At 60.1% G+C, this 56,834-nt stretch carries 52 protein-coding genes (1 of these 52 running past the window's edge); 41 read left to right on the top strand and 11 right to left on the bottom strand.

Translation table 11 applies throughout. From position 1 onward, the window contains the following. Nucleotides 1-258: 258 nt before the first annotated feature. Entirely contained in the window at nucleotides 259-1,437 is a 1,179-nt protein-coding gene (locus Q4481_RS23185; protein ID WP_304378800.1) for a LysR family transcriptional regulator, read from the bottom strand. Then, nucleotides 1,434-2,309, bottom strand: a complete 876-nt coding sequence (locus tag Q4481_RS23190) for a DUF1932 domain-containing protein (RefSeq protein WP_304378801.1) — start codon at nucleotides 2,307-2,309, stop codon at nucleotides 1,434-1,436. The genes Q4481_RS23185 and Q4481_RS23190 overlap by 4 nt, the downstream gene beginning before the upstream one ends. Nucleotides 2,310-2,469: 160 nt before the next feature. Here Q4481_RS23190 and Q4481_RS23195 point away from each other — a divergent pair, with 160 nt between their 5' ends. Genes Q4481_RS23195 through Q4481_RS23210 form a run of 4 tightly spaced genes read left to right on the top strand, consistent with a single transcriptional unit; the run spans nucleotide 2,470 to nucleotide 5,958 of the window. Then, entirely contained in the window at nucleotides 2,470-3,216 is a 747-nt protein-coding gene (locus Q4481_RS23195; protein WP_304378802.1) for a PIG-L deacetylase family protein, read from the top strand. 36 nt (nucleotides 3,217-3,252) lie between these two features. Further along, on the top strand, nucleotides 3,253-4,221 hold the full coding sequence (locus Q4481_RS23200; RefSeq protein WP_304378803.1) for a VOC family protein: 969 nt from the start codon (nucleotides 3,253-3,255) through the stop codon (nucleotides 4,219-4,221). A gap of 2 nt (nucleotides 4,222-4,223) precedes the next feature. Further along, nucleotides 4,224-4,895, top strand: a complete 672-nt coding sequence (locus Q4481_RS23205; protein ID WP_304378804.1) for a 4-carboxy-4-hydroxy-2-oxoadipate aldolase/oxaloacetate decarboxylase — start codon at nucleotides 4,224-4,226, stop codon at nucleotides 4,893-4,895. Next, on the top strand, nucleotides 4,888-5,958 hold the full coding sequence (locus tag Q4481_RS23210; protein WP_304378805.1) for a 4-oxalomesaconate tautomerase: 1,071 nt from the start codon (nucleotides 4,888-4,890) through the stop codon (nucleotides 5,956-5,958). Before Q4481_RS23205 ends, Q4481_RS23210 begins: the two co-directional genes overlap by 8 nt. A 309-nt stretch (nucleotides 5,959-6,267) precedes the next feature. Here Q4481_RS23210 and Q4481_RS23215 read toward each other — a convergent pair whose 3' ends face one another. Together Q4481_RS23215 and Q4481_RS23220 are read right to left on the bottom strand one after the other, a co-directional pair. Continuing rightward, a complete protein-coding gene (locus Q4481_RS23215; RefSeq protein WP_304378853.1) occupies nucleotides 6,268-6,711 on the bottom strand; it encodes a pseudoazurin in 444 nt (147 codons plus the stop codon). A 142-nt stretch (nucleotides 6,712-6,853) separates the two neighbouring features. Continuing rightward, on the bottom strand, nucleotides 6,854-7,009 hold the full coding sequence (locus tag Q4481_RS23220) for a hypothetical protein (RefSeq protein ID WP_304378806.1): 156 nt from the start codon (nucleotides 7,007-7,009) through the stop codon (nucleotides 6,854-6,856). A gap of 114 nt (nucleotides 7,010-7,123) precedes the next feature. On the opposite strand from Q4481_RS23220, the gene Q4481_RS23225 reads away from it, so the two are divergent. The 6 genes from Q4481_RS23225 to Q4481_RS23250 all read left to right on the top strand — a co-directional run bounded on the left by Q4481_RS23225 (nucleotide 7,124) and on the right by Q4481_RS23250 (nucleotide 12,809). Further along, complete coding sequence (locus Q4481_RS23225; RefSeq protein WP_304378807.1) at nucleotides 7,124-7,669, top strand: cytochrome c oxidase subunit 3; 546 nt, start codon at nucleotides 7,124-7,126, stop codon at nucleotides 7,667-7,669. A gap of 5 nt (nucleotides 7,670-7,674) precedes the next feature. Then, entirely contained in the window at nucleotides 7,675-7,959 is a 285-nt protein-coding gene (locus Q4481_RS23230; RefSeq protein ID WP_304378808.1) for a cytochrome C oxidase subunit IV family protein, read from the top strand. Nucleotides 7,960-8,222: 263 nt separating this feature from the next. Continuing rightward, a complete protein-coding gene (locus Q4481_RS23235) occupies nucleotides 8,223-8,675 on the top strand; it encodes a c-type cytochrome (RefSeq protein ID WP_304378809.1) in 453 nt (150 codons plus the stop codon). A 22-nt stretch (nucleotides 8,676-8,697) separates the two neighbouring features. Beyond that, complete coding sequence (locus Q4481_RS23240) at nucleotides 8,698-10,041, top strand: cbb3-type cytochrome c oxidase subunit I (protein WP_304378810.1); 1,344 nt, start codon at nucleotides 8,698-8,700, stop codon at nucleotides 10,039-10,041. A 55-nt stretch (nucleotides 10,042-10,096) separates the two neighbouring features. Further along, nucleotides 10,097-10,909 carry a CbbQ/NirQ/NorQ/GpvN family protein gene (locus Q4481_RS23245; protein ID WP_304378811.1) on the top strand — a complete coding sequence of 271 codons (813 nt, stop codon included), beginning with the start codon at nucleotides 10,097-10,099 and terminating at the stop codon, nucleotides 10,907-10,909. Nucleotides 10,910-10,916: 7 nt separating this feature from the next. Further along, nucleotides 10,917-12,809 carry a nitric oxide reductase activation protein NorD gene (locus Q4481_RS23250; RefSeq protein ID WP_304378812.1) on the top strand — a complete coding sequence of 631 codons (1,893 nt, stop codon included), beginning with the start codon at nucleotides 10,917-10,919 and terminating at the stop codon, nucleotides 12,807-12,809. A gap of 90 nt (nucleotides 12,810-12,899) precedes the next feature. On the opposite strand, the gene hemN is transcribed toward Q4481_RS23250, so the two are convergent. Further along, the gene (gene hemN, locus Q4481_RS23255) at nucleotides 12,900-14,249 is read right to left on the bottom strand and encodes an oxygen-independent coproporphyrinogen III oxidase (protein ID WP_304378813.1); all 1,350 of its coding nucleotides are present in this window, start codon (nucleotides 14,247-14,249) and stop codon (nucleotides 12,900-12,902) included. Between the two features lie 174 nt (nucleotides 14,250-14,423). On the opposite strand from hemN, the gene Q4481_RS23260 reads away from it, so the two are divergent. From Q4481_RS23260 to Q4481_RS23275, 4 genes are all read left to right on the top strand, one after another. Further along, on the top strand, nucleotides 14,424-14,696 hold the full coding sequence (locus tag Q4481_RS23260; protein WP_304378814.1) for a DUF2249 domain-containing protein: 273 nt from the start codon (nucleotides 14,424-14,426) through the stop codon (nucleotides 14,694-14,696). A gap of 91 nt (nucleotides 14,697-14,787) precedes the next feature. Further along, nucleotides 14,788-16,056 (top strand): hypothetical protein, encoded by a 1,269-nt coding sequence (locus tag Q4481_RS23265; protein ID WP_304378815.1) that lies wholly within the window; start codon nucleotides 14,788-14,790, stop codon nucleotides 16,054-16,056. 6 nt (nucleotides 16,057-16,062) lie between these two features. Further along, the gene (locus Q4481_RS23270) at nucleotides 16,063-16,575 is read left to right on the top strand and encodes a DUF2249 domain-containing protein (protein WP_304378816.1); all 513 of its coding nucleotides are present in this window, start codon (nucleotides 16,063-16,065) and stop codon (nucleotides 16,573-16,575) included. Further along, nucleotides 16,575-16,865, top strand: a complete 291-nt coding sequence (locus Q4481_RS23275; RefSeq protein ID WP_304378817.1) for a metal-sulfur cluster assembly factor — start codon at nucleotides 16,575-16,577, stop codon at nucleotides 16,863-16,865. The genes Q4481_RS23270 and Q4481_RS23275 overlap by 1 nt, the downstream gene beginning before the upstream one ends. 24 nt (nucleotides 16,866-16,889) lie before the next feature. On the opposite strand, the gene Q4481_RS23280 is transcribed toward Q4481_RS23275, so the two are convergent. Then, nucleotides 16,890-18,116, bottom strand: a complete 1,227-nt coding sequence (locus Q4481_RS23280) for an NnrS family protein (RefSeq protein WP_304378818.1) — start codon at nucleotides 18,114-18,116, stop codon at nucleotides 16,890-16,892. A 185-nt stretch (nucleotides 18,117-18,301) separates the two neighbouring features. Between Q4481_RS23280 and nirK the strand changes: the two genes are divergently transcribed. From nirK to Q4481_RS23300, 4 genes are all read left to right on the top strand, one after another. Then, nucleotides 18,302-19,438, top strand: coding sequence for a copper-containing nitrite reductase (gene nirK, locus Q4481_RS23285; protein ID WP_304378819.1), 1,137 nt, complete (start codon nucleotides 18,302-18,304; stop codon nucleotides 19,436-19,438). Between the two features lie 68 nt (nucleotides 19,439-19,506). Continuing rightward, a complete protein-coding gene (locus Q4481_RS23290; protein WP_304378820.1) occupies nucleotides 19,507-20,406 on the top strand; it encodes an SUMF1/EgtB/PvdO family nonheme iron enzyme in 900 nt (299 codons plus the stop codon). A gap of 88 nt (nucleotides 20,407-20,494) precedes the next feature. Next, on the top strand, nucleotides 20,495-21,190 hold the full coding sequence (locus tag Q4481_RS23295; protein ID WP_304378821.1) for a Crp/Fnr family transcriptional regulator: 696 nt from the start codon (nucleotides 20,495-20,497) through the stop codon (nucleotides 21,188-21,190). Nucleotides 21,191-21,481: 291 nt separating this feature from the next. Continuing rightward, on the top strand, nucleotides 21,482-23,329 hold the full coding sequence (locus tag Q4481_RS23300) for a methyl-accepting chemotaxis protein (RefSeq protein ID WP_304378822.1): 1,848 nt from the start codon (nucleotides 21,482-21,484) through the stop codon (nucleotides 23,327-23,329). 18 nt (nucleotides 23,330-23,347) lie between these two features. Here the strand turns inward: Q4481_RS23300 and Q4481_RS23305 are convergent, their stop codons facing one another. Next, entirely contained in the window at nucleotides 23,348-24,286 is a 939-nt protein-coding gene (locus tag Q4481_RS23305) for a sugar-binding transcriptional regulator (RefSeq protein ID WP_304378823.1), read from the bottom strand. A 215-nt stretch (nucleotides 24,287-24,501) separates the two neighbouring features. Between Q4481_RS23305 and Q4481_RS23310 the strand changes: the two genes are divergently transcribed. The 9 genes from Q4481_RS23310 (at nucleotide 24,502) to Q4481_RS23350 (ending at nucleotide 35,957) form a co-directional block, all read left to right on the top strand. Further along, nucleotides 24,502-25,848 carry a sn-glycerol-1-phosphate dehydrogenase gene (locus tag Q4481_RS23310; protein ID WP_304378824.1) on the top strand — a complete coding sequence of 449 codons (1,347 nt, stop codon included), beginning with the start codon at nucleotides 24,502-24,504 and terminating at the stop codon, nucleotides 25,846-25,848. Continuing rightward, nucleotides 25,848-26,675: an HAD-IIB family hydrolase gene (locus Q4481_RS23315; protein WP_304378825.1), complete on the top strand. Its 828-nt coding sequence runs from the start codon at nucleotides 25,848-25,850 to the stop codon at nucleotides 26,673-26,675. The genes Q4481_RS23310 and Q4481_RS23315 overlap by 1 nt, the downstream gene beginning before the upstream one ends. After that, a complete protein-coding gene (gene glpD, locus Q4481_RS23320; RefSeq protein WP_304378826.1) occupies nucleotides 26,668-28,191 on the top strand; it encodes a glycerol-3-phosphate dehydrogenase in 1,524 nt (507 codons plus the stop codon). Before Q4481_RS23315 ends, glpD begins: the two co-directional genes overlap by 8 nt. Before the next feature lie 60 nt (nucleotides 28,192-28,251). Beyond that, nucleotides 28,252-29,730 carry a xylulokinase gene (xylB, locus tag Q4481_RS23325; protein ID WP_304378827.1) on the top strand — a complete coding sequence of 493 codons (1,479 nt, stop codon included), beginning with the start codon at nucleotides 28,252-28,254 and terminating at the stop codon, nucleotides 29,728-29,730. Between the two features lie 102 nt (nucleotides 29,731-29,832). Further along, the gene (locus Q4481_RS23330) at nucleotides 29,833-30,843 is read left to right on the top strand and encodes a sugar ABC transporter substrate-binding protein (protein WP_304378828.1); all 1,011 of its coding nucleotides are present in this window, start codon (nucleotides 29,833-29,835) and stop codon (nucleotides 30,841-30,843) included. 72 nt (nucleotides 30,844-30,915) lie between these two features. Further along, nucleotides 30,916-32,436, top strand: a complete 1,521-nt coding sequence (locus tag Q4481_RS23335; protein WP_304378829.1) for a sugar ABC transporter ATP-binding protein — start codon at nucleotides 30,916-30,918, stop codon at nucleotides 32,434-32,436. After that, a complete protein-coding gene (locus tag Q4481_RS23340; RefSeq protein WP_304378830.1) occupies nucleotides 32,429-33,433 on the top strand; it encodes an ABC transporter permease in 1,005 nt (334 codons plus the stop codon). Before Q4481_RS23335 ends, Q4481_RS23340 begins: the two co-directional genes overlap by 8 nt. After that, entirely contained in the window at nucleotides 33,430-34,431 is a 1,002-nt protein-coding gene (locus Q4481_RS23345) for an ABC transporter permease (protein ID WP_304378831.1), read from the top strand. The genes Q4481_RS23340 and Q4481_RS23345 overlap by 4 nt, the downstream gene beginning before the upstream one ends. Before the next feature lie 2 nt (nucleotides 34,432-34,433). Next, nucleotides 34,434-35,957, top strand: a complete 1,524-nt coding sequence (locus tag Q4481_RS23350; RefSeq protein WP_304378832.1) for an FGGY-family carbohydrate kinase — start codon at nucleotides 34,434-34,436, stop codon at nucleotides 35,955-35,957. A gap of 36 nt (nucleotides 35,958-35,993) precedes the next feature. On the opposite strand, the gene lipA is transcribed toward Q4481_RS23350, so the two are convergent. From lipA to Q4481_RS23365, 3 genes are read right to left on the bottom strand one after another with little or no spacing between them, the layout of a single operon-like run. Further along, nucleotides 35,994-36,962 (bottom strand): lipoyl synthase, encoded by a 969-nt coding sequence (gene lipA, locus Q4481_RS23355; protein ID WP_304378833.1) that lies wholly within the window; start codon nucleotides 36,960-36,962, stop codon nucleotides 35,994-35,996. Continuing rightward, entirely contained in the window at nucleotides 36,962-37,735 is a 774-nt protein-coding gene (gene tpiA / locus Q4481_RS23360; protein ID WP_304378834.1) for a triose-phosphate isomerase, read from the bottom strand. Before tpiA ends, lipA begins: the two co-directional genes overlap by 1 nt. Nucleotides 37,736-37,758: 23 nt before the next feature. Continuing rightward, entirely contained in the window at nucleotides 37,759-39,468 is a 1,710-nt protein-coding gene (locus tag Q4481_RS23365) for a glycerol-3-phosphate dehydrogenase/oxidase (RefSeq protein WP_304378835.1), read from the bottom strand. Between the two features lie 262 nt (nucleotides 39,469-39,730). Between Q4481_RS23365 and Q4481_RS23370 the strand changes: the two genes are divergently transcribed. From Q4481_RS23370 to Q4481_RS23410, 9 genes are all read left to right on the top strand, one after another. Beyond that, nucleotides 39,731-41,275, top strand: a complete 1,545-nt coding sequence (locus Q4481_RS23370; protein ID WP_304378836.1) for an FGGY-family carbohydrate kinase — start codon at nucleotides 39,731-39,733, stop codon at nucleotides 41,273-41,275. A 48-nt stretch (nucleotides 41,276-41,323) separates the two neighbouring features. Beyond that, nucleotides 41,324-42,400: an ABC transporter ATP-binding protein gene (locus Q4481_RS23375; RefSeq protein ID WP_304378837.1), complete on the top strand. Its 1,077-nt coding sequence runs from the start codon at nucleotides 41,324-41,326 to the stop codon at nucleotides 42,398-42,400. Nucleotide 42,401: 1 nt separating this feature from the next. Continuing rightward, nucleotides 42,402-43,472, top strand: coding sequence for an ABC transporter ATP-binding protein (locus Q4481_RS23380; protein ID WP_304378838.1), 1,071 nt, complete (start codon nucleotides 42,402-42,404; stop codon nucleotides 43,470-43,472). 2 nt (nucleotides 43,473-43,474) lie between these two features. Continuing rightward, nucleotides 43,475-44,341 carry a carbohydrate ABC transporter permease gene (locus tag Q4481_RS23385; protein ID WP_304378839.1) on the top strand — a complete coding sequence of 289 codons (867 nt, stop codon included), beginning with the start codon at nucleotides 43,475-43,477 and terminating at the stop codon, nucleotides 44,339-44,341. A 16-nt stretch (nucleotides 44,342-44,357) separates the two neighbouring features. Further along, complete coding sequence (locus Q4481_RS23390) at nucleotides 44,358-45,203, top strand: carbohydrate ABC transporter permease (RefSeq protein WP_304378854.1); 846 nt, start codon at nucleotides 44,358-44,360, stop codon at nucleotides 45,201-45,203. Nucleotides 45,204-45,343: 140 nt separating this feature from the next. Then, entirely contained in the window at nucleotides 45,344-45,610 is a 267-nt protein-coding gene (locus tag Q4481_RS23395) for a DUF2160 domain-containing protein (protein WP_377353233.1), read from the top strand. A 78-nt stretch (nucleotides 45,611-45,688) separates the two neighbouring features. Then, on the top strand, nucleotides 45,689-47,410 hold the full coding sequence (locus Q4481_RS23400) for an ABC transporter substrate-binding protein (RefSeq protein WP_304378841.1): 1,722 nt from the start codon (nucleotides 45,689-45,691) through the stop codon (nucleotides 47,408-47,410). A 263-nt stretch (nucleotides 47,411-47,673) separates the two neighbouring features. Continuing rightward, nucleotides 47,674-48,555, top strand: coding sequence for a class II fructose-bisphosphate aldolase (locus Q4481_RS23405; RefSeq protein ID WP_304378842.1), 882 nt, complete (start codon nucleotides 47,674-47,676; stop codon nucleotides 48,553-48,555). A gap of 4 nt (nucleotides 48,556-48,559) precedes the next feature. After that, the gene (locus tag Q4481_RS23410; RefSeq protein WP_304378843.1) at nucleotides 48,560-49,258 is read left to right on the top strand and encodes an HAD-IA family hydrolase; all 699 of its coding nucleotides are present in this window, start codon (nucleotides 48,560-48,562) and stop codon (nucleotides 49,256-49,258) included. A gap of 173 nt (nucleotides 49,259-49,431) precedes the next feature. Here the strand turns inward: Q4481_RS23410 and Q4481_RS23415 are convergent, their stop codons facing one another. Continuing rightward, nucleotides 49,432-50,337, bottom strand: coding sequence for a MurR/RpiR family transcriptional regulator (locus tag Q4481_RS23415; RefSeq protein ID WP_304378844.1), 906 nt, complete (start codon nucleotides 50,335-50,337; stop codon nucleotides 49,432-49,434). Nucleotides 50,338-50,781: 444 nt separating this feature from the next. Between Q4481_RS23415 and Q4481_RS23420 the strand changes: the two genes are divergently transcribed. From Q4481_RS23420 to lpdA, 5 genes are all read left to right on the top strand, one after another. Continuing rightward, on the top strand, nucleotides 50,782-51,768 hold the full coding sequence (locus Q4481_RS23420) for a thiamine pyrophosphate-dependent dehydrogenase E1 component subunit alpha (RefSeq protein ID WP_304378845.1): 987 nt from the start codon (nucleotides 50,782-50,784) through the stop codon (nucleotides 51,766-51,768). Between the two features lie 18 nt (nucleotides 51,769-51,786). After that, nucleotides 51,787-52,791: an alpha-ketoacid dehydrogenase subunit beta gene (locus tag Q4481_RS23425; RefSeq protein ID WP_304378846.1), complete on the top strand. Its 1,005-nt coding sequence runs from the start codon at nucleotides 51,787-51,789 to the stop codon at nucleotides 52,789-52,791. A gap of 26 nt (nucleotides 52,792-52,817) precedes the next feature. Beyond that, entirely contained in the window at nucleotides 52,818-54,038 is a 1,221-nt protein-coding gene (locus tag Q4481_RS23430) for a transaldolase family protein (protein ID WP_304378847.1), read from the top strand. Between the two features lie 12 nt (nucleotides 54,039-54,050). Next, complete coding sequence (locus tag Q4481_RS23435) at nucleotides 54,051-55,379, top strand: acetoin dehydrogenase dihydrolipoyllysine-residue acetyltransferase subunit (protein ID WP_304378848.1); 1,329 nt, start codon at nucleotides 54,051-54,053, stop codon at nucleotides 55,377-55,379. 97 nt (nucleotides 55,380-55,476) lie between these two features. After that, nucleotides 55,477-56,834 carry the 5' portion of a dihydrolipoyl dehydrogenase gene (lpdA, locus tag Q4481_RS23440; RefSeq protein ID WP_304378849.1) on the top strand. 55 nt of this gene lie beyond the right edge of the window, so 1,358 of the gene's 1,413 nt are visible here — the first part of the coding sequence; it begins with the start codon at nucleotides 55,477-55,479; its stop codon lies beyond the right edge, outside the window.

Consider the following 56,834-nt stretch of genomic DNA (forward strand, 5'->3'; position numbering starts at 1 on the left):
TGGGCGTCCTGCGCAATCCGATCGAAGCGGAATAGGGCGGCGCGGATATTCGAAGATGTCCGGAGGATAACGCAATCAGCTGCAATCATCGGCGCTCGGTGGAATCCCGGTGGCGACGGCAGGAGGCTCGAGAGAGCTGTTGTTGAACGTCACGGAAAACCGACGCCGATGGCGCATTGATCGTTCCTGCGGACTCTTGCCTTCGCAATTGGTTCAGCAACAATTCGAAGGCGAGCTGTTACCATTCGTTTTCGCTATTCAGAACGAAGGGCCGGCGACCTCTGCCAGAAAATCCAGCATCAGTTTCTGCGCGGTGGTGGGCAGCCAGTGCTGACGCATCGTAATGCCGATCGGGCGCAAAAGATGATCGGTGGGGAAGCGGAGATTGACAAGAAGGCCATGATCGCAATCCCGCTCGGATTGGTGGCGCGATATGCAGCCGAGATGCTGGCGATCCTCAAGCAGTTCACGCATCAGCAGAAGCGAACCGGATTCGATAATACGGACGGGAGGCTTTCTGTCACTTGAAACGAACAGTGTCTCGAACTGCGCGCGGGTTGGGGTGCCGCTTCTCGGCACGACCCAGGGATAGGCGAGCAGGTCTTCAACGGAAAGATCATCCCGTTTTGCCAGCGGATGATCCGGCCCGGCGATCAGCGCTAGCCGATCGTCGAACAGGCGCTGCTGCAGCACATCGCCGATCGGGGCGGGTTCGCGCAGGGCTCCGATGAGGAAATCGATCGACCCGCGCCTGAGCCCAGCGAGCAATTCGTCATAGGGGCCGTCGAGAATGCTGACGGGGTAGGTGGGTTTCAGCTGCCGGAACCGGCTGAGCGCGCGCGGCAACAGCGCGGAACGCGAGAGCGGCATGGCACCGATCACGACCCTGCCAGCCTCGCCGCCATTGAACTCAGCGAGTTCGGCATCGACCTGATCCAGTTCATAAATGGTCAGCCTCGCCGCCTGGATCAGCCCTTCGCAAGGCCGGGTTGGCAGGATGCCGAACGAGGTGCGTTCGAAGAGCCTCCGTCCGGCGTCCTGCTCGACCTGGGTGACGGCACGATGCACCGTCGGCTGGGCCAGTCCGAGCCGACGTGCCGCAAGCGTGAAATTCTCGCTCTCGCCGACCGCGATCAGCGCCTGCAGTTGCGCGTAACTGAGGGTGAGCTTGAGCCGCGGTGCGATATCGCCAAGGACGGGGTCGAGCAAGGAAAAGGCGCTTCGGATCCGCTGGTGCAGGACCGATCCCCTTTGCGTCAGGAAGAAGCCGTGCGAAGTCCGGTCGAACAGGGGGCCGCCCGTCTCTCGTTCCAGCTTGCCGATGGCCTGGGTCACGGCGGGTTGCGAGAGGTTGAAGACTGCGGATGCGGCCGTCAGGGTTTTCAGCTCGGCAACGGCCACGAAGAGACGAAGATGGCGTAGGTTGCGCGTTATCATAATGCCGAAAGCACCCTGTCGGCTCTCTCGGCAAAGATGTCCTCTCCCGGAGCAAGGTCAAGCTGCGAGAGATGGCGCTGCCAGGTGACCGTGCCCGAACTGATCCAGTCCGGCAATCCGAGATCTCTCAGCGTGGTGCAGACTTCCTCCATTTCGGCGGCACGGCGGGCACCATGGACCAGCATCCTTTCTAGATTGTAGGTGCCGCGCCGGCGCCAGTCGATGCCCGGATCGGATGCCTGCAATGAAGCGATGACCGCATCGTCAACACCGGCGCGGCGGGCTGCCAGCAGACATTCGCTGGTGAGCGCCTCAAGGCCTTTGATCATGACCGAGCGCAGCATCTTGATCATCGATGCGTCGCCGACGCGCGCTCCGGCGATTGTGGGCTCCATACCGAGTCTGATCAGCAGGTCGGCAGCGCTGTCGGCTTGGGCGCCGGAAAGCAGGATCGGCACCTGATGGCGTTTCGGATAGACGGGCGCCATGATTGCCATGTCAGTATAGACACCACCTGCGGCTTCGATGATCCGTGCGGCTTCGGTCTTTGTCCCGGGAGCACAGGAGTTGCCATCGAGCCAGATTGCTCCCGGTCTGAGGAAGGGCGCGCAGGCGCTCGCCGCCGACAATGCCTGATCTGCCGTGACCAGCGAAAAGACCAGCATCGCATTCTCGAGCGCAAGCGCGGGCGTGGCACAAGCGACGACACCGTTCTGCCGGCAGCGATCGATAATGAGGTCGCTCGTCGAAGGAGCCTCGATGCCCCGATCATAGGCCGCAAGAGGCATGGAGCGGTCATGCGTCCAGGAGCCGGAGATAGCATGGGCCGCTTCGCCGAAACCCACGAATCCGATTGGGGGTAGGTCGCTCATGTTCCTGATCCTTCGTTTGTTCGGCAGATGTCGGAACATTGGCAGATCTGCGGCATAGATTCCATTCGCTATAGCTTGAACTTATAGTTTGGAGCGACCTTTCGATTTGATCTCCAGAGGGGGCGGGCGCATCCCTTGGAACAGACATCAGGAGGTTCCAATGACCAAGGATAATGTTGCGGCCAAGACCGCACTCGTCATCAGCGCGCACGCAGCCGATTTCGTCTGGCGCTGCGGCGGCGCCATCGCCCTGCATGCGGCAATGGGCTACAGGGTGACAGTCGTTTGCCTGTCGTTCGGTGAACGCGGCGAATCCGCCAAGTTGTGGAAACAACCTGGCATGACCCTCGACAGGGTGAAGGCGGCGCGGCGCGCGGAGGCCGAGAAGGCGGCCGCGGCGCTCGGTGTCCACGATTTGATCAGCTTCGATCTCGGCGACTATCCGCTGCGCCTCACCGATGAGGACAAGTACCGTCTCGTCGACGTGATCCGCGATGTACAGCCCGCCTTCATGATGAGCCACTCACAGTATGATCCCTACAACACCGATCACATGTACGCGACGCAGGTGGCGCTCGAAACCCGCATGATCGCCCAGGCCTGGGGTCACAATCCCGGCCAGAAGGTGCTCGGTGCCCCGCAACTCTATCTCTTCGAGCCGCACCAGACCGAACAGATGGGCTGGAAACCCGATGTCTTCCTCGACATCACCTCGGTCTGGGATCGGAAGCGCGCCGCCATCGAATGCATGGAGGGGCAGGAACATCTGTGGGAATTCTATACCCGTGTTGCGGAAAACCGCGCCAACCATTTCATGCGCAACTCCGGCGGCCAGTCGGGCGGGCGCGCCGCAAAATATGCGGAAGGCTTTCAGTCCGTGTTCCCGCGCACCGTTGACGAACTCTGATCGCCGCCCGTTTCACGGTCAAGGAGGAGAGACCGAATGTCCAGACCGACCAATCCATCCTTCGATATCGCCCATCTGGCGCATGTCGAAATGCTGACCGACAGGTTCGACGAGAGCCTCGATTTCTTCACGCGTGTCTACGGGTTGAAACTGTCCGGTCAGGACGAGACGTCTGCCTATCTGCGCGCCTGGGACGATTATGAATATTGCACCCTCAAGCTGACACGTGCCGACCGCACCGGTGTTGGTCACATTGCCTATCGGGCCTCGAGCCCGGAAGCGCTCGAGCGGCGCGCCGAGATCATCGAAGCCTCTGATTTCAAGATCCATGGCTGGAATGATGGCGACCAGAGCCATGGCCGGGCCTTCCGCTTCGAAGACCCGTTTGGTCACGTCTTCGAGATCTATTGGGAGACGAACTGGTATGCGCCCCAGGATATGGCTGAACAGGCTGCTCTCAAGAATACCGCGTCGGCTTTTACAGGGGCTGCTCCCCGCCGACTCGATCACCTCAATCTTCTGAGTTCCGACGTTCGCGAGTTCCGCCGTTTCATGGAAACCTGCCTCGGCGCCCGTGTGACGGAACTGATCCAGCTCGACAATGGCCGCATCGGCGGCTGCTGGTTCACGATCAACAACAAGACCTACGATCTCGCCTGCACCGAGGAACATGGCGGCGGCGTCGGTCGGCTGCACCATGTGACCTACGCGACCGACCAGCGGGAGGATATCCTGCGGGCCGCGGATATCTTCCTGCAGAACGGCGTTCATATCGAAACCGGCCCGCATAAGCATGCGATCCAGGGCACCTTCTTCCTCTATGTCTGGGAGCCGGCCGGCAATCGTGTCGAGCTCGCCAATTCCGGTGCGAGGCTCATCCTTGCACCTGACTGGCAGCCGGTCGTGTGGACCGAAGCCGAACGAAAGAAGGGACAGGCTTGGGGGCTGAAGACGATCGAGAGTTTTCATACCCATGGCACACCGCCGGTAAAGAAGGAGCATTGACCATGGCTGTCGTGGTTCAGAACATCGAAAGGGTTTCGCAAGCGATCATTGACAGGCTGGCCGCCGCAGGCGTTGCGACCGTCCATGAAGCACAGGGTCGCAAGGGCATGCTGGCAAGCCATATGCGACCGATCTATTCCGGCGCACAGATCGCCGGTTCCGCGATTACAATTTCGGCCCCTCCGGGCGACAACTGGATGCTGCATGTGGCGATCGAACAGGTGATTGACGGCGATATTCTTGTACTGGCGCCGACAAGCCCTTGCGATAACGGCTATTTCGGCGATCTGCTCGCGACTTCGGCAATGGCGCGGGGCTGCCGCGGTCTCGTCATCGATGCCGGTGTGCGCGATATCCGCGATCTGACCGCGATGGGGTTTCCGGTCTGGTCGAAGGCAATCTCCGCTCAGGGAACGGTCAAGGAGACGCTCGGCTCCGTCAACGTGCCGGTTGTCTGCGCCGGCGCCCTCATCGAAGCTGGCGATGTGATCGTCGCTGACGATGACGGCGTCTGCGTGGTCAAGCGCAGCGAGGCGGAAACGGTTGCCGCGGCTGCAGAAAAGCGTCTTGCCAACGAGGAAGCCAAGCGCAAGCGGCTCGCTGCGGGCGAACTCGGGCTCGATATCTATGACATGCGGGGCACTCTGGCCGCCAAGGGTCTGAAATATGTCTGACGAGGGGATCCGCTGCCTCTGGATGCGTGGAGGCACGTCGAAAGGCGCCTATTTCCTGAAGGCGGATCTGCCCGCCGACCCGGCGGACCGGGATGATCTGTTACTCCGGATCATGGGTTCTCCCGATCCGCGGCAGATCGACGGGATCGGCGGAGCAGATCCGCTTACCTCGAAGGTGGCGGTGCTTTCGCCTTCGAGCCGTGCGGATGCCGATATCGATTATCTCTTCCTGCAGGTGTTCGTCGATCAGGCTCTGGTCAGCGATGCGCAGGGCTGCGGCAACATTCTCGCCGGCGTCGGTCCGGCAGCGATCGAGCGCGGTCTGGTGCCGGTTGCCGGCGACGAGACGACCGTTCGGATCCACATGGTCAATACGGGCGAGGTGGCACTTGCGCGGGTGAAGACGCCGGGCGGTCGTGTTTCTTATAGCGGATCGATGGAGATCGCAGGCGTCCCCGGCAGTCATGCGGCAGTGCCGCTTCTGTTCATGAATATTGCGGGCTCGATGTGCGGCGCGCTGCTGCCGACCGGAAATCCCGTCGACATCATCGACGGCCATGAGGTCACGCTGATCGATAACGGCATGCCCTGCGTAATTCTCAAGGCATCCGATTTCGCTCTGACCGGTCAGGAAAGCCGCGAGGAGATCGAGGCAAACGAAGCGCTCAAAGCCAAGATCGAGGCGATCCGGCTCAAGGCGGGGCCGATGATGAATCTCGGTGATGTGACGACGGCATCGGTGCCGAAAATGACGCTGGTGTCTCCGGCCACCGGTGATGGGATCCTATCGACCCGCAGCTTCATTCCCCACCGCGTCCATGCCTCGATCGGCGTGTTCGCGGCGATCACGGTTGCGACCGCGACCCGGCTCGGACATGGGCCGGCGGCAATACCCAATCAGCCCGGCGACGGGCGATACCGGATCGAGCATCCAATCGGCACGATGGAGGTTTTCCTCGATATCGGCGAAGACGGGACAATCAGAGGCGCAGGCTCGGTCAGGACCGCACGCAAACTGTTCGATGGTCTCGTCTTTCCTCGGGATCGCGCCAGTAGAGCCTAAAGGGTGAAGAAAACTTATCCACCGGCCTGTCGCAAATTTCGTTTTGAAGATGTCCAGAGGCCCGTCTTCACGACGTTCCCCGGCAATACTATTCGAGAGCCCAATTAAATGCCGCAACGTCGAAAACTAGTAACGCACCGAGGCCGTCGGCATCGTCTCAAATGACAATACCGACGTGTGCCGGGTCAGTGCGCGGCGGCTCGAGCACAATGATGAAGGGGTCTCGACCGTCAGTTGATCCGCGCCACTTCCATGAGGAAGGTAACTTGGTCGCCGAAGCTGGAACCGCAACGAGATACGATTTCAGGCTCAATTACCGGATGCTGCGATGTCCGCGTCGAGACGTTCGCGGGCCTTTTTCGGCAGCTTGGCGGTCTTGATAGATTCGAGATTGGCGGGCTTGTCGCCCACGACGACCAGCGCAACCATGCCCATGCCCAAATGCGGGGCGCATTTGATAACGTAGGCACCTTCGGTGCTGAAGGTGATCTTGACGGTTTCGTTCATTTTTCCCTTGAAGGCCTCGGCGCCCTCGGGGATGAGATCCTTGATGGTTTCGGCATTGTGGGATTTGTCAGTCGGCAAAAAGGTAACGCTATCCCCCACGGCGATCTTCGAAAGACCCGGTTCGAACACCATCGCGCCGTCCTTGCCCTTGTTCAGCATATGGACTTCGAAATCGGCGGCGGTCGCCTGAGAGGCGGCGGCCAAGGCCATGGCGATGTAGACTGTGGTTCTGATAAGATTTTTCATAGGTTTGCTCCATGTCTGGGCTTTGGTTTTCCAATGAGGCTTACTGTAGAGCAACATGTCATCGTCTCTTTGTTGGTGCGCAAATATCTCGTCGATTCCGTTGGAAGCGCGTTGGAGGGCCAATTGTAGCATTCCGGTCTCGTCACTGCTGAACATAAAGGATCGTCGCGATGAGGCAGGCTGCACTGACAGCGATGATTGTGCTGTATCCCTGCAAGACGCCCATCCGGTGCAGCAGAATCGAAAAGCCGACGATGATGGGGGCTGCAACAACAAGCCCGATCTGTGCGTCCGTCATGACATGATCTCCTTTTCTCCATTCTTAGCGATCCGGTATCCATGGTCTTTGTTCCGGCGCAAAGAACGCCGGTCGTAGGCGGGATTACAGTCCCGGCAAATGGAGACCGGACAAATGGTAGCTTTGGATGACGATGCGAGACCTGACGAAGGCAGCGGAGACCTTGTGCTCTGGATACTGGTATGGAGCGAACTGGCCGCCTTCGGGTTGCTTCTGTCGGGCTTCCTCATCATGTCCTTCCTGCATCCGGACAGTTTCTCCTTGGCGAAGCTGCATCTTGATGGGCGCCTGGCAAGTTTGAACACGCTTGTCCTGATCACCAGCGGCTGGCTGGCGGCCGAAGCGGCCAGAGCGCGGACGGAGAAACTGGGAAGGTTTGCACTGATTGGCGCCTCCCTGCTCGGTTTCGCCTTCCTGGGGATCAAGTTCGTGGAATATCAGGCCGAATGGCGGTTCCTCGGCGATGCGACGCTGCAACCGTTCTTCGAACTCTACTTCCTCATCACCGGCTTTCATCTTGCGCATGTGGCCTTCCTTGCTCTCATCATGCTGCTTATTGCCCGCAAGCCGGAACAAACGAATGTGACGCTGGTGACCACGATCTGGCATGTGATCGACATCGTCTGGCTCGTCATTTTCCCCATCGTCTATCTGGGATGAAACCGATGCAGAAACAGAAACAAGTATGGCTCATGGGTGCGGCTTCCCTGACGATGCTCGCTGCAGTCAGTGCCGGTCTGATTGCCGCGCAGTGGAAACATGAAGCGATACCTTTTGCAGCATTTGGTGTCGTTCTGCTTCTCACTCTGGTCAAGTCGAGATGGGTCGTCATGGACTTCATGGGCCTGCGCGGCAAGCGACCCGGACTCGCCTCAGCCCTCGTTGCCTGGGTCGGCTTCTTCGCTCTTGCCGCATCGGCGAAATCGGCTTTGGCCCTGTTGGTCGGATAGGTCGCAACGGTTAAACCAGCGACCGGAAACGCTAAGAAAACCAAGCACCTTTGATCGGAAACCCGGGAAACCGCCTTGCCGGAAAGTCGTCGTCGGCGCGGTCCTTCCTTGTCTTCCGCCAAGGCCGGGACGGCCAGTCACAGCTGAAATTGTTTGCATTTACGCAAAGAAGCTCCCGGCGAATTCGGGCATCCCTGCTGCCTGAGGCAAGTCGATGACCTGCCCAATGAACAGAGCCCATTTCGGGGCGTGAGGGACACCTTATGTCGGAGCATTTAACCAAAACCGGGGCACGCAACGTCTTTTATGGCGGGTCTGCCTTCTTCTTCGCGATCTTCATCGCGCTCACCGCACACAGCCATTATTACGAGCTGACCACATCCACCGATGTGAAGACGCTCACCGACTCCGTCGAACGCGGCAAGCGCGTCTGGGAGCGGAATGCCTGCATCAATTGCCACACACTTCTGGGGGAGGGCGCCTATTTTGCGCCGGAACTCGGCAATGTCTGGACACGCATGGGCGGCGATGAGGATGTCGAATCGACCCGAGAGACGTTCAAGGCCTGGATGGCGGCGCAACCTTCGGGAATCGAGGGTCGCCGTCAGATGCCGCAGTTCCATCTGACGGATCAGGAAGTCAACGATCTCGCCGATTTCCTGCGCTGGACCAGCAAGATCAAGACACAGAACTGGCCGCCGAACGAAGCCGGCTGACCTCACCGGAAGGATAAGGACCATGAAATATCAAACCCAGAAGGTCGCGATGCTGTATTTCTACGGCGCCCTCGGCCTCTTCGTCGCCCAGGTTTTGTTCGGGGTGCTTGCCGGCACGATCTATGTGCTGCCAAACACGCTTTCGGACCTGCTGCCCTTCAACATTGTGCGGATGATCCATACCAATGCATTGATCGTCTGGCTCCTCATGGGCTTCATGGGGACCACCTACTATCTCCTGCCAGAAGAAGCGGAAACGGAACTCTACAGCACCAGGATCGCCATCGCCCAGTTCTGGCTGTTTCTCGTTGCAGCCGCAGCGGCCGTTGTCGGCTATCTCTTCCACTATCATGAAGGCCGCGAATTCCTTGAACAGCCTTTCGCCATCAAGGTCGGCATCGTGATCGTGGCCCTGATGTTCCTCTACAACATCACTCTGACCGTGCTCAAAGGTCGCAAGACGGTGGTCACGAACATTCTGATCTTCGGTCTCTGGGGTGTCGCCATCTTTTTCCTGTTCGCCTTCTACAATCCCGCCAATCTGGCACTCGACAAGATGTACTGGTGGTTCGTCGTCCATCTATGGGTTGAAGGCGTCTGGGAACTGATCATGGCATCGGTGCTGGCCTTTCTGATGATCAAGCTCAACGGCATCGATCGCGAAGTGGTCGAAAAATGGCTTTACGTCATCGTTGGCCTGGCACTCTTTTCGGGCATTCTCGGGACCGGACATCATTTCTACTGGATCGGTGCTCCCGGCTACTGGCAGTGGATCGGTTCGATTTTTTCCACGCTCGAAGTCGCGCCTTTCTTCACCATGGTGGTCTTCACCTTCGTGATGACCTGGAAGGCCGGTCGCAAACATCCCAACCGCGCCGCCATTCTCTGGTCGATCGGTTGTTCGGTGATGGCTTTCTTCGGGGCCGGCGTCTGGGGTTTCCTGCATACGCTATCCTCGGTGAACTACTACACCCACGGAACCCAGGTGACGGCGGCGCACGGACATCTGGCCTTCTTCGGGGCCTATGTGATGCTCAATCTTGCCGCCATGGCCTATGCAGTTCCCGAAATCCGCGGACGTGCCCCCTATAACCAATGGCTGTCGATGATCAGCTTCTGGATGATGTGCACTGCCATGTCGGTGATGACCTTTGCCCTGACCTTTGCCGGCGTCCTGCAGGTTCACCTTCAGCGGGTTCTGGGCCAGGGCTACATGGACGTTCAGGACCAACTCGCCATTTTCTACTGGATCCGGCTTGGTTCGGGCGTGTTCGTGCTCATCTCCACCCTGATGTTTCTCTGGGCTCTCTTCGTGCCGGGTAAGGAGCGCATGCCCAACGTTCGCTCCCTGCAGGCGGCCGAGTGAGCCAGCGAGGCCCCGTGGCGGCGGGGCCTCGCCCCTTTAACTGGAGACAAGTTTCATGACCAAACTGACAAACAGATGCGAACAGGTTTCGCTCGACATTCCGCCCTACATCCCGAGCGGTGAAGAATGCCGGCTGTTCGAGATGGCCTGGATGCGTCAGCTTCCTTTGCTGCTCAAGGGGCCGACAGGCTGCGGGAAAACCCGGTTCGTTTCCCATATGGCGGCCAGGCTTGGCCTGCCGCTTTCTACCGTATCCTGCCATGACGATCTCGCGGCGGCCGACCTTACGGGTCGCTACCTGCTCAAGGGCGGTGATACGGTTTGGGTCGACGGACCGCTGACACGGGCTGTGCGCGACGGTGGCGTCTGTTACCTGGATGAGGTCGTGGAGGCGCGCAAGGACGTTGCCGTCGTCCTGCATCCGTTGACCGACGACCGACGCATCCTGCCGCTTGATCGCACAGGCGAGGAAATCGCCGCACCGCCGGGCTTCATGCTCGTCGTTTCCTACAATCCCGGCTACCAGAACATACTCAAGGCCCTGAAACCTTCCACAAAGCAGCGTTTTGTCTCCATCGAGTTCGATTTTCTGCCGAAAGCGCAGGAGATCGCTGTCGTGTCGGTCGAAAGCGGACTGGACGAGGCGCGTGTAGCGCCGCTGGTGGACCTTGCCCGGCGCCTGCGCAGCCTGAGAGGCCATGACATCGAAGAGGGTGTCTCGACCCGACTTCTGGTCTACTGCGCATGCCTCATCGATAGCGGCATGAGCGTGAAGGATGCCGTTCGTGCCGCGATGATCGAGCCCCTGACCGACGATCCGGATGTCAAGACAGCGTTGGTCGAAGTGGCAAACGCCGTGATTGCCTGAGGTTGCCATGTTCGAATTCCTGGAACTGGAAGAGACAGTCGGCAAACTCTGGCACCGGCTCGTCGGAAGAACGGCGAGCCTGCCAAGCCATCCGGAGCACGGTGTCGCCTTCGAAGAAGTCAAACCGTACCTGCCGGTCTGCTTTCGCGGCTTCGGAGGCGAGCCCGTGGCGCAGGTGGGGCCGGCCCATGTCAAGGTTACCAGGCACAGGCTGCGCTTGCGGCAGCTTGTTGGTCTCGGCGAGGAACGGACCGCATGGGCGAGCCGGGACGATGGTTCGGTGTTGCTTCCGCCTGGTATCGACCTTTTTGCGGATCGTGCACTGAACCACGATCTCTATCTTTGGCTAACCGCCTATCTGGCGGTCATGGAGAGAGCGCCCTCAACGGAACGTGATCCGCTTGTGGCAGATATCAAACAACTCGAAATGGCCGGAAACAACGTTGCCGCAGTGCTACGGCAGTTCCCCGGTCTTGCGCCACGATATCGCTCGCTCTGCAAGGCAATGCTCGAGACGCGGCATCGTGGCATGCTCCCTCCGGTCGAGCGGCTTGTCGAAAACCGGATAATCGGACTTCTGAGGCTTGGAGCCGGCCTTTCCAACAGTACCCCACCTTCCATCCTGCCGTGGATTGCGCCGCCCGGTTACCTGCCGATGCTGGTTGTTCCGCTCTGGCCGCATTTTGCGCTGCGCCAAGAAATCATACCGACCGAAAGGGAGGAGGGTGATGCGGCGGCCAACGCCTGCGTTAACGAGGGGCAGGGGCATTTTCAAGCTGAGCGTGATGCGGCGCGAAGCACAGATCGTAGTCCCTTCATCCTCAATCGTTTCGAGAAGATCCTCGCCATGGCGGAGATGGTCAATGTGGATCGCCCCACCGACGACCAGGACGACGCCAACAAGGATGCGGCAAAGGATCTCGATGAGATCAGACTCGGGCAACGGAAGGAGCGCCCGTCCTCGAAGTTCCGGTTTGATCTCGATCTGCCGCCGGAAGCTGCTGACATGGCCGGTCTTGAAGGTGAGAGCCTCTATCCCGAATGGAACTATCGCAAGGGGGCGTATATGCCCGCCTACTGCCGGATTATCAGCGGTAAGGTTCCGGTCGAAGCCGAACCACATGTGCAAGCCGACGAGGAAGCCGCTCTGATCCGCAAGGTGCGCAAACAGTTCGAGGTTCTGCGGCCGCGCAACGAGGTCTTGCGCGCCCAACTCGACGGTGACGAGCTTGACCTCGACGCGGTCGTGCGGATGCGCGCTGACCTTGCCGCCGGCGGCGACGGAACCGATCGCATCCATCTGGCCTCGCGGCCACTCGGCCATGACCTTGCCGTTAGCATTCTGGTGGATGTGTCGCTGTCAACCGATGCCTGGATCGACAATCATCGTGTGCTGGATGTCGAAAAACAGGCGCTTCTGGTGCTGGCAAACGGGCTTTCGGCGGCAGGCACCCATCATTCGATCCTGACTTTCACGTCGAGACGCCGCGCCTGGGTCCGGATCGAAACGGTCAAGACCTTTGGCGAGGCTTTGACCGCCGATGTCGAACGCCGCATCGCATCGCTCAAGCCAGGCTACTATACCCGCATGGGAGCGGCCATTCGACATGCTTCGGCAGACCTCGCCAGACAGCCCAACAAGACAAAATTGCTGCTGGTTCTGACTGATGGCAAACCCAATGATATCGACCATTATGAAGGTCGCTTTGCGCTTGAGGATTCGCGTAAAGCCGTGGTGGAGGCGCGCCGCGCCGGTCAGGCGGTTTTCGCCGTTACGGTGGACAGGGACGCAAAGTCCTACCTGCCGATGATGTTCGGCCAGAGCGGATTTGCAGTCGTCGGCGATATCGCCAGGCTGCCGCGTTCCTTGCCAGCGATTTATCGGGCATTGACCCGCTGATACCGTGAAAAGGAGATCATATGGCCTTCGCCGGATCGAAGGCCATATGACTGCGGGCCTCGTGCTCCCTCTCTCTTTACGCTTTGCCGATCAGGCCGCCTGGCTGAAGGTGCGGCCGCTGTTTCCGAGATAGGCGTCAAAGGCGGCTGCGACGGCGCGAACGAGGAAGCGATGTTCGCCGCAAAGTGTCACCTTTCCCGCTTCGATGGTGATGATCCCATCGGCTTGCATTGTCCGCAAAGTGTCGTTTGAATCGAGGAGCGGCTCTGGTGGAAAACCATACTGTTGTGCGATAGTAGGCACATCGACGGAAAAGTCGCACATCAACCGCTCGATCAACTGGCTGCGCATCAGATCCTCTCTGGTGAAGCGATAGCCTTTGGCGGTAGGCAAGCTGCCTTCGGCAATCCGCTTTGCATAGAGCCCCGGCGCCACTGCATTCTGTACATATCCGTGGCTGAGCTTGCCGATCGCTGAAGCGCCAAGACCGAGAAGATTGTCGCATTGGTCCGTCGTATAGCCCTGAAAGTTGCGACGAAGCGTTCCGCCTATGGCTGCAAGCGCCAATTCGTCATCCGGGAGAGCGAAATGGTCGATGCCGATCCGCAGATATCCGGCCGAAACGAGAGCGGCAGCGATCGCTTCCGCCTGTTCGATCCGTTCAGAGGCCCCCGGCAGGACGGTCTCGTCGATCAGGCGCTGATGCTTCTTGAAGGAGGGAATATGCGCATATCCGAAGACCGACAAACGGTCCGGACGCATCACGAGCGCTGTTTTGACCGTCGCAATGCAGGACGAAACAGTCTGGTGCGGCAAGCCATAGATGAGATCGAAATTGATCCGCGCGATTCCCTCGGCACGAAGCTGGCGCACGCAATTGTCCGTCTGTTCGGCGGACTGGATGCGGTTGATCGCTTTCTGGACCACCGGATCGAAACTCTGAACGCCGAGGCTCGCTCGCCGGACACCTGACATGCCGAGAGCCGATGCCATGTCCGTCGAAAGCGTGCGTGGATCGATCTCGACCGAGATGTTGGCCTCGCGATGGACGCCGAACCGTTGTCGCAAATGCCCGACCAATGCCGAAAACTCGTCCGGCTTGATGATGGTTGGCGTGCCCCCGCCAAAATGAATGTCGCGGATATCGAGCACAGTTGGCGCCCGGTCTGCGACGAGATCGACTTCCCGGTGCAGGACATCGAGGTAATCGAGGATCGGTCGATCGCGCTCGGTAATGGTGGTATGGCAGCCGCAATACCAGCACATGGATCGACAGAAGGGGATATGCAAATAGAGCGAGGTGGTGCCGAAGCCAGTCTGCTGCAACCAGTCGGCATAGTGCATCGCACCGATCGCATCGGAAAACTGCGGCGCTGTGGGGTAACTCGTGTAGCGGGGCAGGCGGGCATCGCCATATGTTGCAACCATATTTTTGGACATTGGGAGATCCTCTTGTGATCCCGCAAGCCTAGCGATCACCGAGCAATCGTCTTTGCATTTGCACAAACGCGAGCCATTTCGTCATTCTTTGTTCCGCAACAAAGTACGGGCGTCGCGTTTCTCCTAGCCTGCACCCTCGGCATTTTGCCTGACATCTGCGCAAGAGGAGAAACCATGCTCAACCTTGAAGAAACGCGGGAAGTCGATGTTCGTCTCATTCCTCCAAACCAGCGGCATCCGACGATCTTCGGCATGCTGACAGCACTGGCACCGGGTGCTGCAATGCATGTCACCAGCGATCATGATCCGCGGCCGCTCCATTATCAAATCGAGACGCGCTGGCCCGACGAATTCTTGTGGGTCTATCTCGCTAATGGTCCGGAGGTCTGGAAGGTCCAGATCAGGCGCGCTGACAGTGCCGGCTGTGATTGCTGCTGCGGCCACTAGAGCAGAAGCCATGCAAAGCGCGCCGATTTCTCGATGGTCGATAACCTATTTTGCGGTATCGCTTGCCTTCCTGCTCGCGGGAACGGGAACGATGGCAGCAGGTTTCGGTCTTCCGATCCCAGCGATCGGTGCTCCGGTCACGCTGGCTGTGGTGCACATGCTGGCTATCGGTTGGTTGGGCCTGCTTTTTGGCGGTGCGCTTTTGCAGTTCGTTCCCGTCCTGACGGCGAGCCGGCTTCGGATGCGCCGGGTTGCGGGGCCCTCTCTCGTTCTGATCGTGTGCGGATTATTGATGCTGCTCGTCGGCTTCCTGTCTCTCGACGACGCGATCGAACTTCATCCGGGCCTATTGCCCGCCGGTGGCACGATACTGGGCGCCGGCCTCGGTCTTCTCGTTCTCTGTCTTTCCTTTACCCTCCTGTCGCAAAAAAGGTTCGGCCTGACGGTTGCTCTCCTCATCATGGGTCTTGTCGGCCTGCTTGTTGCAGTCCTGAGCGGTATGACCTTCACGGCGCTTCTTTCGGGTTACCTCGCCTGGGATGGGGCGATTGCCGCGCTTTCAAGCCTGGTGCCTCTTCACGCCGCGTTCGGTCTTCTCGGCTGGATGACATTGACCGCCATTGGTGTCAGCTATCGCTTGCTGGCCATGTTCATGATCGCGCCGGAGGAAGACGCACAATCGAAGGCGCTGATTGCCACAGCGATCCTGTCCTTGTCCCTGCTTATCCTGGCCGTAGTGCTGTCACTTGCCGGCTCTCGCTGGCAAATGGTTGCCGATGTTGCGGCCCTGTGCCTCGGCGTGCTTCTGCTTGCTTTTTATGGCCATGATGTCTGGTGCATGGTCAAGGCGAGGCGGCGAAAGGCCCTTGAGCTCAACACGATCGGTAGCCTTGTTGCAATCGGATTTCTGCTGGTGGCCATTTCCATTCTCATCGTCGATGCGCTTCGGGATGATGGTTCCCAACTCGGCCCGACCGCTTTTTACCTGTTGGGTATGGGGTGGCTGACGGGTCTCGGTCTGTCGCAACTCTTCAAGATCATTCCCTTTCTCACCTGGCTGGAAGCCTATGGTCCTGTCATGGGTCGCAGCCCGGTTCCAAGGGTCCAGGATCTCGTTGATCCCCACCGGTTCGGCCTCTGGTTCTGGCTCTTCTATCTGGCTGTCGGCCTCGGCGCGTCGGCATTGCTGCTGGAGAACCCGGACCTTTTCCAGCTTGCGTGTGCTATCCAGTTCGTCAGCATCGCTGCCCTGTGCCTGCAGTTTGCAAGGGCCCGCCTTCTTCACTACGTTCCTGAGGAACTCCGTAGGCCGCCGGGCATGATCCGGCCAAACCTGATCTTCGCATCCACGAAGGAGTAAGCCATCATGGCAATAGAATTCAAAGAACTCGATGTCCGCGAGATGCTGGCGACCGGTATCGAACCCTTTCCCGCAATCATGTCGGCAACCGATGAGCTGCGGCCGGGACAGGGCCTGCTGTTGATCGCGCCCTTTCAACCGAAGCCCCTCTATTCCGTTATGGAGCGCAAGGGCTTTCGTCATGAGGTGACCGCACTCGACACTGGCGATTTCGAGGTGCGTTTCCGGCCAGTTGCCGCAGAGATCGTCACCTCGTCAAATGTCAGTGAAGACGATGACTGGCCCGAGCCTTCGCGCTCGTTCGATCTCACCGAACTCGAACCGCCGCAGCCGATGGTACGCATTCTCGGCGAACTCGAGACAATGGGAGCGGGCGAGGTGTTGTTTGTCGTTCTCGCGCGCGAACCGGTGTTCCTGTTCCCCGAATTGACCAGGCGGGGACACAAATGGGCAGGAAACTACGACAAGAGCGGAGAGGCCTTCCGCCTTCTCATCAAGAGAGGCATGGAGCCAAAGTGATGGCCGATCTGCAACGGATGGGCAGAGAAGCCGAAATCGTGCACGCCCTTCGTGGCGTCATCGATCCGGAAATCGGCCTGAATGTCGTCGATGTCGGCCTGATCTATAGCATCGATCTGAATGCCGATGGTCTGGCGATCATCCGCATGACCACCACTACACGAGGCTGCCCAGCCGCTGGCGTCCTGCAAGAGGCCATCCGGCTGCGAGCGCTCGAGACCGGTGTAACCGATGTGCGGGTCGAACTCACCTACGACCCGCCCTGGTCTCCGGACCGCATGAAGGGCTGAAGCGGCCCGAGGTCGCCTCCAACCTCACCCGGTTCGGGCCGCGGGCTTTCGGCGTAGCACCAGCATGGGGCCATATTCTATGAGATAGAGCGCAAAGGCGCCGATCCACAATGCAGCGGCAGCCGAATAGATCATCATCGCATGTTCCGGTAGCAGGCCAGCGGCGGGCCGGATGACCGCGCACAAAAAGATTGCGACATAACTCAGGCAGGTGACAGGCGAAGCGGACAGTTCGCGTCCGGTATGTCCACGGGTCGCGCGCGTCATCACGGCCAACATCATGGAGGCGATCGTACCCACCGTCAGAACATGCAGGGTCGCGTTGGCATCGCTGAGAGTGAGGGCTGAAGCAGCTATCGCGATCAAGCCCGCCGGGATAAACCCATAAGCGATGTGAAGAACGAGCAGCAGCGGTTCCCCGGCGGTGTTCCAGCCGCGCCAGCGCAACAGCCTGATGAGGTTGAGGAGTGCTGCAGCCATTGAAAAGCCTGCGGTCGTCAAACTGTCTGGCAAAAGGACGAACAAGCCGAGAGCCGGAACAGTCGACAGAATGCAAAGAACGTCAAACTGATTGTACGGCACCGGAAAATCCGTCCGTCCAGTCTTTTTGAGCCAGTTGCGAGTAAAACTCGGTATCATCCGGCCACCGACGATCACGATCATCATCGTCAGGGCCGCCAGCGCCAGCCGTTCGGCATCCGCTGCATTTCCAAAAAGAACCGTCTGGACGTGAAAGAGGATGTTGGCGAGCGCCAATGCTCCGAGACCTCCCACTACTTTCAGGTCGCCCCACTTTCTCCCCGCAATGATTTCTCGAACGCAGACAATCTGCATCACCGGCAGGAACAGGCTGTCGATGATCATCGATGGCAGCAGCCCAATCGCATCCGGCTCCACGAGGACAAGACGGCCAGCGAACCAAAGAAGGAAAAGCACCATAAGGGGAGGGCCGGACACGGGCAGCCTGCCGGTCCAGTTCGGAACGGCCGTGAGGAGAAAGCCGGCGACGATCGCTGCACTGAAGCCGAACAGCATCTCGTGCGCATGCCAGGCGAAGGCGCCATAGCTGCCGCCGATTTGCAAGAGTCCCGAAAGCGTTGAAATCCAGAACGTCATGGCAAGGACGGCCCAAAGGGCGCCGGCCAGAAAGAACGGTCGAAAGCCGTATGAAAAGAGAACGGACCCGGTTGCTGACAGTCCACGCGGGATGCCGCCGGGCCGGCGACGGGATGGGGCGATCGGTGCACTCATGGAATTCTCCTTTCAAAGAAGAGACCAGAGTAGGAAGCCCAGCGATGGCGTCTTTGCTCAAACGCAAGCTGGAAGGCCGCCAATGTCCTACAACCTTGTTCTGGAACAAAGATCGAAATTGGCTTTCTCACTAGGGTCTTCCTCGAAGGGATCGGGAACGCCCGATCCAAGCCAGGAGAAGTCCGATGAGCAATGAAATGAAGATGACACGACGCTCGATTCTCGCTGGAGCCGCATTTGCCGGGGCCATGGCCCCGCTGGTCGTGGCTTCGGTCGCCAGCGCAACGGAGGAAGTCGGCGAGGCCAAGGTCGCCCAGACCGATATCGCCAGTCTCGAACGCGTCAAGCTCGAACTGGTCAAACCGCCATTCGTCCATCCCCATGCCCAGAAGGCTGAAGGTGCACCCAAGATCTATGAAGTGACCCTCACCATTCAGGAGAAGAAGATCATCGTCGATGACGAAGGCACCGAAGTCCATGCGATGACTTTCGATGGTTCGGTCCCGGGTCCCATGATCGTTGTGCATCAGAACGACTATGTCGAACTCACGCTCGTCAATCCGGAAACCAACGAACTGCAACATAATATCGATTTTCATTCGGCAACCGGGGCGCTCGGCGGTGGTGCGCTGACGGTCGTCAATCCCGGCGAAAAGGCTGTCATCCGTTTCAAGGCAACGAAGGCCGGCGTGTTCGTCTACCACTGCGCACCTCCGGGCATGGTTCCCTGGCACGTCACATCGGGCATGAATGGTGCCATCATGGTGCTGCCACGCGACGGGCTGAAGGACCACAAGGGCAACGATCTCGTCTATGACCGGGTCTACTATGTCGGCGAACAGGATTTCTATGTGCCGCGGGATGCCGCCGGTACCTACAAGAAGTATGAAAGCGCAGGCGATGCCTATGGCGATGTCCTTGAGGTCATGAAGACGCTCACGCCGAGCCATATCGTTTTTAACGGCGCGGTCGGGGCTCTGACGGGTGAAAATGCGCTCAAGGCCAAGGTTGGCGAGAAAGTGCTGATCCTGCATTCGCAGGCCAATCGCGACACCCGTCCGCATCTCATCGGCGGCCATGGTGATTATGTGTGGGCGACTGGAAAATTCGCCAATGTGCCGGATCTCGACCAGGAGACCTGGTTCATTCCGGGAGGTGCTGCGGGCGCCGCCTTCTACACATTTCACCAGCCCGGCATCTATGCCTACGTGAACCACAACCTGATCGAGGCGTTTGAAAAGGGAGCTGCGGCCCATTTCAAGGTTGAGGGTGAATGGAACGACGATCTGATGACGGCGATTATAAGCCCGAACAATCATTGATGCCATTGGCTGGTCGCCGGATATCGTTCTGGCGGCCAGCCTTCGAACTCGAACAGGCGAGGGCGATCATGTCCGCCTCAAGCGCAAGAAAAACCTCCACCCTTTTGTCCATTCTGTTTCCCGCCATGATTGCTGTGGTTTGCGGGATCGGGATCTCCGGCCAACTGGGCTACTTCGAAACGGAAAAAACAGTCGGGGAAAGGGTTCCGGAAACGGTGACCATTCCTGCAGGTGTCGCGAAATTTCGTGACCATGGCGAGTTCTTCAAGAATGGATTTGCGATTGATGGACCGGTTGTCGAACGCTTGAACAGATCGCCGCTCACCATCATGAAATACCAGGTGACGGAGGGTGATTATGCGCGCTGTGTCGAAGCAGGCCGATGCACTACAGTGCTTGCCGCCCATCGACACGGCCAAGATTTCCCCGTTACTGGCGTAAACTTCAACGATGCCAGATCCTATGCAGATTGGTTGAGCGCCGAAACCGGCATCGTCTGGACATTGCCGACCCACGATCAGCTTGCAATCGCAGCCGGTTCGAAGTTTCCCGACGATGCGCTGGGCATCGACCCCGACAGCCGCAATCCCGCCCTTCGCTGGCTGGCGGACTATGATCGTGAGATCAGGCGCAAGAAAGAAAACGACACCACGCCAAAAATGAAGGGACATTTCGGCGAAAATGAATTTGGCCTGGCCGATTTTGCCGGCAACATATGGGAATGGACCACCACGTGTCAGCGTCGAATCGACATCGCTGGCGAAAGCCAGACGACGCAGGCGACCTGCGGCATCTACGTTACGATGGGGTTGCATCGCGCGCCGATGAGCGATTTCATCCGCGACCCGAAGACCGGTGGCTGCTCGGTCGGTGCGCCACCTGCCAATCTGGGATTCCGGCTGATCCGGGATGACCGCTGGTATGCAGACCTTCTGCGGCGACTGCGCGATCGCGGGATCATTTCCTGATGGATTTGCCAAATGTCAAGACAAGGCGGCTCCTTGTTGCTAGGGTCAACATTCAGTCAGGTTTCGATCGTGGCAAGCGGAGACGCAAATGAAAATCGACAAGAGCGTCGTGAAATCCTTCTCGATGTTCGAAAAAATGCCCGACGCGGATGTCGAGGCATTGCTGTCGCTTGCCGTTCCGAAACGGATTGGACCGGGTGAATCCTTTTTCGAACAGGGTGCGCCCGCTAGTCATTTCTTTCTTCTCATCAATGGTCGCCTCAAGGTCACCCAGGTGACCGCCGATGGACAGCAGATCATCGTTCGTGTCGTTCATCCGGGCGATCTGTTCGGTTTTGCGCGTGCATTGCGACGGCCGGATTATCCGGGGACGGCCATCGGAGTGATCGAGAGCCTGGCCCTGTGCTGGCCAACGGAACTCTGGCCGCAATTCATCGACCGGAGCCCACAGGTAGCGGTCAGCGCGCTCAACACGATCGGCCAGCGCCTTGAGGAGGCTCATACCCGGATCCGGGAAATGTCGACGCAGGAAGTCGAACGTCGCGTTGCCCATACCGTCATCCGCCTCAGCAAACAGGCGGGCAAGGTGGAGAACGGTGGCGTCCGGATTGATTTTCCGATTTCGCGGCAGGATATCGCAGAAATGACGGGAACCACCCTCCACACCGTCTCTCGTATCCTGAGCGCCTGGGAATCGAACGGGATTGTCGAGGGCGGCCGGCAGAAACTGCTGGTGAAGGATCTGCCGCGCCTGCAGGCGCTGGCCGACAGTCTGGGCAATTGAGGCGAAAGCCTGTCTCTTTTGCAGCAAGCTGCTTTTCGAGACGGTCAGTGCTTTTCTTTGTCGTGCCTGGACACTCGTTGCGAGGGAATGCTGGATCGTGTCCCGCCGAGCGCGTGACGCCGCTGTAAATCCAAATCGCACATTTCGAGAAAAGTCGGGCCTACCCCTGATCGCGCAGGGGTGTAACGGAAACTTTACAAATAATTGGCAAAAATTTTCACAAATGAGTCGATGTAATCGATGTGTGGAAATAATTTGCAGATTGCCCAATGGCAACCAAAAGGAGCTCGAATGAGACCGCTCTCCCTGAAATCGAAACTGATTGTCGCAATTGCCGCCCTGTTCCTTGCGAGCGCGAGTTCCAGTGTCGTCGGCTATCTCAAGACGACCGAAATCCTGACCAAGAATACCGAAGTGGCAAGCAAGTCGTTTCCGAACGTGCAGATCACCGAGGAAATCGCAGCTTCGCTGGGCGATGTGAAACTTGCCTACCTCAAGCATATTCTGGCCGTCGACGATGTCGGTCGCGAAAAGGCACTCGCGCAGATCGGCGCCACCAACGAGGTGTTCCAGAACAAGCTTGCAACCTACAAGGCGGCCGCCCAGACAGATGCCGAACGGGTGCTGATCGACAAGATCGTGAGCTCCTACAATGGCTTCCAGGAGATGGGCAGGGAAGTCATCGACTTCTCGGACAATGGCATGAAGGCGGCCGCATCGAAATATGCCGACGAGAAAATGATGCCGGCGGGTGCCGCGATTTCCGGTGCAGTCAACGAGATCATCGATCTGACGAAGACCAGTGCCGAAAACTCCTTTCAGCAGGCACGCCAATATGCGACCGAAGCGACAATCGTCTCCGTTGTGGCGGGTTTGCTCATGACGGTAATCGCGGTCGGCGCCATGGGGCTTGCCATCTTCGGAATTGCGCGACCGATCGGCCGCATCACCGAAGCGATGCGGCGGCTTGCGGATGGTCAAACCGACCTCGTCATTCCCTATGCCGGCAAGCATGACGAGATTGGCGCGATGGCGGGTTCGGTCGAGGTATTTCGTCAGGCGGCTCTGCGCAACCGGGAACTGGAGCGCGAGGCGGAGGAGGCCAGAAGCCGATCCGAAATCGAGCGCCAACTTGCAGAGCAGCATGCCGAGGCGGAAGCCGCCGAACGGCTCCAGAAGGCCACGGCCGGCCTCGCGGAAGGGCTCAAGCGGCTTGCCATGGGCGACATGGGCTTCAAGCTCGAGGAAGCCTTCTCGCCTGAATTCGAACCGCTGCGTCATGACTTCAACATCTCGATCACCCAGCTCGGCGCCACGCTTTCTGCGCTCATGGGCTCGATCACCGTGATCGACAGTTCGTCGCGGGAGATCTCTGGCGGCGCCAAGGATCTCTCCCAGCGCACCGAACATCAGGCCGCCTCGCTGGAGGAAACGGCTGCCGCGCTCGACCAGATTACGGTCAATGTCTCCAATTCCTCACGCCGGTCGGAGGAGGCGCAGAAGGTGGCCGTCGAAGCCAACCGCAGCGCCGAGGATTCCGCCCGTATCGTCAGCCATGCGGAAGAGGCGATGCGTCGCATCGAAGCCTCGTCCGACCAGATTTCCGGCATCATCGGCGTCATCGACGAGATTGCCTTTCAGACAAACCTTTTGGCACTGAATGCCGGCGTCGAGGCCGCGCGCGCCGGAGAGGCGGGCAAGGGCTTTGCCGTTGTCGCGCAGGAGGTGCGGGAACTGGCCCAACGGTCGGCCCGGGCGGCCAAGGAAATCAAGGGCCTGATCCAGAACTCGTCCAACGAGGTCAATGGCGGTGTGACGCTGGTACGCGATGCCGGGCAGGCGCTGGGAACGATCGTCTCCTTCATCGGTGAGATCAATCAGCATATGCATGCGATCGCAACCTCATCGCGCGAACAGGCGACAGGTCTTGCCGAGGTGAATGCGGCAGTCAACGGCATGGATCAGCTGACCCAGCAGAATGCATTCATGGTGCAGCAATCCCATGCCGCCTCGACCAGCCTGGCCGAGGAAGCCACCAAGCTCAGGGATCTTGTCGCGCGGTTCCGACTGCCGATGGAAGACAGCCGCGGCTTCCAATCCAATGCGCGGGTCAGGACCATGGAGCGGTTGGCAGGCTAACCCGAAAGGATCGCACGGTCAGGACAGGGCATTGCAGACATTGCGGGCCGTGTCCTGATCGGTGATCAGGATGGTAGCGATCTTGGCGGAGAGCATGCCGACTATGGCATTGGTCTTTTCCGGGCCGCCGCCGATGCAGATGCGGTCCTCGACAGTCATGAAATCCTCGAGCGGCATCACCAGATGGCGGTCATCGAATCCGGTGCGGATGACATGGCCCCCGGCATCGAAGAAATAACCGGAAGCAAAGCCCACCGCGCCTTTTGCGCGATACTGTTCGAGCAGTTCATCGGTCATGACGCCGGAATCCTCAAGCAGTGTCGGGCCGCTGAGGGCGGTCACACCGAAAAGTGTCTTGGTGCAATGGCGGAGAAGGCCGAAATGCTGCGCAACGATCGGCTCCTGCATCAGGAGCGTCTTCATCTCGGGATTGGAAACGACGCCCGGCGCATGAAGGTTGACGCAGCGCGCGTTGAGCCGTGTGGCGATGTTGGATGTGCAGAGTTCAGGCGAAAAATCATAGGTCGCAATTGAACTGCCGGTGACCTGCGCGACGGTGACGCCAGGCAGGTTTGCCGGCGACAGTGCTTTTGAAAGTGCCAGAACCGTACGCCCCCAGGCAACGCCGATGACATCGTCATCCATGATCCGTTGCTCGAGAATGCGGGCGCCCAGCCGCCCAATCCGTTCGTAGAGTGGTGAATCGGTGCCGCTCGAGGGCAGCACGAAACACTCCTTGAGCCCTGCCTTCTCACAGAGTTCGATCGAAAGATCCGCCCGTTCCAGCCGTGTCGGATCGATGGTGATCGTCACCACGCCCTCATCGCGCGCCTTTTGCAGCAAATTGAAAACGGACGCGCGGGATATGCCAAGTCGGGCAGCGATCTCGTCCTGTTTGAGACCTTCTTCATAGTAAAGCCACGCTGTCCAGAGCGGCAGATCCGATCCGAACTGCATCGGTGGAACGCGTCTTTTTGTGCCCCTTTCGGCTGGATTTTCAGGTTGCATGAATGCTTGGACCTCCGGATCTCAGTCCTTTTACTCTTTTTGCCCGACAAGTCCAGTTGCGACCCGGAGAGGGTGTAATGAAGAATGCCAACATAAATTGAAAAAAGACATTGACAAAAAACATAACCTCCTGAAAAATGCCACCAACAGATCGGGAGGAGAGAATGCAGAGCGCATCGAGCGCCCTTCGGCGTCCAGCCGGATGGCGTGACTGGAATGAATTGATCCGTGATGTCAGCGCGGGTGAGTGGATCAACCCTGATACCGGGCGGCCGGCGGAAGTGCCGTTCAAGACGGTGCTGATCGAGGACAGCCTGCGTGGTGGCGAAGCGGACCTGCTGATCAGGACCATGCCGGCGGCGCGCTATGCCGTGGTGGCCGATGCCGATACCTATGATGCGCTGGGATATGTCATTGCTCGCAGCCTCGGGGACCGGGCAATGACAGTAATCCTCGATCATCCGCATGCCGACGAAGGCTGCGTCAGCGATCTGCAGCAGAAGACACGGGGCGCTGATGCGCTCGTGGCGGTCGGCTCGGGAACGATCAACGATCTCTGCAAATATGCGACCGCCAAGGATGGCCGCCCCTATAGCGTGTTCGGCACAGCGCCCTCGATGAACGGCTACACCTCGACCACCGCTTCGATCACGCTCAACGACGGGCTGAAGACGACCTTGCCGGCCCATGCGGCCAAAGGCGTGTTCCTCGATATCGAGGTGTCTGCCGCCGCTCCGCAATATCTGATCGCCGCCGGTTTCGGCGACAGCCTCTGCCGATCGACGGCACAGGTGGACTGGTTCTTCTCCCACATCATGCTCGGCACGCATTATGCGACATCGCCCTATGTGCTGCAGACGGCAGATGAGGAGGCGATGCTGGCACGGTCGGCGGGTCTGGGCCACCGCGACCATGAGGCGATCGGCTACCTGCACCGGATTCTGACGCTCGGCGGCTATGGCATCAGCATTACCGGCATGAGCCATCCTGGCTCGATGGGCGAGCACCAGATTTCACACTGGATCGACAGTTTTGCCGGCGACCGGCATCCGGGTACCGTGCATGGCCAGCAGGTCGGTGTCACCTCTGTGACCATGGCCCGGCTGCAGGAGCTGATCCTGGCGAGCGAGACCGCACCCCGGATCCGCCCGACCGAGCTCGATGAAGCGGCGATTGCGGCGCGCTATCCGGCTGCGGCTGTCGGCTACTGTCTCGAAGCATCCCGTGCCAAGGCCATGGACCAGGCACGCGCTGACCGCTTCAATGCCGAACTCGAGGCCCGCTGGCCGGAACTGCGCAAGACGCTGCTTGCCATGGCCGTGCCGTCAAAAGTGCTGGCCGATCATATCCGCGCTGCCGGTGGCGGTGCGACTGCTGCCGAAATCGGAATGGATCGGGGCCTTTATCGCGAGGCGCTCCGCCACGCCAAGGAATTACGCAACCGCTATTCGATGCTCGATCTTGCCGCCGACATGGGCATTCTTGAAGATTTCATCGCGGAGGAATGCTGATGCGTCCGCTTTCCGAACTTGGCGATGCCAGCCTGGCACAGGTCCGGGTGGTCCTGACCGACATCGACGATACGCTGACCTCCGAGGGCCTGCTTCTGGCCGAGCCCTATGCGGCGCTCGAAAGGCTGGCGGATGCGGGCATTGCGGTGGTACCGATCACCGGCCGGCCGGCCGGCTGGTGCGATATGATTGCCCGGTTCTGGCCGGTCGCCGGCGTGGTGGGCGAAAACGGTGCCTTCTACTTTGCCTATGATCGCCAGGCCCGCAAGATGCGCCAACGTTTCTTCGCCACCGTCGAGGAGCGGCGCGAAAACCGCCGCAAGCTTGATGACCTACGCGAGCGGATCCTTGCCGAAGTGCCCGGCACCGGTATTGCTTCGGATCAGCTCTACCGAGAGGCGGATCTCGCCATAGATGTCTGCGAGGATGTCGATCCGGTGTCCGCCGAAGGTGTGGAGCGGGTGCTGGCGCTGTTTTCGGAAGCCGGCGCGGTGGCCAAGCTCTCCTCGATCCATGTCAACGGCTGGTTCGGCAACTATGACAAGCTGTCGATGACGCGGATCTTCTGCGCCGACCAGCTGGGTCTCGATATCGATCGCGACAAGGATCGCTTCGTCTTCGTCGGCGACAGCCCCAATGACGGGCCGATGTTCGCCTTCTTCCCCAACTCCTGCGGTGTGGCCAATGTGGCGGATTTTGCCGGTGGCAGCGCACCCTTGCCAAAATTCGTGGCCGAAAAGCGTGGCGGCGAGGGCTTTGTCGAGATCGCCAACCGGCTTCTGTCGGTGCATCAGGGGCCAGTCGTGAGGGAGCGTGCCCATGGCTGAGAACTACGATATCGCCATTGTCGGCGGCGGCATCAATGGTGCCGGCATCGCTCGGGACGCAGCCGGGCGCGGTTTGAAGGTCTATCTCTGCGAAAAGGGCGATCTTGGTGGCGCCACCTCGTCGGCATCGACCAAGCTCCTGCATGGCGGTCTGCGCTATCTCGAACATTATGAGTTCCGGCTGGTGCGCGAAGCCCTGCAGGAGCGCGAGCGGCTTTGGTCGATTGCACCGCATTTCGTCCGGCCGATGCGTTTCGTGCTTCCCTATGCGCCGGGCATGCGGCCGAAATGGCTGTTGCGGCTCGGCCTGTTCATCTACGACCATATCGGTGGCCGCAAGCTCCTGCCGGGAACGAGCACGGTCGATTTCAGGCGTTCGCCCATCGGCGAGGGACTCGGGAGCGGTTTTGCGACCGGCTACGAATATTCCGATTGCTGGGTCGAGGATAACCGGCTGGTGATCATGAATGCCATGGCCGCCCGGGAACTCGGCGCCACCATCGAGACGCACACGCGGATGACACTGGCAACCCGCGACAAGAACGGCTGGACGCTTTCGGTTTCCGGTCGTGGCCGGACCAGGGATATCCGCGCCCGCATTCTCGTCAATGCCGCCGGTCCCTGGGCCAATGACGTGGTCAAGCTCGCTTCGCGGGAGCCGGCACGTGGCAAGGTGCGTCTGGTCCAGGGCAGCCATATCGTTGTGCCAAAGCTTTATCGGCACGATCGCTGCTTCATCTTCCAGAATGCTGACGGGCGTATCATCTTCACCATCCCCTATGAGGGTGACTATACGTTGATCGGCACGACCGACCGGGATTTCACCGGTGAACTTGAAGGGTTCGGCGCCAGCGAGGAGGAGAAGGCCTATCTTTGCGCTGCCTCCAGCCGCTATTTCGAACGACCCGTCCGCGTCGAGGAGATTGTCTGGAGCTATTCGGGTGTCCGCCCGCTTTATGACGACGGTGCCGGTGCTGCCCAGCAGGCGACGCGCGACTATGTGCTGGAAGTCAACAATGTGGATGGGATCGGAATGATTTCCGTCTTCGGCGGCAAGATCACGACCTATCGCCGGTTGGCGGAGTCGGTGCTCGGCCGGATCGTCGAATTGCTGCCCGAGGAGGAGGGCAGGGAGATTGCCGCACAGACCGGATGGACGGGTCGTGCGGCACTGCCCGGCGGCGATTTTCCGATCGACGAACGCGGTGCGCGACTGGCTGATGTCGAGAAGCGCTATCCCTTTCTCGGAGCGAAGCGGGCTGCGCGCATGTTCAGCTACTATGGCACCCGCATCGACCGGGTCCTTGCCGGTGCGCGGCGTCTGGAGGATCTCGGCCGCGACTTCGGCGCCGGGTTGACCGAGCGCGAGCTGGATTATCTCAAACGGGAAGAATGGGCCGTATCGGCTGAAGATGTGGTGTTCCGGCGCAGCAAGCTCGGCTTGCGTCTTTCTGCCGAACAGATCGCAGCCATCGACGATTATCTCGCCGGACCGAGGAAAAGCATGGCGAGCTGAGCATACCCGCCACCGGGGATAGGGTGGGCCAGGGGCAGGAGGAGCCCCGAGGGAGGAAACATGTATCTGGGAATTGATCTCGGCACATCAGGTGTGAAAGCGATCCTGATCGACGAAGAGCAGCAGCTCGTGGGCGAGGAGAGCTCGCGGCCGCTCGATGTTTCCCGGCCGCACCGCGGCTGGTCGGAACAGGACCCCGAACTCTGGTGGCAGGCGGTAACCGAAGCCGTCGACCGGCTGGCCTTGGCCTTTCCGGTCCAGATGGCGGCGGTGCGCGGCATCGGACTGTCCGGACAGATGTATGGTGCTACGTGTCTCGATGAAAGCGACCGCCCGCTCAGGCCCGCCATCCTGTGGAACGATACCCGCACCGAGCGCCAATGCGCAGCACTGAAGCAAGTGATGCCGGATATCGGCAGGATCGCAGGCCGCAATCCCAGCCTGGGCGTGACCGCACCCAAGCTGATGTGGTTGCGCGATCATGAACCGGACCTTTTTTCGCGGATCCGCACGGTGCTGCTGCCGAAAGATTATGTGCGGCTGAAACTCTCCGGCGACAAAGTGTCCGACCTGGCCGATTCGAGCGGCACAATGTGGGTGGATGTTGGGGCGCGCGACTGGTCCGAACCATTGCTTGCCGCCTCGTCCATGGATGTCGGCCAGATGCCGCGGCTCTGTGAAGGCACAGAGGCGACGGGTCGTCTGCGTGCCGAACTATGCCGGCGCTGGGGAATGGCGGTCGCTCCCGTCATTGCCGGTGGCGGTGGCGATAATGCCTGCGGCGCCTGCGGAACCGGTGTCATCAAGGACGGCATGGGTACGGTTTCGCTCGGCACATCCGGCGTTCTCTTCGTCGCCAATGGCGTAGCGCGTCCCAGCATGGTTCATTCCATCGAGACGCTCTGCCATTCCGTACCTGGCGTATGGCACCAGATGTCGGTGATCCTGTCGGCTACCTCCTGCCTGAACTGGCTAGCGGGGCTGCTCAAGCGGCCCGCAAGCGAACTGGTGGCCGAACTGGGAACCGACCTTGGCGCGCCGGCACCAGTGGTGTTCGTGCCCTTTCTCGACGGATGCTGGTCGCCGCATGCCGATGCCTCCATTCGCGGTGCCTTCGTCGGGCTCAACCATAGCAGCGATGACGCGGTCCTGACCCGTGCGGTTCTGCAGGGGGTAGCCTTTGCCATGCGGGAATGCGCCGATGCCTTCCGCTCGACCGGGACGAGGATCGACAATCTGCTCGCCATCGGAGGCGGCTCGCGCAGTGAATTATGGCTCAAGATCATGGCCACAATCCTCGGTGTTGAACTGCAAGTCCCGGCATCGAGCCAGCTCGGCGCCGCCTTCGGAGCGGCGAGGCTGGCCATCATCGCAGCGGAGAATGCCGCGCCGGAATCGATCTTGGTGCCGCCACCGATCCGCAACTCGATTTCCCCGGATAGCGCTCGGGAGGAGAGCTATCAGGAGAATTACCAGACCTGGCTTTCGGTCATTCCGGATGTCCGCAAGGCTTCGGCCGCGCTCGCAAGGGCAAGCTGAAAAGCCGCGCTCCGCCTGATTGGGTCAGACGGAGCGCGGGAGCAACCCTCGGGCGCTGCAACGCCCGATCCTATGGAAATATGCTCTTTTGGGAGGACGATAATGAACATAAACGACCTGAACTTCAAGCTTTCACGCCGAACGCTGATGGGCGGCGCGGCACTTTTGGCCGCAACCCAGATGCTCGGTGCGAGCAATGCCCGTGCCCAGAACGCCGATCGTAAATTTGCCGCCGCGCTCGGCTGGACGACCTATGATTCCGGTCGCCATCTGCAGGACGGTTTCACGGCTGCCGTGCAGGAACTCGGCGGCAACCTGACGACCACCGACGCCGGTTTCGACGCCAAGACGCAGACTGACCAGATCGATTCGCTGATTGCCTCCAAGCCCGATGCGCTGTTCATCACCCCTGCCGATGCCGTGGCGATTGCGCCGGCCGTGCAGCGCGCCATCACCGCCGGCATTCCCGTTTTCTGTGCCGACAGCGCGGTGCCGGGCGTTGCCGTCAACACGACTTCGATGTCCAACAATTTCGGCATGGGCGCCTATTCCTGCGAGCACATCGCAAAGAAGCTTGGTGGCAAGGGCAAGATTGCCCGAGTGCTCCTGCCTCAGAACGAAAGCTGGGACCAGCGGACGCTCGGCATGGAATGGACGCTGCGTCGTTACCCCGACATCAAGATCGTGGCCGACTGGGCGTTTGCGCTGGCGGGCAACGTTACGCCACGCCAGGCGGTCGACAATATTCTCACCGCCAATCCCGATATCGATGCCATCTGGTGCGCCTGGGACGGTGCGGCGGTGGAAGGCACTCTGGCGGCGCGCGCTGCCAACAAGCCGGACCTGATCATCACCGGCATTGACGGTGGTTCGCAGGCCTTCACCTACATCGCCGGCCCCTCGCAGCTCAAGCTTTCCATGGCGCAGAGTTTCTATGAGATGGCCTATCTCTCGGTTTTCTATGCGCAACAGCATCTCTCCGGCAAGAAGACGCCCCGACTTGTCATCACCCCCACCTATGCCGTTGACGAGTCCATGCTGAAGGCCGGGATTCCGGACGATTTCGATGTGCCCGGACGGGCCGCCGAACTGGGCTGGGTCCGCGCCGTCTGACCGGAGCCGGGCTGGCCGCCCTCGCGACGGCCAGCCCGAACTGCAACCATAATACTGTCTGGAGGTCCGGATATGTCTCATCCGGCATTGAGAGCGCGCGCGGTTTCGAAGCGCTTCGGCCCCGTCAATGCGCTCAGCGACGTCGATTTCATCCTCGAAGCGGGAGAAGTCCATGCGCTGCTGGGCGTCAATGGAGCGGGGAAATCCACCTTCATCAAGATCCTTTCCGGTGTCTATCAGCGCGATGCGGGGTCGATCGAGGTCGATGGTCAGGCGATCGATTGCCGCAACCCCAAGGATGCGATCCGCCATGGCATCGCGACCGTGCAGCAGCATCCGGAACTGGTCGGCGATTTCACCGGCTACGAAAACATCTTCCTCGGTCGCGAGGCCCAACGCCCCGGCCTGTTGTCGCGAATTGACCGGGCCGGATTGGCGCGGCGGGCCGCAAGCTTTCTCGCCCGCTTTCCTGTCGAAATCGACCTTACCCGCAAGGTGGCGGAGATGTCGGCGGTCGAGCGCGAGATCGTTGCCATCCTGCAGGCGCTTGCCGGCGATCATATCCGTATTCTTATTCTCGATGAGCCGACCTCGACGCTGACGGAGGTGGAGAAGAAGCTGCTTTTCAAACTCATCGACACGCTGCGCGCGGGCGGTATTGCCGTGCTCTACATCACGCATCGGCTTGAAGAAGTACTCGAAATTGCCGACCGGCTGTCGGTCTTTCGCGGTGGAAAGCTCGTGGCCACCATGCCTGTGGCTGATGTCAAACAGCAGAATCTGTCGCTTGCCACCCTGATGTTGGGCCAGGCGCTCGACAATGTCTTCCCGGCCAAACGCGATGGGGCGGCCATCGGCGCCGAGGTGCTCAAGGTCAGCCGGCTGTCGAGCGCCGGAAAATTCGAGACGATCAGCTTCAGCGTCAACAAGGGCGAGATCGTCGGCATCTTCGGTCTGGTGGGCTCCGGCGTCGATGAGCTGGCCAAGACCCTGTTTGGCGCCAATCCCGCCTCAAGTGGCGAGATGATGGTTTCCGGCAGATCGATCCGACCCGCCTCTCCCAAGGAGGCGCTGCAAAGTGGTATCTTCCTCGTCCCGGGTGACCGAAGGGTCGAGGGGCTGGCGCTGGCCGAAAACGCCATCTTCAACATCACGCTCGCCAATCCCGACCGTGCCGCCGGGTTTGCGGGCTTCCTGCGTCGCCGCTCAAATCGCCGGGCAAGCACGGAATTTGCAACGCGCCTGGCGCTGAGCCCGCCCAACCTTTCCATGGCGGTTTCCGGCTTTTCCGGCGGCAACCAGCAGAAGATTGTTGTCGCCAAGGGTCTTTTCGCCGACGCCGAGGTTTACATCATCGTCGAGCCGACGGTCGGCGTCGATATCGGCGCCAGAGCCAAGCTTTATGGCCTGATGCGCGAACTCGCGCGTTCAGCGGGCGTCATTGTCATATCGAGCGATTGCGACGAGGTGCATGGCCTCGCTGACCGGTCTTTCGCACTCTACAAAGGCCGGCAGATCGGGGTCCCTTCCGCCGAGATCACCAGGGATGGGTTGCTGCTGGCCGGCATCATGGGAGAATGCAGACATGTCTAACCGGAAAGTCTTGCCGCATGGAAGCGGTCGTCTCCTCGGCTTCGCAGCGCTAGTTCTGGTGGTGGCAGCCGGCTTCTATCTTGCCGAACCGCGCTTTCTGTCAGCGCAGAACATATCGGCCGTGACCCGCCACATGGCGGCCAATGGTCTGGCGGCTCTCGGGCTGACCCTGGTGGTGATCGTACGCAAGTTCGATCTCTCCTTTGCGGGCACGGCCTGTTTTGCCGCCATGACCATCGGGTTCGTCATTGCCGGCGGTCATGGGTTATGGCTCGCGATCCTGGCGGGGCTGCTGGTGGCGGCGCTGGTCGGGCTCGTCAACGGTCTCGCGATCAGCTATCTCAGATTGCCCGATATCGTGACCACCATTGCGACCGGTTCGATCGCCGGAGGCCTGGCTTTCGTCTATTCCAAGGGAAGGACGATCTTTCAGAATTTCATGGGCTCCGGCATCCTCGACCTCAACGATGCGCGCATTCTGGGCTTCAGCCTCTCCTTCGTGTTCCTGATTGCGCTCTATCTCGTCGCCTGGGCGATCATGCACCGCACGCGTTTCGGCGCCGGTTTCTATGCCACCGGTGAAAATCCGGTCGCTGCCTTCTATTCCGGCGTGCCGGTCAAGCTTTATACGATGGCAGCCTTCGTGATCTGCGCATTGACGTCGGTTCTGGCCGTCATCCTGATTCTCGCCGAATCCGGCACGGCCGACACCAACGAGGGCGCCAATCTGATGATGCCGGCCTATGCCGGGGTGTTTCTGGGTGCCGCCCTGATGGGTCGTACCTCGGCGCTTGCCACGCTCTCGGGCACCTTTCTGATCACCATGCTGCTTGACGGATTCTCGCTGCTCGGCATTCCCTTCTACTACAGCGACGGCGTCGTCAGCTTTATCCTGCTGGCGGGGGTTGTCGCGTTCGATCAGCGGTTCAGGGATTTTGTCGCCAGCTTCTCCGTCTTCCTCACCACCTCGCCTTCGTCCAGGGGATCACGCCAGTGACCGACGTTCTATCCGCCTCATCCGTCACCAAACAAAGCGCCGGACAGTCCTTCGGTCGTCTGGTCAGCCGCTACTGGCTGCTGGTGACGCTCGCCGCCATGATTGCCACCTTCGCGTTCCTCGCACCGCAGCTTGTCGATAGCTCCAACATTGCGACAATCCTGCGTTCCTCAGCGTTGATGGCGATCATGATCCTGGGCCTGACCTGGGTGATGGCCGCCGGCAAGATCGATGTCAGTTTCATGCATGTTGCTGCCCTCGGCAACATGACGACTGCCTTCTTGCTGGCGGCCGGCCAGGGCTGGCTCGTTTCGGGTATCGCCGGCGTGGCCGTGGGTGCTGTGGCCGGGCTTGTCAACGGCGTCCTCATTGCCGTTTTGCGCATTCCCCCCCTGATCGTCACCATTGCCACCGGTGGCATCTGCGCCTCGATTGCGGCGGCCCTCGGAAAGGGAACCTCCATCCGCATCAGCGATCCCGGTCCGCTTGGTGACCTGATCTTCACAAATCTCGGCCCGGTGCCGGTCATCACCATCATCGTCGCCGTGATCTACGCCATTTCCTGGTTCATGCAGGAAAAGCTGACCTTCGGCCACTATGTCTTCGCCACCGCCGAGAGCGAGGAAGCCGTCAACGAAGCCGGCATTTCGGTGCGTAGTCTGCTGATGGTGTTGTTCGTCTTTTCGGGTGTGATGTCGGCGCTGGCGGGCGTGCTGCTGGCCGCCACGCTATCCTCGGGCCAGCCGATGATCGGGTCCTCCTACTTCATCGATGGTCTGACGGCCGTTCTGCTCGGTAGCCTTATGCTCCGGGTCGGCAAACCGAATGTGATCGGCACCACGACTGCGATTCTTCTCCTGGCGGTGCTGGTCAGCGGCAGCGCCATGATCGGCTGGGCGGACTATCAGCGCCAGATCATCAAGGGTGTGCTGCTCCTTGTCGGTGTCACGGTTGCGATGCGCGCCGGCGGCACCCGCGACGGACAGATTGGAGGTTGACAATGGCTGGGAACGGCAAAGCCTATTTCATCGGCCTCGATGGAGGCACCGGCGGCGCCCGCGCCATCATCACCAACACGCAAGGCGATGTGGTCGCGATGGCGACGCATGACTATGCGACCCATTTCCCACGACCCGGCTGGGCCGAGCAGACGCCGGAGGATTGGTGGCGGGCCTCGATGCTCGCCGTTCGCCATGCCGTGCGCGATGGTGGTATCAGTCCCTCCGATATCCATGCGATCTCCGCTGACGGTACTTCAAGTACGCTGGTCGCGCTCGACGAGAATCTCGAGCCCGTTATGCCGGCGATACTGTGGATGGACAATCGTGCTGCGGCGCAAGCGAGGCGGATGACGGCCACCGGTGATGCCGCCCTTCGCCGTTCACGCGGGGGCGTGAGCTCCGAATGGATGATCCCGAAGATCCTCTGGCTCAAGGAAAGCCGGCCGGATCTGTTCGACAAGGTCCGCTGGTTCGTCGAAATGACAGACTATCTGGCATTGCGGCTGACAGGCCGGCTGACGCTCGGGCTCAACCACATCACCAATCGCTGGTTCTATGACGGGCGTCGCGGCGGCTGGCCCACCGGCTTCTTCGACAAGATCGGCCTGGCAGGCATTGTCGAACGTTTCCCCGATGAAATCCTGCCGCTTGGCGCACCAATTGGCCGGCTGAGCTCGGAAGCGGCTGATGCGCTCGGCCTCTTGCGTGACACGATGGTGGTGGCCAATGGCACCGACGCCTATGTGGCGATGGTGGGCCTTAATGTCTGCGAAGCCGGGCGCACTGCTTTCATCACCGGCTCGTCGCATCTGGTGTTGCCGATGACCGACCGGGATATCGAAGTGCCCGGCATTTTCGGACCGCATCCGGATTGCGTCATTCCAGGCCTCTACGTGATGGAAGGCGGGCAGGTGTCATCCGGTTCGATCGTGCGCTGGTGGCATGACCATATCGGCAAGCTCGGCGGCGGCCCCGATACCTATGCGCTGATGCTGGCCGAGGCAGAGAACATCGCCATCGGTGCCGATGGCCTGGTGGCGCTGGATTTCTGGCAGGGCAATCGCAATCCCTATATCGACTACGACCTCCAGGGCGCGCTTTGGGGCCTGACCCTCAAACATACGCCGGCGCACATGTTGCGCGCCTTCATCGAATCGATCGCCTTCGGCACCGAGAACATCCTGCGGACCCTGAAGGACAATCAGGTCGATATCTCCACTTTCGTCATGTGCGGCGGGGCAACGCGCACGCCGTTCTTCGTGCAGATGCATGCCGATGTTGCAGGCATCCCGATCATGATCCCGGAAGTGCTCGATGCGACCGCTTTCGGTTCGGCGATCACAGCGGCCGTTGGCGCTGGCTTCTTCGGCTCGCTGCCGGAAGCCTCGCGGCATATGGTGCGGCAGAAAAGCGTGGTCGAGCCCAACATGCAGGCGCATGCGGCCTATGGCGAAGTGTTCGAATTCTATCGTGATACCCATGATGCGCTGCAGCCGCTGATGCATCGCAGGGCCCGGCGATAGGCCAGCCAGGCCATCTTTCCGAAGAAAATGGCCGGCCTATTCGCCGCCGGCCTTCGTCTGTTGGGCGTCGCGCGCGGCCTTCAGCCGGGCGAAATCATCGCCGGCATGGTGCGACGAGCGGGTAAGCGGGCTTGCGGCCACCATCAGGAAACCCTTGGCATAGGCGACCGTCTCATAGGACTTGAACTCCTCCGGCGTCACGAAGCTGACGACGCGGTGATGCTTGCGCGTCGGTTGCAGATATTGCCCGATGGTCATGAAATCGACGTCCGCCGTGCGCAGGTCATCCATCAGTTGCAGCACTTCGTTGCGTTCTTCGCCGAGGCCGACCATGATGCCCGACTTTGTGAACATGGTCGGATCGAGTTCCTTGACCCGCTGCAGAAGCCGGATCGAGTGGAAATAGCGCGCGCCGGGGCGGACGGTGAGATAGTTGCCCGGCACCGTTTCGAGATTGTGGTTGAACACGTCCGGCTTGGCGGCGACAACACGCTCGAGCGCGCCGGGCTTCTTGAGAAAATCGGGCGTCAGGATCTCGATCGTCGTCAAAGGCGACGCGGCCCGGATGGCGAGGATCACCTTTTCGAAATGTTCGGCACCACCATCCTCGAGATCGTCGCGATCGACCGAGGTGATGACGACATGGGAAAGACCCATCTTGACCACGGCCTTGGCGATGTTCTCCGGCTCGGATTGATCGAGGGCCAAGGGCTTGCCGGTCGCGACATTGCAGAAGGCGCAGGCGCGGGTGCAGATCTCGCCCATGATCATGAAGGTGGCGTGTTTCTTGTCCCAGCATTCGCCGATATTGGGGCAGCCGGCCTCTTCGCAGACGGTGACGAGATTGTGTTCCTTGACGAGCGCGCGCGTCTCGGAATAGCCCTTCGACACCGGTGCGCGCACGCGGATCCAGTCCGGCTTGCGCATGACTTCCTGGTCCGGGCGATGCGCCTTTTCCGGATGCCGCACCCGCTTTTCCGTCGTCGTGTCGAGGATCGTTACCATCAGCGTGAACCGGAAATGTCGTGATAGACCGAGGCGATAGCGAGGAAATCGCTTGCCTTCAGGCTCGCCCCGCCGATCAAAGCACCGTCGACATGATCGATGGCGAGAAGCTCGCGCGCATTGGCAGCCTTGACCGAACCACCATACAGAATGCGCATGGCCTGGCCTTCGCTGCCGTACCGTGCCACCAGAAGTGCACGAATGTGGGCATGCACTTCCGCCACTTCGGCGGCCGTGGGCGTGAGCCCCGTACCGATGGCCCAGACCGGTTCGTAGGCAATGACCACCGTTGCGGCCCTGGCGCCCGCAGGCACCGATGCGGCCAGCTGCTGTTCGACGATCGAAAGCGCTTCGCCGGCACGCCGTTCGGTTTCGGTCTCACCGATGCAGATGATGGTGACGAGACCTTTGCCAAGGGCGGCGTCGGCCTTGGCACAGACAAGGTCGCTGGTCTCGGCATAGAGGGTGCGGCGTTCGGAATGGCCGAGAATGACGTGGCTGGCTCCGCAATCGCCGAGCATGGCGGCGGAGATTTCGCCGGTATAGGCGCCATCAGACTTCTCATGGCAGTTCTGGCCGCCGATCAGCAGACGGGAGCCGTGTGCCGTTCTGCTTGCGCGCTCGATCAGGGTAGCGGGCGGACAGATCAGGAGATCGATGCTGGCCGGCAGCGCATCGAGGCCGGCGACTATGGCCGCCAGCTGTTCGAGCGATTGGCCGGTGCCGTTCATTTTCCAGTTGCCGGCGACGAGCGGGCGGAGGAGCGATGTCATGGTGTTTTCCGTTCGGTTGTCGTTCAAGCGTTGAAATTGAGCCTGTAACGCTCCTCGAGAAGCCCGACCGTCTGGTCGATTTCCGCCTCGCGGCGGCTTTCATCCCAGCCGAGTTCGGTTGCGGCGATGCCCGCAAGATTGTGCAGGCCGGTCAGGGTCAGGGCGTTCTCGAAAGGCAGGAGCGTACGACGAAGTGCGATATCGGTCAGGCGCGTGACACGCTCACGGGCGCAGATCCAGCGGATTTCGCCAACCAGATAATCCTTGCAGCCGTCAACTTTGGCCAGATCGTCACCCTTCAGGAGTTCGCCAACCTCCATGGCCTGGCTGCCATAACGGCGCACCAGCCTTTCGGCGATATCCGGCGCGAGCGCGTATGCCTGCTCTAGTTTGCCGGCGAGCGCCTGTTGCGCCATTCTATCCTGTGGCTTGAGATTTGCAGCGCCGCCGATCGGCGCATCGAGCGTCGATTTGCTGCGCCGCTTGCCGAGTCTGCCGAGCACGACATCGGCCAATTGCTCGGCGCAGGCGCGGTAGGTCGTCCATTTGCCGCCGACCAGCGTCACAAGATCGAAAGGCCGGCTTCCATCGGGCTCGTAGACGCGGAAACTGTGATCGCGGCTGATCGCGCCGGTCGTGCCATCGCCGGAATGGGGCAGGGGCCGCAAGCCCGCATAGGCAAAGGTAATCTCTTCCCGTTTGGCATTGGCGCCCGGCAGCACCTGCTCCAGCACGTCGAAAAGATAGGCGATTTCGTCATCCGAGCAACGGACCGTGTCGGGATTGTCGGCGCGGATATCGGTGGTACCGAGCAGAATCAGTTCGTCATCGAGCGCATAGACCAGGCAGGCCCGGAAATCATGGGTCTCGAAATAGAGCATGCCATCGCCGAGCTGGCGGGCAATATCGGGCCGACGCAGCACCAGATGTGAGCCACGCGTGCCGCCGATCAGCTTGCCTTCGATGCCAAGGCGCCGGTTTGCCTCATCGACCCAGGGGCCGGCACAATTGACGACGAGCTTCGGCTTGATGCGGAGGATCTCGCCGTTGATCTCGTCATTGAGCAGCACCGCGTCACCGTCCGAGCCCTTGAGTGCCATATAGGGAATGGCGAGGCTTGCCGGGCAGTCGCGCTCGGAATCCTTGACGAGTTCGAGCGCCAGCCGTTCCGGATGCGTCAGGCGCGCATCGTAATATTCGGCAATGGCGCGGACGCGACCCGAAAGCATCGGCATGCGCTGACGCAACTCTGCCCCCGATACGAGCCGATGATCCGGCATCATGCGGTTCTTGCGGCCGAAGCGGTCGAAGAACATCAAGCCAAGCTTGACGACGAAGATGCCCTTCGGTCCTGGCGTTTTCTTGAGTTTGAGGAAACGCAGGCCAGCGGAGAACATGCCACCGAAATAGTTGAAGGCCGGCACCCAGACCGGCAGCGGCCGGACGAGATGGTGCGCGTTGCGCAGGAGATGATTGCGCTCGATGACCGATTCCTTGACCAGTGCGAACTCACCGGTTTCCAGATAGCGCAACCCACCATGGATCAGTCGCGAAGGGGCGGCACTGGTGCCGGACGAAAAATCGGCCTTGTCGACAAGTAATGCGCTGACGCCCTGCAAGGCAAGATCTCGGTAGAGCCCGATACCGTTGATGCCGGCGCCGACGATAAGGACTTCGGGAATGCTTTCCTTGTCGGTCCTGAGCTTGGCAATCAGGTCCTGTCTACTGCGCATTTCTTCCTCCCCTCCAGACTGTTCGGAGCATCGTTTCTATAGTGACAGTTTATTTCGATTAAAAGCTTTTTTTCACACTAAAAGTGTATCAAAAATGAAAAAAGCCATATAAATCAATATTTAAGACGTGTAAAAAATTTTCTTACAACACCAATTGACAATTTCGCTGGGACCAATAGCTTAGGTTTCGAGGAAGAAAGCCGCAGTGAGGTCATACCTCGATATCCGTGTGGAGACGGAGGCGGCCAGGGGGAGAATGGTGATGCGTGAACGCCTTATTGGCATCGACGCTGGTGGCACGATGACGAAAGTCGTGCTGCTTGATGCGTTCGGAAACGAACTTGCCTGCGAGCGACGTCCCAATATCATGCTGATGCCGAGGGAAGGGTGGACGGAGCGCGACCCGGATGCGATGTGGGCGGCGGCCTGTGATGCCCTGCAGTCGCTGATGATGAAAACAGGCGTCGATCCGGCCGACATCGTGGCAGTGACGCCATCCGGTTATGGCGGTGGCGTCTATTTCGTCGATGCTGATGGTCGGGCGGTCCGCAACGGTCTCGTTTCTACCGATACGCGCACCCTTCCGCTGATTGCGCGCTGGACCAGGACCGGTTTGGCAAATGCGATCAGCAAGCACATCCAGCAACAGATCTGGCCGGGTCAGACGCTTCCTATCCTAGCCTGGTTCCAGGAAAACGAGCCGGACCTCCTCGGTCGCACCGCTCATGTGCTGTCCTGCAAGGATTTTCTGCGGATGCGGCTTTGCGGCGATGTATCAACCGATCCGACCGATGCCGGATGTTCCGGCTTCCTCAATGTAACGCGCGGTGTGATTTCCGAAGAGGCTTTCGCCGCTGCCGGACTGTCGGCCTGGTTGAACAGGTTGCCGCCGATCGGGTCTTCCGCCGAGATTGTCGGCGGTGTGTCGGATGCGGTTGCTGCTGCGACCGGATTGAGGGCGGGTACGCCGGTTGTCCGTGGTGTCTATGATGTCGTCGGCTGCTCGCTGGCGTCGGGTGCGCTCAGGCCAAGCCAGCTTGCGGTCGTTGCCGGCACTTTCGCCATTCATTCGACGATCAACGCAAAACCATCGATCGATCCGCTGCCGACCATTCAGACGCCCTATCCGGTCGGCGATCAGTTGCTGGCAACAACGGCAACCCCGACGTCTGCCAGCAATCTCGAATGGCTTTGCAAGACGGTGCTTGCAGCCGAGGCGCAACAGGCACTCGAAGCCGGTCGCAGCATCTATGATGTCTGCAATGATCTGGTCGAGGGTACGATCGGGCGCCCAAACAGCATCCTGTTTTTCCCGTTTCTCTTTGACGGGCCGCGCGGTGCGCCTGCCGGGTTCCTCGGGCTCAAGGCCGGCGCCGGCCTGGAAGATATTGTGCGTGCCGTCTATGAAGGTGTCGTCTTCGCCCATCGTTACGACATGACCTATCTTCTGACCGGACCGGATGCGGCGAGCCCGGATGTGATCCGGCTGGCCGGCGGGCCGTCGCGGAGCGATGTCTGGTCGCAGATGTTTGCGGACGGGCTCGGCCTGCCGGTGGAAATTGCCAATGGCAGTGAGTTCGGCGCCAAGGGTGGCGCAATTGTCGGTGCTGTCGCCGCTGGCATTTACCGAGATGTGCCGGAAGCGATCTCCAAGATGGTTTCGGTGACCAAGCGATTTGAGCCCGATCCGGTGCGGCAGGCAGCATTGACCCGCAAATATCGCTCTTTCCTGGCGGCGATCGATGTTGTCGCCGATCTCTATGCTGCCGACCAGGATAATGACGCCGGCCAGGCGCTGGCCAGCTGACCGACCCGACATATTGATATTGTTTTGCCTGCCCGAGGGGGGAATGACGTGCTTGAGTTGAAGAATGTTAGCAAGATGGTCGGCGGCGAGGTGCATCTGCATCCGACCAGCCTGACTCTCGAGCGCGGCAGCCTGAATGTACTGCTGGGGCCGACCCAATCCGGGAAAACCTCGCTAATGCGCCTGATGGCTGGCCTCGACCAGCCAACGACGGGCGAGGTCTGGTTCGAAGGCGTCAATGTGACCGGCAAACGGGTGCAAGACCGCAATGTCGCGATGGTCTACCAGCAATTCATCAATTACCCGTCGATGACGGTCTATGACAATATTGCCTCACCGATGCGGATCGGCGGTCGCGCAGCAGCCGAGATCGACAGGGCGGTGATGAAGGCGGCCGAGCTGATGCGGCTCACCCCCTATCTCAAGCGGTTGCCGCTCGAGCTTTCCGGTGGCCAGCAGCAGCGCACGGCGCTCGCTCGCGCCATGGTCAAGAATGCAAGCCTCGTGCTGCTCGATGAGCCGCTCGCCAACCTCGATTACAAGCTGCGCGAGGAATTGCGCGCCGAACTGCCGAAAATTTTTGCCGAGACCGGGTCGATTTTTGTCTATGCGACGACGGAGCCATCTGAAGCCTTGTTGCTCGGTGGGAATACGGCCACCCTTGCGGAAGGCCGGATCAGCCAGTTTGGTCCGACCGTTTCGGTCTACCGTAAGCCGGTGGATATTGTCACCGCTAGAACTTTTTCGGATCCGCCGCTCAACACGCTCCATGTCGAGCGACATGGCAACGCGCTTCATGCGTTCGGCCGCGAAATCATGCCTTTGCCGCCGCAATTGGCAAAGGTGCCCGAAGGGCCGCTGACGATTGCGATCCATCCGCACCACCTGTCCCTGGCGCCGGTGGGTACGGATGCGACCGCCATCCGCGTACGCACCATGGTTTCCGAAATCACGGGGTCGGAAAGCTTCATTCACATCGAGTTCGGCCGCGAACGGTGGGTCGTGCTGGAAAGTGGCGTCCACGAGATCGAGCCCGATATCGAACTCGATATTCATTTCGATGCCGCCCGCATCATGGCCTTCGGAGCCGATGGGCGCGCTTTGACCGGCGGATGGGAGGCCTGACATGGCAAAGATTGGTCTTCACGGCATTCGTCACGCCTATGGTGTCCGGCCCGGCCGGCCGAATGATTATGCTTTGAAAGAGGTCAGCCATGACTGGGAGGATGGCGGCGCTTACGCACTGCTCGGCCCTTCCGGCTGCGGCAAGACCACGCTGCTCAACATCATTTCCGGCCTCGTCACCCCGTCTGAGGGACAGATCCTGTTTGATGGCCGTGATGTCACGCATCTGTCAACCGAAGAACGCAACATCGCCCAGGTGTTCCAGTTCCCGGTGATCTACGACACGATGACGGTGTTCGACAATCTCGCCTTCCCGCTGCGCAACCGCGGCGTGCCCGAGGCGGAGGTGCGGCGAAAGGTCAACGAGATCCTCGAGATCACCGGGCTTGCCGATCGCGCCAAACGCAAGGCACGCGGTCTGACGGCCGATCTCAAGCAGAAGATCTCGCTCGGCCGCGGCCTTGTTCGTTCCGATGTCAACGCCATTCTGTTCGACGAGCCGCTGACCGTCATCGACCCGCATATGAAGTGGCAGTTGCGTTCGCAGCTCAAGATGCTGCATCGCCAGTTCGGTTTCACCATGGTCTATGTCACCCACGACCAGACCGAAGCGCTGACATTCGCCGACAAGGTGGTGGTGATGTATGAGGGCGAGATCGTCCAGATCGGCACGCCGGCGGAACTGTTCGAGCGCCCGAGCCACACATTCGTCGGCTATTTCATCGGCTCGCCCGGCATGAACGTGCTTCCGGCGCAGGTGGATGGCGCGAGCATCATTGTCGGCGATCAGTCGATCGCGATCGATCGGGCGCCGAAGATTGCAGGTGCAAGTCGGATCGAGCTCGGCATCCGGCCCGAATTTATCCGTCTTGGTCGCGAAGGCATGCCGGTCACGGTCACAAAGGTCGAGGATATTGGCCGTCAGAAGATCGTGCGTGCTGCCTTTGCTGGCAAGCCGATCGCGATCGTCCTGCCTGAGGACGGCGAAATTCCCACCGACGCGCGGGTCAGCTTCGACCCGCAAGGCATCAACATCTACGCCGATTCCTGGCGCGTGGCCGTGGAGGGCTGACCATGGAAAAGACCTGGAACAACAAGGCCTGGTTCATGGTTCTGCCAGTGCTTGTGCTGGTGGCCTTCTCTGCCGTCATTCCGCTGATGACAGTGGTGAACTATTCGCTTCAGGACACGTTCGGCAACAACCAGTTCTTCTGGGCCGGTACCCAGTGGTTCGAGGAGGTTCTGGCATCGGAGCGTTTCTGGAATGCGCTTTGGCGCAACCTCGCCTTCTCGGGCATCGTGCTGCTGATCCAGATTCCGCTCGGCATCTTCATCGCGCTCAACATGCCCAAACGCGGGCTGGGCGTGCCGGTGAGCCTCGTCTTGATGGCATTGCCTTTGCTGATCCCGTGGAATGTCGACGGCACGATCTTCCAGCTGTTGGGTCGGGCTGACATCGGTCTGGTCGGGCGAGGCCTCGCCAACATGGGCATTGCGTTCAACTATGCGTCTGATACCGCCCATGCCTGGATCACCGTCGTGGTCATGGATGTCTGGCACTGGACCAGTCTTGTCGTGCTCCTTTCCTATGCCGGCCTCGTGTCGATCCCGGACGCCTATTATCAGGCAGCTAAGATCGATGGTGCCTCGCGCTGGTCTGTGTTCCGCTTCATTCAGCTTCCCAAGCTCAAGCGCGTGCTGCTGATCGCCGTGCTGCTGCGCTTCATGGACAGTTTCATGATCTATACCGAACCCTTCGTCGTCACCGGCGGCGGCCCCGGAACCTCGACGACGTTCCTGTCGATCGATCTCGTCAAGATGGCGATCGGCCAGTTCGATCTCGGCCCGGCGGCTGCGATGTCGATCATCTACTTCCTGATTGTCCTGCTGCTGTCATGGGTCTTCTACACGATCATGACGACAAGCGACGCCAAGGCGTAAGGAGAGAAACGTGAATATGTCTACCGCGTCTGCAACCACACCATTTCCCAGGCGGAAAAAGCCGGTCTCCTTCGGCTGGCTGGTGCCAACCCTTTACATCGTCTTCCTGATGATCCCGATCTACTGGCTCGTCAACATGAGCTTCAAGGACAATAACGAGATCATGTCCACCTTCTCGTTGTGGCCGCTGAACCCGACGATCCGGAACTATGTTGTGATCTTCACCGATCCGTCCTGGTACAATGGCTATATCAATTCGATCACCTATGTGGTGATGAACACGGTGATCTCGGTTCTGGTCGCCCTTCCGGCAGCCTATGCCTTCTCGCGCTACCGTTTTCTGGGCGATAAACACCTGTTCTTTTGGCTTCTGACCAACCGCATGGCGCCGCCGGCCGTTTTCGCGCTGCCCTTCTTCCAGCTCTATTCGGCCTTCGGCCTGATCGATACCCATATCGCGGTGGCGCTGGCCCACTGCCTGTTCAATGTGCCACTGGCGGTCTGGATCCTGGAAGGCTTCATGTCGGGCGTACCGAAGGAGATCGATGAAACCGCCTATATCGACGGCTATTCGTTCCCGCGCTTCTTCGTGAAGATCTTCATGCCGCTCATCGCTTCGGGCATCGGCGTCTCGGCTTTCTTCTGCTTCATGTTCTCATGGGTGGAACTGCTGCTGGCCCGGACCCTGACAACGACCGATGCCAAGCCGATTGCCGCGACCATGACGCGCACGGTCTCCGCGTCCGGCATGGACTGGGGCGTGCTTGCCGCAGCCGGTGTGCTGACCATCATTCCCGGTGCGCTCGTGATCTACTTTGTCCGCAACTATATCGCCAAGGGCTTTGCCCTGGGGAGGGTCTGATGAACCGTTCCACTCGCTGGATCGTGCCGCTTGGTCTGATCTTTCTGCTCTTCGCCGTCGGTGTCTGGCTTCTCGTTCGGCTCCTGCCGGTCAAGGACGGCGTCACCGATTGGCTTGCGCCACTCGTCGCGGGTGGCTGGATGGCCTGGACGTTGCCGACGGCTCTGTTCTTCATGGTCATCCTGGCATTGCTGGCCATGATGGCCGTTTGGGAATTTGCAGCCCCCGGCGGCAGTCCGCGGGTCGGCATTCTCCGCTTCGAAACAACGCGCGGCGATCGCCTGTTCATTTCGCTGCTCGGCTCGGCATTCATTCATCTCGCATGGTTGGGTCTGATCGGGCCCAACCTGTGGTGGGCCCTGGCCCTGTCTGTGGTCTACGCCATCGGCGTCTTCAGGCTGGTCTGAGGCTCGGGAGGAAACGGGACGATCCGGCTGCCACCGAACCGTCCCTCTATCGCAATCGCAAACCCCAGGGAGGATTTAATGCGAAAGCAATTGCTGACAACCACAACCGCCATGCTTCTGGCGATGACCGGCATGGCCTTTGCCGGCATGGACGAGGCCAAGCAGTTTCTTGACAAGGAAATCGGCGACCTGTCAACGCTCGATCGCGCGGGCCAGGAAGCGGAAATGCAATGGTTCATCGATGCGGCCAAGCCGTTCTCGGGCATGGAAATCAAGGTCGTTTCCGAAACCATCACCACCCATGATTACGAATCCAAGGTGCTTACCAAGGCATTCTACGATATTACCGGCATCAAGGTCACCCACGACCTTCTGCAGGAAGGTGACGTCGTCGAAAAGCTGCAGACCCAGATGCAGTCGGGCGAAAATATCTATGACGCCTATGTCAACGACAGTGACCTGATCGGCACCCACTGGCGTTACCAGCAGGCTCGCTCGCTGACCGATTTCATGGCCAACGAAGGCAAGGACGTCACCAACCCGAACCTCGATATCGACGACTTCATCGGCAAGTCCTTCACGACTGCGCCGGATGGCAAGCTCTATCAGCTGCCCGACCAGCAGTTCGCCAACCTCTACTGGTTCCGTTACGACTGGTTCAACGACGAGAAGAACAAGGCCGATTTCAAGGCCAAGTATGGCTACGATCTCGGCGTGCCGGTCAACTGGTCGGCCTATGAAGACATCGCCGAATTCTTCACCGGTCGCGAAATCGACGGCAAGAAAGTCTATGGTCACATGGACTACGGCAAGAAGGATCCGTCTCTCGGCTGGCGCTTCACCGATGCCTGGCTCTCGATGGCCGGTAACGGCGACAAGGGCATTCCGAATGGTCTTCCGGTCGATGAATGGGGCATCAAGGTCGACGAGAATTCGCGTCCGGTCGGTTCCTGCGTTGCCCGCGGTGGCGACACCAACGGCCCGGCTGCGGTCTACTCAATCGACAAATATCTCGAATGGCTCAAGAAATTCGCGCCTGCCGCTGCCCAGGGCATGACCTTCGGCGAAGCTGGCCCGGTTCCGGCCCAGGGTGAAATTGCCCAGCAGATCTTCTGGTACACCGTCTTTACCGCTGACATGGTCAAGGACGGTCTGCCAGTCGTCAATGCTGACGGCAGCCCGAAATGGCGTATGGCGCCTTCGCCGCACGGTGTCTACTGGAAGGAAGGCATGAAGCTTGGCTATCAGGACGCCGGTTCCTGGACCCTGCTCAAGTCTACCCCGGATGACCGCGCCAAGGCAGCCTGGCTCTATGCCCAGTTCGTTACGTCCAAGACGGTTGACGTCAAGAAGAGCCATGTCGGCCTGACCTTCATCCGTCAGTCGACGCTTGACCACAAGTCGTTCACCGAACGTGCACCGAAGCTCGGCGGTCTGATCGAGTTCTACCGCTCGCCGGCCCGTCTGCAATGGTCGCCGACCGGTACCAACGTTCCGGACTATCCGAAGCTGGCCCAGCTCTGGTGGCAGGCGATCGGCGATGCGGCTTCGGGCGAGAAGACATCCCAGGAAGCGCTGGATTCGCTCTGCGCCGAACAGGAAAAGGTTCTCGGCCGCCTGGAAAAAGCAGGCATTCTCGGCGATATCGGACCGAAGCTCGCCGAAGAGCACGATCTTGCCTACTGGAACGCCGACGCCGTCAAGAACGGTCATCTCGCTCCGCAGTTGAAGGTGGAGAACGAGAAGGAAAAGCCGATCACCGTCAACTATGACGAGCTGGTCAAGAGCTGGCAGAAGTAAGCAACCTGATCCAATAGCATCGAAAGCCGCCGGTACAACTCTGTGCCGGCGGTTTGTTTTTGGAAAATGTTTACATATACAAAAGCCTTGTAGATCATAATCTAAGGAGCAATTCGATGTCGATCGTTGATTGTCTTGGAATTCAGTTATTGAAAGTAAGAAAATTATTTACAAAAGCACCCGATGCGTTTAGGTAATTTGGTCATGAAGCCGGGTCGCATGTTGGCGGGTAGACGGCAAACACAATCGACGGGATGGAGACAATGGCACTAGTAACGATGGGACCGATGCTGAAGCGCGCGCAGGCGGCCCGATATGGCATCGCCGCATTCAACATGATCGACTATAACAGCGCCCGATCGATCATTGAGGGCGCCAATGATCTCAAGGCGCCGATCATCGTCCAGGTCTCGGTCAAGACGATCAAACATTGGGGCTACAAGGCGATTGCGACTTGGGTTCGCATGCTGGCGGACGATGTGGATGTGCCTGTGGCCTTGCATCTCGACCATTGCAGCGATGCCGATGTCATCCGTCGCTGTATCGATGCCGGCTGGACCTCCGTGATGTTCGATGGTTCCGCACTGCCATTTGCCGACAACAAGGCGCAATCCGAAGCGATCTATGCCATCACGGAGGCGGCTGGTGTCGGCCTCGAAGCCGAAATCGGCGCCATTGGCGGTGTCGAGGACGACAAGTTCGTGGCGGAAGATGCCGCCATACTCGCCAATTACGACGAATGCGTCGCTTTTGTTTCCGCCATGCCGAACCTTGCGGTCTTTGCGCCGGCTATCGGCACTGCCCACGGATTTTACAAGGGCACGCCCAAGATCGCCTATGATCTGCTCGAACGGATCACAGCAACCATCCCCATTCCGATTGCGTTGCACGGCGGTACCGGCCTCAGCCAGGAGCAATTCGACCGCTGCATCGCCGGCGGCTGTGCCAAGGTCAATATCTCGACCATGCACAAGCATCGCTTCATCGAGGGCTTCGTCAACCTGCATGCCGAGAAGCCGAAGCTGGCCGAGCCATTGCCCTTCATCGTCGCCCAGTATGACGCAATGAAGCGCGATGTGCATGACATGATCCGTGCCTTCGGCTCCGAGGGCAAGGCGGTGCATGCGGCCGGTGAGGGAGCATAAGGCAATGCAGGCGCTGATTTTCGATTGCGACGGGGTGCTCGTCGATACCGAGCGGGACGGCCATCGCGTGGCCTTCAACGAGGCCTTTGCGGCACTTGGGCTGAAACGCGAATGGAGCGTGGAACGCTACGGAGAACTGCTGCTGACAGCTGGCGGCAAGGAGCGGATGCGGCGCGATTTCGACGAGGCCGGTTGGCCTCAGTCGTCGCTCGATCATGACGCGCTGATCGCCAGCCTGCACAAGGCCAAGACCGATATTTTCATGCGGCTGATCGAGAGCGGTCGCTTGCCGCTCCGGCCCGGGATCGCCCGCATCGTCGATGAAGCGATCGGGCAGGGGATCAAGCTCGCGGTCTGTTCCACGTCCAATGAGCGGGCGGTGCAGGCGGTCGTCGATGTGATGCTCGGGGCGGAGCGCGCCACCCATATACGGGTCTTCGCCGGCGATATGGTGGCGGCCAAGAAGCCGGCGCCGGACATCTATCTGATGGCGGCCCGCGAGCTCAATCTCGATCCGTCACGCTCTATGGTGATCGAGGATAGCAACAATGGCCTGCGGGCGGCCAAGGCGGCCGGCATGAACTGCATCGTCACCATATCCTCCTATACGGCAGATGAGGATTTCTCGCTGGCTGATCGTGTGGTCGACGATCTCGACAGCGGTAAAATCGACATTGCCGCCTGCCGGGCCATCATTGGCTGAGCGACGCGCCCCGGCTGGCTGCCACGGAACTGGCGATGAGTTCGCTGGCACCTGGCGGCCGGCTTTTCACATGTCGGGGTGAAGCGCCGTCAGACTTCAGCCCCGATCGCAGCCCCTAAGGCAGTCAATATTGCAACTGGATGCTCGCCTGGACATCGAACGGCAGGGGCCTCTCAATCCTTACCGTTTGCCTTTCCGCGATAGCGCTTTTCCAGCGCCTCTCCCGTGGTCTTGAGGGCTTTGCTGGCCTTGTCTCCGACACGGAAGAGCGCCGAGACATAAAGCACGTCGATCAGGAACAACTGGCTGGCGCGGCCTTCCAGAAAATCGCCGTGCAACGGCACAATCTGCTGGCCGCCGCTCCACGTTGCCAACACCACATCGGCGGCTTTCGCAACCTCGGAGTTCGGATTGCTGGTAATCGCGATCGTTGTGCACTTGTTGGCGCGAGCGAGCAGCAGCGAGTCGGCAATGGTCTGGGTACTGCCCGTATGCGAGATCCCGACCAGAACGTCATTCTCTGTCAAGGTCGATGCAACGATGGTCTGGGTATAGCCATCGCGATAGCTGGTGGCTTCAAAGCCGGCCTTGAGGAAAACGTGGGCGGCTTCGTCGCAGATCGCTGCAGCGCCACCCACGCCGACAAAGACGATCCGGCGCGAACGCACCAGTGCATCCACGGCCTGCTCGAGCCGGTGCGCATCCAGCATGCGCTGCGTTCCGGCTATGCCCGAAACCAGAAGGCCGGCAAGCTTGCTGGACGTGGAAATCAGCGAATCGTTGTCATCGATTTCCAGGGGCAGGTTGACGATCGGCGCCCGGTTGCGGGTCCCTTCGGCCAGTGACAGTTTCATGTCCGGATAGCCGTCATAACCAAGCGCACGACTGACGCGGCTGATTGTGGCTTCACTGACGCCCAGTGTGCGCCCAAGCTCAGTGATGGAGGAATCCAGTCGTTTGCCCGCATTGTTGCGCAGATAGTCCGCGACAATCCTTTCCGATTTTCTCAGGGTGCCGTAGCGCTCCTGGATACGTTCCAGCAGGTCGCCCAGTTCGGGCTCGGGTGGGATCTCATTCATGGACTGGTTCGCTTTTTGGAAAGTGGTGACTAACGCCCGGTTGACCTAGGTACCATGTCCTTTGACGGATGAAAAGTTTACTCATGATGCAGTTTTAACCTTTCGCTTGCGTTGCGCCGTCTCCCGGACGCGGCCGCGTTGCAAAAAAGCTGGATTTGTCTGCTGCAGCGCATGGAAGAAATTTTCGAAACATCAGAAATCGCACCTTCCGCTTTCAGGGCGCAAAGACTTAGCAGTCCTTGGAAAATAGTTTCACGTTTTTTGAACGCGGAAAAAATGTCGATAAATCAATGATAAAATTGAATGCTCTCGCAATTTCGTCGTGAGAGAAGCCAATTTTCAGAAATAATCAGTTTGTGAAGAAAATTTTCTCGACATCGAATTTGCCGCGTGTTAGACGGTTTTTCAACAACAATTTGGCGACATTGCAGGGAGGAAGGATCCATGCCGACAACGGCGAGCAAGGCAAATGCACCCTCCAGGGAGCTCCTGGAGAAACTTTTCAGAACCGCATACAAGATCCGGGTCTTCGAGACCGAGGGCATCAAGCTCTATCGTCAGGGTCTCATCCGCGGCTATTTCCATCCCTATCTCGGGCAGGAAGGCATCGCGACCGGCGTCTGCGCGGCGCTGAGCGAAGGCGATTTCATTGCCTCGACCCACCGTGGTCACGGCCACTGCATTGCCTGGGGTGCGGACGTGAAGCGCATGGTCGCCGAGCTTCTGCAAAAGGAGACCGGCTATTGCCGCGGTTATGGTGGCTCGATGCATATTGCCGATATCAAGGTCGGCAATCTTGGCGCGAACGGCATTGTCGGTGCTGGCACGCCGCTCGGCGTCGGCGCAGCCCTCGCCAATCAGATCAAGGGCAATGACGCTGTTACCGTCACCTTCTCAACCGATGGTGCTTCCAACAACGGCACCTTCCTGGAATCGCTCAATCTTGCGGCGATCTGGAACCTGGCCTTCGTGCTGGTGGTCGAGAACAACCAGTATGCGGTGTCGACCCGCATCGAGGAATCCACCCGGGAGACCGATCTGTACAAACGCGGTATCGCCATAGGCGTCGAAAGCTATCAGGTCGACGGCAACGATCCGCTGGCGGTTTACAATCTGACCCGCGAAGCGGTTGAAAAATGCCGCCAGGGCAAGGGCCCGATCCTGATCGAGGCCAAGACCTACCGCCATATGGGCCATCATGTGAACGACCCGGGCAAATACATGCCGGCCGACCGGCTTGCCTATTACAAGGAACGCGACCCCGTCGACCGCGCCCGCAATGCCCTGCTCGAAATGACCAGCATCGACAAGTCGCTGATCGAGGCGATCGAGGCCGAGATCAAGCAGGAATTCGACGATGCCGTCGAATTCTCGAAAGCGAGCGGCGAAGTGACGCTCGAGAGTTTCCGTCAATTCGTTGACGCTTACTGATTGCCGGGGAGAGAGAAAATGGCACGAGAAATCATGTATCGCGACGCTCTGCGTGAGGCGATCGACGAGGAAATGGCCCGCGACAGCACCGTCTTCATCATCGGTGAAGGCATCGCCGAGCGCGGTGGCTCCTACAAGGTCACGGAAGGCCTGCTGGACAAGTATGGCGCCAAGCGCGTGCGCGACACGCCGATTGCCGAAGCCGGCATGATCGGAGTCGGTGTCGGGGCGGCGATTGCCGGCGCCCGGCCGATCGTAGAAATTCTCTATATAGATTTTGCCATGCTCGGCATGGACATGATCGTCAACCAGGCTGCCAAGTTCCGCCTGATGACGGGTGGCGATGGCCGCGTGCCCTTCGTCATGCGCACCCAGGGCGGCACCGGTGGCGGTGTTGCTGCACAGCATTCGCAGAGTCTTGAAGCGCTGTTCTATCACATTCCCGGCCTCAAGGTGGTGATGCCATCCACGCCAGCTGATGCCAAGGGCCTCTTGAAATATGCGCTGCGCCAGCCCGATCCGGTCATGTTCCTTGAACACAAGCATCTTTACATGACCAAGGGCATGGTGCCGGATGGCGAGCATGTCATCGAGTTCGGCAAGGGTGACATCAAGCGACCCGGCAAGGATGTGACGCTGATTGCCTGGTCCAACATGATCCCGCGTACGCTGGAAGCCGCTGAACGGCTGGCGGCAGAGGGCATCGACGCCGAAGTTATCGATCCGCGCACGCTGGTGCCGCTCGACAAGGAGATGATCCTGACCTCGATCGCCAAGACCAACCGCGCGGTCATCGTGCAGGAAGCGGTCCGCCGCGGTGGGGTCGCCTCCGACATCGCCTCGATCATTCAGGAAGAAGCCTTCTATGATCTCGACGCACCGATCGAGATCGTCGCCGGCCTCAACATTCCCATCCCCTTCAATCTCGAACTCGAAAAGGCCTCCGTGCCCCAGGTCGATGACATCGTGCTTGCCGCCCGCAGAAGCCTGCATGCCAAGCCGATGGCGCTGGCCGCCGAGTGAGCAAAAGCCGAGACAGGAAAACGATCATGTCACTGCATGTATTGGAGAAGCTCGCGGCCACGAACCCGGACTGCGAGATCTGGTGGGACTCCTCACCGCTGGTTTATGCCGGCTGGAAGGCAGAAGTCCTCGCCAACGCGCCGGCTGAAAAGCGGGCCGATTGGGACGCACAGCTGACCCGGCTGTTCGATCCGGCGACGATCCAGGCCGAGGGCACAATGGGCTTCCGTGGTGTCACCACAAATCCGCCCTTGTCGTTGCAGGCAATCCAGGCCGATCCCGCCTTCTGGGCGGAAGAAATCCGCACCATGGCCTCGCGCATGGATCCCTCCGATATCGAGGGCATCTACTGGGCCATCTATCTCGATGTCGTTCGCCGTGGCGCTGAAATGGTGCGCCCCGTCTTCGACAAGTCGGGTGGCAAATATGGCTATGTCTCCGGCCAGGTCGATCCGCGTTTCGTGACCGAAGGCGAGCGCATGCTGGCCCAGGGTCTCGAGTTGGCCGCGATTGCGCCGAATGTCATGGTCAAGATCCCCGGCTCGAAAGAAGGCTATGAGGTGATCGAGGAACTGACCGCGCGGGGCATATCCACCAACAACACGACCTCATTCACCGTGCCGCAATATGTGGCCTGCATGAATGCCGTGTCGCGCGGTCTGGAACGCGCAAAGGCCAATGGCGTCGATCTCAGTCGCTGGCGCTCTGTGATCACCCACATGTCGGCTCGGCTCGGTAATGTCGGCGACCTCAAGGTGCAGGCCGAAGCAAGAGGGCTGGCGCTTTCGCCTGAAGAGATCATGTATGGCGAACTGGCCGTGCTCAAGCGTGCCTATCGTTATGGCAAGGAAATCGGCCATCCCAGCAAGATGCTGCAATGCTCGATGCGGGTATTCGATGACGCCCCGGGCGGCAAGGCATCGAGCTGGCACATTTCCAAGATTGCCGGCGGTGACTTCGTCTATACCTGCCCGCCCGGCTACATCGCCCAGCTTATGAAGGCCGAAGACCGGCTCGAACCCTTTGACGCCAATGCCATCAACGAGGATGCGCCGGCGGAAGTGATCGAGAAGCTGATGCGCATTCCCTATTTCCGGCAGGCCTATGAATTCGACGGCATGAAGCCGGAAGAATTCTGCCGCTTCGGAGCCTTTTCGTCGACGGCGACCGAATTTGCCGCCGCCACACGCCGCACGGTCGATTTCGTCGCCCAGTCGGTCGAATCCATGCTGCGTCGCGTGGCCTGAGGAGGAATAAACATGGCACGTCCCATCCTGATGCCGCAGGTCGGCCAGGACCTTACCGAAGGCAAGGTTACTGCGATCCTCGTCAAAGTCGGCGACAAGGTGAAGAAGGGCGACATCGTCGCCGAAGTGGAATCCGAAAAGGCGGTGTTCGAAGTCGAATGTTTCGAAACCGGTACGATCATCGATATCGCCTACAAGGTGGGCGACATGGCCGTTGTCCTCGAACCGCTGATGATGGTGGGCGAGGAAGGCGAAGTGTACGAAAAGGCCGCCGCCCAGGCTCCGGCTGTCGCACCGCCTGCCGTAGTCGAAGTCGCTGCGCCTGCGGTTTTGGCTACAAAGTCGGTCCCCGCCCAGGTCGAGGCACTTGCCCCGGCAACGGCACTTGCGGTTGGTGGCGGCTCCTCTCCGCTGGCACGCCGTCTTGCTGTCCAGGCGGGGATCGACATTACCAGCGTCGCTGGCAGTGGTCCGCGTGGCGCTGTCGTCAAGCGCGATATCGAAGCCTTCCAGAAGAATGCGCCCAAGGGTTCGGTGCTGGCTTTCACCGGCGCCTCGCGCGGTGTCGCCGCCAAGGCGGGTGACAGCGTGATCAAGAGCCTGCAGGCAGGCACGGGCGATCCGGTCCTGTTCATCCACGGTTTCGGCAGCGAGCTTTCCTCCTGGCGGCCTTTCGTCTCCCAGCTCGGTATCGCAAATACGGTGCTGGCGGTCGATCTGCCGGCCCATGGGGCAGCTGCAACCGGGAGTGCCGGGGATTTCGATGCCATTGTGCAGTCCGTCCGCTCGGCCATGGCGGCTGAGGGGCTCGAACGGGTGCATCTGGTCGGCCATTCGCTGGGTGCGGCCGTTGCCGCGGCCATCGCAGGCGGTGGCGATCTCGATGTCCGGTCGCTGACGCTGATTGCGCCGGCCGGCCTCGGACCGAGAATCAATGGTGACTTTGTCTCAGGCTTCCTCTCCTCGTCTTCCGAACCGGCACTGAAAGCCTGGCTCGACCTGCTGGTGGCCGATCCGGCCAAACTGCCCGGTGTGCTGGTGCGCGCCACGCTGTCTGCCCGCGAGGCAGGCCCTGTGGTCGAAAATCAGGCGCGGCTGGCGGCTGGCGTCTTTGCCGGCTGCACCCAGCTGTTTTCGGTGCGCGAGGCGCTGGCCCGTTACGAGGGTCCGGCCCGGATCATCGTTGGCCAGCAGGACAGGATCGTGCCGGCGGACCATGCCGAGGCCGCCCCGGCTCAGGTCGCGGTCAACCGGCTCCCTGGTGTCGGCCATCTGCCGCAGCTCGAAGCCGCTCCGCTCGTCGGCCGGCTTGTGGCCCAAACCATCCGAAGCGCCGGCTGAGCGCTTCTCCTCCCGGACCCCGCTACGGTGACCCCCTGTCGGCGTAGCGGGGCTTTTTCTCCGCCTGAGGTGGATCGATCCCGAAAGGAAGGCCAGGATGTCGGCCTATGACGTCATCATTGTCGGTGCCGGGCCGGGCGGCTATGTCGCGGCCATCCGCGCCGCGCAACTCGGCCTTCGGGTCGCAATTGTCGAACGCGATCATCTCGGCGGCATCTGCCTCAACTGGGGCTGCATTCCCACCAAATCGCTCCTGCATTCTGCCGAAATTCACACCTCGCTCCGGCATGCGGCAACTTTCGGGGTGACGGCAGGGCAGACGGACATCAGCCTTGTCGATATGGTCAAGCGTTCGCGCCAGACAGCGGGACAGCTCAATGCCGGCGTGCAGTTCCTGCTCAAGAAGAACAAGGTCGATCTGATCTGGGGCCAGGCATTTGTAACGGCGCCAGGTTGTCTTCAGATCTCGCCTAGCCAGACCCCGGCACCGTCAGGGGCACTGGGTGCGGGCGCTTATGAAGCGGCCAATATCATCATTGCCACCGGCGCCCGCGAACGTCCCTTGCCGGGGCTGCAACCCGATGGCAAACGCGTCTGGTCCTATCGCCATGCCATGACGGCGGAAACATTGCCGGCCTCGCTCGCTATCATCGGTGCCGGCGCCATCGGGGTCGAGTTCGCCAGCTTTTACCAGTCTCTGGGCGCGAATGTGACGCTGGTCGAGCGGCTGGACCGTATCCTGCCGCAGGAAGATGCCGAAATCAGCGATGCGATGGCAAAACTGCTCAAGAAGCGCGGCATCGGCATTTCCACGGGCTGCTCGGTCGGCAATGTCGAGATCGGGCAGTCCGCAGTGAGGCTTCAACTGGACGAAGCGGATGGAACATCGCGGATCATCGAATGCGAAACGGTCCTCTGTGCTGCTGGCGTCATTGCCAACAGCGAAGGGCTTGGGCTGGAGACTGTTGGTGTTGCCTTGAAAAATGGTGTGATCACGACGGATCCCGCAGGCCGGACCTCGGTTGCGGGCATCTGGGCCATCGGCGATGTCGCGGGCCCGCCGATGCTGGCCCACAAGGCCGAGCATGAGGGTATCCGCGCGGTGGAAGCCATTGCCGGCCTTGGCAGCGACCATACAAAGCCCATCATTCCCGGCGCGGTCTTTGCCACCCCGCAAGTGGCTTCCGTGGGCCTCACTGAAGCGGCAGCGCTCGCAGCCGGCAAGGAAATTACCATCGGCCGCTTCACTTTCCGTGGCAATGGCAAGGCGGTGACGCTGGGCGAGACGGATGGTTTCGTGAAGACCGTGTTCGATGCTGTCACAGACCGGTTGCTGGGCGCGCATATGCTCGGACCCAATGTCAGCGAAATGGTGGCGCTCTTTTCCTTCGCGCTGTCGGTCGGTGCCACGCGCGACCAGCTGGCCCACACAGTGTTTCCACATCCGACCCTGTC

The sequence above is a fragment of the Fluviirhizobium alvei genome, assembly GCF_030551875.1.
Taxonomy (GTDB): domain Bacteria; phylum Pseudomonadota; class Alphaproteobacteria; order Rhizobiales; family Rhizobiaceae; genus Rhizobium_E; species Rhizobium_E alvei.

Excerpts from the sequence above, each read along its gene's own strand:
- Q4481_RS23185 (WP_304378800.1), bottom strand. The coding sequence starts at position 1,437 with ATGATAACGCGCAACCTACGCCATCTTCGTCTCTTCGTGGCCGTTGCC.
- Q4481_RS23190 (WP_304378801.1), bottom strand. The coding sequence starts at position 2,309 with ATGAGCGACCTACCCCCAATCGGATTCGTGGGTTTCGGCGAAGCGGCC.
- Q4481_RS23195 (WP_304378802.1), top strand. The coding sequence starts at position 2,470 with ATGACCAAGGATAATGTTGCGGCCAAGACCGCACTCGTCATCAGCGCG.
- Q4481_RS23200 (WP_304378803.1), top strand. The coding sequence starts at position 3,253 with ATGTCCAGACCGACCAATCCATCCTTCGATATCGCCCATCTGGCGCAT.
- Q4481_RS23205 (WP_304378804.1), top strand. The coding sequence starts at position 4,224 with ATGGCTGTCGTGGTTCAGAACATCGAAAGGGTTTCGCAAGCGATCATT.
- Q4481_RS23210 (WP_304378805.1), top strand. The coding sequence starts at position 4,888 with ATGTCTGACGAGGGGATCCGCTGCCTCTGGATGCGTGGAGGCACGTCG.
- Q4481_RS23215 (WP_304378853.1), bottom strand. The coding sequence starts at position 6,711 with ATGAAAAATCTTATCAGAACCACAGTCTACATCGCCATGGCCTTGGCC.
- Q4481_RS23220 (WP_304378806.1), bottom strand. The coding sequence starts at position 7,009 with ATGACGGACGCACAGATCGGGCTTGTTGTTGCAGCCCCCATCATCGTC.
- Q4481_RS23225 (WP_304378807.1), top strand. The coding sequence starts at position 7,124 with ATGGTAGCTTTGGATGACGATGCGAGACCTGACGAAGGCAGCGGAGAC.
- Q4481_RS23230 (WP_304378808.1), top strand. The coding sequence starts at position 7,675 with ATGCAGAAACAGAAACAAGTATGGCTCATGGGTGCGGCTTCCCTGACG.
- Q4481_RS23235 (WP_304378809.1), top strand. The coding sequence starts at position 8,223 with ATGTCGGAGCATTTAACCAAAACCGGGGCACGCAACGTCTTTTATGGC.
- Q4481_RS23240 (WP_304378810.1), top strand. The coding sequence starts at position 8,698 with ATGAAATATCAAACCCAGAAGGTCGCGATGCTGTATTTCTACGGCGCC.
- Q4481_RS23245 (WP_304378811.1), top strand. The coding sequence starts at position 10,097 with ATGACCAAACTGACAAACAGATGCGAACAGGTTTCGCTCGACATTCCG.
- Q4481_RS23250 (WP_304378812.1), top strand. The coding sequence starts at position 10,917 with ATGTTCGAATTCCTGGAACTGGAAGAGACAGTCGGCAAACTCTGGCAC.
- hemN (WP_304378813.1), bottom strand. The coding sequence starts at position 14,249 with ATGTCCAAAAATATGGTTGCAACATATGGCGATGCCCGCCTGCCCCGC.
- Q4481_RS23260 (WP_304378814.1), top strand. The coding sequence starts at position 14,424 with ATGCTCAACCTTGAAGAAACGCGGGAAGTCGATGTTCGTCTCATTCCT.
- Q4481_RS23265 (WP_304378815.1), top strand. The coding sequence starts at position 14,788 with ATGGCAGCAGGTTTCGGTCTTCCGATCCCAGCGATCGGTGCTCCGGTC.
- Q4481_RS23270 (WP_304378816.1), top strand. The coding sequence starts at position 16,063 with ATGGCAATAGAATTCAAAGAACTCGATGTCCGCGAGATGCTGGCGACC.
- Q4481_RS23275 (WP_304378817.1), top strand. The coding sequence starts at position 16,575 with ATGGCCGATCTGCAACGGATGGGCAGAGAAGCCGAAATCGTGCACGCC.
- Q4481_RS23280 (WP_304378818.1), bottom strand. The coding sequence starts at position 18,116 with ATGAGTGCACCGATCGCCCCATCCCGTCGCCGGCCCGGCGGCATCCCG.
- nirK (WP_304378819.1), top strand. The coding sequence starts at position 18,302 with ATGAGCAATGAAATGAAGATGACACGACGCTCGATTCTCGCTGGAGCC.
- Q4481_RS23290 (WP_304378820.1), top strand. The coding sequence starts at position 19,507 with ATGTCCGCCTCAAGCGCAAGAAAAACCTCCACCCTTTTGTCCATTCTG.
- Q4481_RS23295 (WP_304378821.1), top strand. The coding sequence starts at position 20,495 with ATGAAAATCGACAAGAGCGTCGTGAAATCCTTCTCGATGTTCGAAAAA.
- Q4481_RS23300 (WP_304378822.1), top strand. The coding sequence starts at position 21,482 with ATGAGACCGCTCTCCCTGAAATCGAAACTGATTGTCGCAATTGCCGCC.
- Q4481_RS23305 (WP_304378823.1), bottom strand. The coding sequence starts at position 24,286 with ATGCAGTTCGGATCGGATCTGCCGCTCTGGACAGCGTGGCTTTACTAT.
- Q4481_RS23310 (WP_304378824.1), top strand. The coding sequence starts at position 24,502 with ATGCAGAGCGCATCGAGCGCCCTTCGGCGTCCAGCCGGATGGCGTGAC.
- Q4481_RS23315 (WP_304378825.1), top strand. The coding sequence starts at position 25,848 with ATGCGTCCGCTTTCCGAACTTGGCGATGCCAGCCTGGCACAGGTCCGG.
- glpD (WP_304378826.1), top strand. The coding sequence starts at position 26,668 with ATGGCTGAGAACTACGATATCGCCATTGTCGGCGGCGGCATCAATGGT.
- xylB (WP_304378827.1), top strand. The coding sequence starts at position 28,252 with ATGTATCTGGGAATTGATCTCGGCACATCAGGTGTGAAAGCGATCCTG.
- Q4481_RS23330 (WP_304378828.1), top strand. The coding sequence starts at position 29,833 with ATGAACATAAACGACCTGAACTTCAAGCTTTCACGCCGAACGCTGATG.
- Q4481_RS23335 (WP_304378829.1), top strand. The coding sequence starts at position 30,916 with ATGTCTCATCCGGCATTGAGAGCGCGCGCGGTTTCGAAGCGCTTCGGC.
- Q4481_RS23340 (WP_304378830.1), top strand. The coding sequence starts at position 32,429 with ATGTCTAACCGGAAAGTCTTGCCGCATGGAAGCGGTCGTCTCCTCGGC.
- Q4481_RS23350 (WP_304378832.1), top strand. The coding sequence starts at position 34,434 with ATGGCTGGGAACGGCAAAGCCTATTTCATCGGCCTCGATGGAGGCACC.
- lipA (WP_304378833.1), bottom strand. The coding sequence starts at position 36,962 with ATGGTAACGATCCTCGACACGACGACGGAAAAGCGGGTGCGGCATCCG.
- tpiA (WP_304378834.1), bottom strand. The coding sequence starts at position 37,735 with ATGACATCGCTCCTCCGCCCGCTCGTCGCCGGCAACTGGAAAATGAAC.
- Q4481_RS23365 (WP_304378835.1), bottom strand. The coding sequence starts at position 39,468 with ATGCGCAGTAGACAGGACCTGATTGCCAAGCTCAGGACCGACAAGGAA.
- Q4481_RS23370 (WP_304378836.1), top strand. The coding sequence starts at position 39,731 with ATGCGTGAACGCCTTATTGGCATCGACGCTGGTGGCACGATGACGAAA.
- Q4481_RS23380 (WP_304378838.1), top strand. The coding sequence starts at position 42,402 with ATGGCAAAGATTGGTCTTCACGGCATTCGTCACGCCTATGGTGTCCGG.
- Q4481_RS23385 (WP_304378839.1), top strand. The coding sequence starts at position 43,475 with ATGGAAAAGACCTGGAACAACAAGGCCTGGTTCATGGTTCTGCCAGTG.
- Q4481_RS23390 (WP_304378854.1), top strand. The coding sequence starts at position 44,358 with ATGTCTACCGCGTCTGCAACCACACCATTTCCCAGGCGGAAAAAGCCG.
- Q4481_RS23395 (WP_377353233.1), top strand. The coding sequence starts at position 45,344 with ATGGCCTGGACGTTGCCGACGGCTCTGTTCTTCATGGTCATCCTGGCA.
- Q4481_RS23400 (WP_304378841.1), top strand. The coding sequence starts at position 45,689 with ATGCGAAAGCAATTGCTGACAACCACAACCGCCATGCTTCTGGCGATG.
- Q4481_RS23405 (WP_304378842.1), top strand. The coding sequence starts at position 47,674 with ATGGCACTAGTAACGATGGGACCGATGCTGAAGCGCGCGCAGGCGGCC.
- Q4481_RS23410 (WP_304378843.1), top strand. The coding sequence starts at position 48,560 with ATGCAGGCGCTGATTTTCGATTGCGACGGGGTGCTCGTCGATACCGAG.
- Q4481_RS23415 (WP_304378844.1), bottom strand. The coding sequence starts at position 50,337 with ATGAATGAGATCCCACCCGAGCCCGAACTGGGCGACCTGCTGGAACGT.
- Q4481_RS23420 (WP_304378845.1), top strand. The coding sequence starts at position 50,782 with ATGCCGACAACGGCGAGCAAGGCAAATGCACCCTCCAGGGAGCTCCTG.
- Q4481_RS23425 (WP_304378846.1), top strand. The coding sequence starts at position 51,787 with ATGGCACGAGAAATCATGTATCGCGACGCTCTGCGTGAGGCGATCGAC.
- Q4481_RS23430 (WP_304378847.1), top strand. The coding sequence starts at position 52,818 with ATGTCACTGCATGTATTGGAGAAGCTCGCGGCCACGAACCCGGACTGC.
- Q4481_RS23435 (WP_304378848.1), top strand. The coding sequence starts at position 54,051 with ATGGCACGTCCCATCCTGATGCCGCAGGTCGGCCAGGACCTTACCGAA.